The sequence below is a fragment of the Staphylococcus sp. 510 genome (assembly GCF_057219715.1).
This window is the reverse complement of record NZ_JBXVVK010000004.1, coordinates 115,344-173,014: the sequence shown is the minus strand read 5'-3', so window position 1 is coordinate 173,014 and position 57,671 is coordinate 115,344. Positions and strand designations below refer to the sequence as shown.

60 protein-coding genes and 1 tRNA gene (1 of these 61 only partly in view) are annotated in these 57,671 nt (G+C 32.7%); 49 read left to right on the top strand and 12 right to left on the bottom strand.

Annotated features, from left to right (window positions below):
- The first annotated feature begins 27 nt into the window (after positions 1 to 27).
- The 8 genes from AC2D8K_RS04685 (at position 28) to AC2D8K_RS04650 (ending at position 6,651) form a co-directional block, all read left to right on the top strand.
- Complete coding sequence (locus AC2D8K_RS04685; protein WP_002450686.1) at positions 28 to 303, top strand: UPF0223 family protein; 276 nt, start codon at positions 28 to 30, stop codon at positions 301 to 303.
- A 165-nt stretch (positions 304 to 468) separates the two neighbouring features.
- Complete coding sequence (locus tag AC2D8K_RS04680; protein WP_002450685.1) at positions 469 to 1,008, top strand: helix-turn-helix domain-containing protein; 540 nt, start codon at positions 469 to 471, stop codon at positions 1,006 to 1,008.
- A gap of 13 nt (positions 1,009 to 1,021) precedes the next feature.
- Positions 1,022 to 2,116 (top strand): ABC transporter ATP-binding protein, encoded by a 1,095-nt coding sequence (locus AC2D8K_RS04675; RefSeq protein WP_002450684.1) that lies wholly within the window; start codon positions 1,022 to 1,024, stop codon positions 2,114 to 2,116.
- Positions 2,109 to 2,912 carry an ABC transporter permease gene (locus AC2D8K_RS04670; protein WP_002450683.1) on the top strand — a complete coding sequence of 268 codons (804 nt, stop codon included), beginning with the start codon at positions 2,109 to 2,111 and terminating at the stop codon, positions 2,910 to 2,912. The genes AC2D8K_RS04675 and AC2D8K_RS04670 overlap by 8 nt, the downstream gene beginning before the upstream one ends.
- Before the next feature lie 5 nt (positions 2,913 to 2,917).
- Positions 2,918 to 3,730: an ABC transporter permease gene (locus AC2D8K_RS04665; RefSeq protein ID WP_002450682.1), complete on the top strand. Its 813-nt coding sequence runs from the start codon at positions 2,918 to 2,920 to the stop codon at positions 3,728 to 3,730.
- Positions 3,727 to 4,800 carry an ABC transporter substrate-binding protein gene (locus tag AC2D8K_RS04660; RefSeq protein WP_002450681.1) on the top strand — a complete coding sequence of 358 codons (1,074 nt, stop codon included), beginning with the start codon at positions 3,727 to 3,729 and terminating at the stop codon, positions 4,798 to 4,800. Before AC2D8K_RS04665 ends, AC2D8K_RS04660 begins: the two co-directional genes overlap by 4 nt.
- Positions 4,801 to 4,872: 72 nt before the next feature.
- Positions 4,873 to 6,012 (top strand): lipoteichoic acid stability factor AuxB, encoded by a 1,140-nt coding sequence (gene auxB, locus AC2D8K_RS04655; protein WP_002450680.1) that lies wholly within the window; start codon positions 4,873 to 4,875, stop codon positions 6,010 to 6,012.
- Positions 6,013 to 6,147: 135 nt separating this feature from the next.
- Positions 6,148 to 6,651 (top strand): DUF4064 domain-containing protein, encoded by a 504-nt coding sequence (locus AC2D8K_RS04650; RefSeq protein WP_002450679.1) that lies wholly within the window; start codon positions 6,148 to 6,150, stop codon positions 6,649 to 6,651.
- An 82-nt stretch (positions 6,652 to 6,733) separates the two neighbouring features.
- Here the strand turns inward: AC2D8K_RS04650 and AC2D8K_RS04645 are convergent, their stop codons facing one another.
- Together AC2D8K_RS04645 and AC2D8K_RS04640 are read right to left on the bottom strand one after the other, a co-directional pair.
- Positions 6,734 to 8,080 carry an Nramp family divalent metal transporter gene (locus AC2D8K_RS04645; protein WP_002450678.1) on the bottom strand — a complete coding sequence of 449 codons (1,347 nt, stop codon included), beginning with the start codon at positions 8,078 to 8,080 and terminating at the stop codon, positions 6,734 to 6,736.
- Positions 8,081 to 8,223: 143 nt separating this feature from the next.
- Positions 8,224 to 8,838: a YktB family protein gene (locus tag AC2D8K_RS04640; protein WP_002450677.1), complete on the bottom strand. Its 615-nt coding sequence runs from the start codon at positions 8,836 to 8,838 to the stop codon at positions 8,224 to 8,226.
- A gap of 166 nt (positions 8,839 to 9,004) precedes the next feature.
- Between AC2D8K_RS04640 and AC2D8K_RS04635 the strand changes: the two genes are divergently transcribed.
- On the top strand, positions 9,005 to 9,823 hold the full coding sequence (locus AC2D8K_RS04635) for an inositol monophosphatase family protein (protein ID WP_002450676.1): 819 nt from the start codon (positions 9,005 to 9,007) through the stop codon (positions 9,821 to 9,823).
- Positions 9,824 to 10,113: 290 nt separating this feature from the next.
- Here AC2D8K_RS04635 and AC2D8K_RS04630 read toward each other — a convergent pair whose 3' ends face one another.
- Positions 10,114 to 10,305, bottom strand: coding sequence for a DUF5325 family protein (locus tag AC2D8K_RS04630; protein WP_023375088.1), 192 nt, complete (start codon positions 10,303 to 10,305; stop codon positions 10,114 to 10,116).
- Positions 10,306 to 10,404: 99 nt separating this feature from the next.
- On the opposite strand from AC2D8K_RS04630, the gene typA reads away from it, so the two are divergent.
- A complete protein-coding gene (gene typA / locus AC2D8K_RS04625; RefSeq protein ID WP_002450674.1) occupies positions 10,405 to 12,252 on the top strand; it encodes a translational GTPase TypA in 1,848 nt (615 codons plus the stop codon).
- Positions 12,253 to 12,435: 183 nt separating this feature from the next.
- Here typA and AC2D8K_RS04620 read toward each other — a convergent pair whose 3' ends face one another.
- The gene (locus tag AC2D8K_RS04620; RefSeq protein WP_002450673.1) at positions 12,436 to 12,621 is read right to left on the bottom strand and encodes a DUF2197 domain-containing protein; all 186 of its coding nucleotides are present in this window, start codon (positions 12,619 to 12,621) and stop codon (positions 12,436 to 12,438) included.
- Positions 12,622 to 13,104 carry a hypothetical protein gene (locus AC2D8K_RS04615; RefSeq protein WP_002450672.1) on the bottom strand — a complete coding sequence of 161 codons (483 nt, stop codon included), beginning with the start codon at positions 13,102 to 13,104 and terminating at the stop codon, positions 12,622 to 12,624.
- A gap of 147 nt (positions 13,105 to 13,251) precedes the next feature.
- On the opposite strand from AC2D8K_RS04615, the gene AC2D8K_RS04610 reads away from it, so the two are divergent.
- The 3 genes from AC2D8K_RS04610 (at position 13,252) to AC2D8K_RS04600 (ending at position 18,858) form a co-directional block, all read left to right on the top strand.
- The gene (locus AC2D8K_RS04610; protein WP_002450671.1) at positions 13,252 to 13,527 is read left to right on the top strand and encodes an Fpa/YlaN family protein; all 276 of its coding nucleotides are present in this window, start codon (positions 13,252 to 13,254) and stop codon (positions 13,525 to 13,527) included.
- 317 nt (positions 13,528 to 13,844) lie between these two features.
- A complete protein-coding gene (gene ftsW, locus AC2D8K_RS04605; RefSeq protein ID WP_002450670.1) occupies positions 13,845 to 15,068 on the top strand; it encodes a cell division peptidoglycan polymerase FtsW in 1,224 nt (407 codons plus the stop codon).
- A gap of 337 nt (positions 15,069 to 15,405) precedes the next feature.
- A complete protein-coding gene (locus AC2D8K_RS04600; protein WP_207024745.1) occupies positions 15,406 to 18,858 on the top strand; it encodes a pyruvate carboxylase in 3,453 nt (1,150 codons plus the stop codon).
- Positions 18,859 to 18,907: 49 nt separating this feature from the next.
- Here the strand turns inward: AC2D8K_RS04600 and AC2D8K_RS04595 are convergent, their stop codons facing one another.
- Positions 18,908 to 19,825, bottom strand: a complete 918-nt coding sequence (locus AC2D8K_RS04595; RefSeq protein WP_037551944.1) for a COX15/CtaA family protein — start codon at positions 19,823 to 19,825, stop codon at positions 18,908 to 18,910.
- Positions 19,826 to 20,071: 246 nt separating this feature from the next.
- Here AC2D8K_RS04595 and cyoE point away from each other — a divergent pair, with 246 nt between their 5' ends.
- The 4 genes from cyoE to AC2D8K_RS04575 all read left to right on the top strand — a co-directional run bounded on the left by cyoE (position 20,072) and on the right by AC2D8K_RS04575 (position 23,159).
- Entirely contained in the window at positions 20,072 to 20,983 is a 912-nt protein-coding gene (cyoE, locus tag AC2D8K_RS04590) for a heme o synthase (RefSeq protein ID WP_484698115.1), read from the top strand.
- A gap of 27 nt (positions 20,984 to 21,010) precedes the next feature.
- On the top strand, positions 21,011 to 21,472 hold the full coding sequence (locus tag AC2D8K_RS04585) for a DUF420 domain-containing protein (RefSeq protein ID WP_002450665.1): 462 nt from the start codon (positions 21,011 to 21,013) through the stop codon (positions 21,470 to 21,472).
- 190 nt (positions 21,473 to 21,662) lie between these two features.
- Positions 21,663 to 22,706: a CAP-associated domain-containing protein gene (locus AC2D8K_RS04580; RefSeq protein WP_002450664.1), complete on the top strand. Its 1,044-nt coding sequence runs from the start codon at positions 21,663 to 21,665 to the stop codon at positions 22,704 to 22,706.
- Between the two features lie 18 nt (positions 22,707 to 22,724).
- Positions 22,725 to 23,159 carry a YlbF/YmcA family competence regulator gene (locus tag AC2D8K_RS04575; protein WP_002450663.1) on the top strand — a complete coding sequence of 145 codons (435 nt, stop codon included), beginning with the start codon at positions 22,725 to 22,727 and terminating at the stop codon, positions 23,157 to 23,159.
- Between the two features lie 47 nt (positions 23,160 to 23,206).
- Here AC2D8K_RS04575 and AC2D8K_RS04570 read toward each other — a convergent pair whose 3' ends face one another.
- On the bottom strand, positions 23,207 to 24,127 hold the full coding sequence (locus tag AC2D8K_RS04570; RefSeq protein ID WP_484698112.1) for a lysophosphatidylglycerol phospholipase D: 921 nt from the start codon (positions 24,125 to 24,127) through the stop codon (positions 23,207 to 23,209).
- 233 nt (positions 24,128 to 24,360) lie between these two features.
- Here AC2D8K_RS04570 and AC2D8K_RS04565 point away from each other — a divergent pair, with 233 nt between their 5' ends.
- Positions 24,361 to 24,612: a DUF2129 domain-containing protein gene (locus tag AC2D8K_RS04565; protein ID WP_484698110.1), complete on the top strand. Its 252-nt coding sequence runs from the start codon at positions 24,361 to 24,363 to the stop codon at positions 24,610 to 24,612.
- A gap of 22 nt (positions 24,613 to 24,634) precedes the next feature.
- Here the strand turns inward: AC2D8K_RS04565 and AC2D8K_RS04560 are convergent, their stop codons facing one another.
- Positions 24,635 to 25,024, bottom strand: a complete 390-nt coding sequence (locus AC2D8K_RS04560) for a DUF7147 family protein (protein WP_002450660.1) — start codon at positions 25,022 to 25,024, stop codon at positions 24,635 to 24,637.
- 68 nt (positions 25,025 to 25,092) lie between these two features.
- On the opposite strand from AC2D8K_RS04560, the gene rsmD reads away from it, so the two are divergent.
- Positions 25,093 to 25,635 (top strand): 16S rRNA (guanine(966)-N(2))-methyltransferase RsmD, encoded by a 543-nt coding sequence (gene rsmD, locus AC2D8K_RS04555; RefSeq protein ID WP_002450659.1) that lies wholly within the window; start codon positions 25,093 to 25,095, stop codon positions 25,633 to 25,635.
- A gap of 1 nt (position 25,636) precedes the next feature.
- Positions 25,637 to 26,122 (top strand): pantetheine-phosphate adenylyltransferase, encoded by a 486-nt coding sequence (gene coaD / locus AC2D8K_RS04550; protein ID WP_002450658.1) that lies wholly within the window; start codon positions 25,637 to 25,639, stop codon positions 26,120 to 26,122.
- Between the two features lie 52 nt (positions 26,123 to 26,174).
- Here the strand turns inward: coaD and AC2D8K_RS04545 are convergent, their stop codons facing one another.
- Positions 26,175 to 27,317: a nucleotidyltransferase gene (locus AC2D8K_RS04545; RefSeq protein WP_002450657.1), complete on the bottom strand. Its 1,143-nt coding sequence runs from the start codon at positions 27,315 to 27,317 to the stop codon at positions 26,175 to 26,177.
- A gap of 126 nt (positions 27,318 to 27,443) precedes the next feature.
- On the opposite strand from AC2D8K_RS04545, the gene AC2D8K_RS04540 reads away from it, so the two are divergent.
- The 5 genes from AC2D8K_RS04540 to pheT all read left to right on the top strand — a co-directional run bounded on the left by AC2D8K_RS04540 (position 27,444) and on the right by pheT (position 33,119).
- On the top strand, positions 27,444 to 27,998 hold the full coding sequence (locus AC2D8K_RS04540) for a YceD family protein (protein WP_002450656.1): 555 nt from the start codon (positions 27,444 to 27,446) through the stop codon (positions 27,996 to 27,998).
- Between the two features lie 78 nt (positions 27,999 to 28,076).
- Positions 28,077 to 28,250 (top strand): 50S ribosomal protein L32, encoded by a 174-nt coding sequence (rpmF, locus tag AC2D8K_RS04535; RefSeq protein ID WP_002442221.1) that lies wholly within the window; start codon positions 28,077 to 28,079, stop codon positions 28,248 to 28,250.
- A gap of 212 nt (positions 28,251 to 28,462) precedes the next feature.
- Positions 28,463 to 29,203 (top strand): TrmH family RNA methyltransferase, encoded by a 741-nt coding sequence (locus AC2D8K_RS04530; RefSeq protein WP_002450655.1) that lies wholly within the window; start codon positions 28,463 to 28,465, stop codon positions 29,201 to 29,203.
- 455 nt (positions 29,204 to 29,658) lie between these two features.
- Entirely contained in the window at positions 29,659 to 30,717 is a 1,059-nt protein-coding gene (gene pheS, locus AC2D8K_RS04525) for a phenylalanine--tRNA ligase subunit alpha (protein ID WP_484698105.1), read from the top strand.
- On the top strand, positions 30,717 to 33,119 hold the full coding sequence (pheT, locus tag AC2D8K_RS04520; RefSeq protein WP_002450653.1) for a phenylalanine--tRNA ligase subunit beta: 2,403 nt from the start codon (positions 30,717 to 30,719) through the stop codon (positions 33,117 to 33,119). Before pheS ends, pheT begins: the two co-directional genes overlap by 1 nt.
- A 71-nt stretch (positions 33,120 to 33,190) precedes the next feature.
- Here the strand turns inward: pheT and rnhC are convergent, their stop codons facing one another.
- Positions 33,191 to 34,120 (bottom strand): ribonuclease HIII, encoded by a 930-nt coding sequence (rnhC, locus tag AC2D8K_RS04515; RefSeq protein ID WP_002450652.1) that lies wholly within the window; start codon positions 34,118 to 34,120, stop codon positions 33,191 to 33,193.
- Positions 34,121 to 34,436: 316 nt separating this feature from the next.
- Here rnhC and zapA point away from each other — a divergent pair, with 316 nt between their 5' ends.
- The 12 genes from zapA (at position 34,437) to AC2D8K_RS04455 (ending at position 47,520) form a co-directional block, all read left to right on the top strand.
- Positions 34,437 to 34,703, top strand: coding sequence for a cell division protein ZapA (zapA, locus tag AC2D8K_RS04510; protein ID WP_002450651.1), 267 nt, complete (start codon positions 34,437 to 34,439; stop codon positions 34,701 to 34,703).
- Positions 34,704 to 35,225: a CvpA family protein gene (locus tag AC2D8K_RS04505; RefSeq protein ID WP_002450650.1), complete on the top strand. Its 522-nt coding sequence runs from the start codon at positions 34,704 to 34,706 to the stop codon at positions 35,223 to 35,225.
- A gap of 78 nt (positions 35,226 to 35,303) precedes the next feature.
- Complete coding sequence (gene polX, locus AC2D8K_RS04500; RefSeq protein WP_002450649.1) at positions 35,304 to 37,016, top strand: DNA polymerase/3'-5' exonuclease PolX; 1,713 nt, start codon at positions 35,304 to 35,306, stop codon at positions 37,014 to 37,016.
- A 9-nt stretch (positions 37,017 to 37,025) separates the two neighbouring features.
- On the top strand, positions 37,026 to 39,374 hold the full coding sequence (locus AC2D8K_RS04495; RefSeq protein ID WP_002450648.1) for an endonuclease MutS2: 2,349 nt from the start codon (positions 37,026 to 37,028) through the stop codon (positions 39,372 to 39,374).
- A 171-nt stretch (positions 39,375 to 39,545) separates the two neighbouring features.
- Positions 39,546 to 39,860, top strand: a complete 315-nt coding sequence (gene trxA / locus AC2D8K_RS04490; RefSeq protein ID WP_002450647.1) for a thioredoxin — start codon at positions 39,546 to 39,548, stop codon at positions 39,858 to 39,860.
- Positions 39,861 to 39,996: 136 nt separating this feature from the next.
- Entirely contained in the window at positions 39,997 to 41,781 is a 1,785-nt protein-coding gene (gene uvrC, locus AC2D8K_RS04485; protein ID WP_002450646.1) for an excinuclease ABC subunit UvrC, read from the top strand.
- A 406-nt stretch (positions 41,782 to 42,187) separates the two neighbouring features.
- Positions 42,188 to 42,802, top strand: a complete 615-nt coding sequence (locus tag AC2D8K_RS04480; protein ID WP_002450645.1) for a succinate dehydrogenase cytochrome b558 subunit — start codon at positions 42,188 to 42,190, stop codon at positions 42,800 to 42,802.
- A gap of 53 nt (positions 42,803 to 42,855) precedes the next feature.
- Positions 42,856 to 44,622, top strand: a complete 1,767-nt coding sequence (sdhA, locus tag AC2D8K_RS04475) for a succinate dehydrogenase flavoprotein subunit (RefSeq protein ID WP_002450644.1) — start codon at positions 42,856 to 42,858, stop codon at positions 44,620 to 44,622.
- A complete protein-coding gene (gene sdhB / locus AC2D8K_RS04470) occupies positions 44,622 to 45,458 on the top strand; it encodes a succinate dehydrogenase iron-sulfur subunit (RefSeq protein WP_002450643.1) in 837 nt (278 codons plus the stop codon). The genes sdhA and sdhB overlap by 1 nt, the downstream gene beginning before the upstream one ends.
- Positions 45,459 to 45,608: 150 nt before the next feature.
- Positions 45,609 to 46,406, top strand: coding sequence for a glutamate racemase (gene racE, locus AC2D8K_RS04465; protein ID WP_002450642.1), 798 nt, complete (start codon positions 45,609 to 45,611; stop codon positions 46,404 to 46,406).
- A 15-nt stretch (positions 46,407 to 46,421) separates the two neighbouring features.
- Positions 46,422 to 47,009 (top strand): XTP/dITP diphosphatase, encoded by a 588-nt coding sequence (locus AC2D8K_RS04460; protein ID WP_484698098.1) that lies wholly within the window; start codon positions 46,422 to 46,424, stop codon positions 47,007 to 47,009.
- On the top strand, positions 47,002 to 47,520 hold the full coding sequence (locus tag AC2D8K_RS04455; protein ID WP_002450640.1) for a YfcE family phosphodiesterase: 519 nt from the start codon (positions 47,002 to 47,004) through the stop codon (positions 47,518 to 47,520). The genes AC2D8K_RS04460 and AC2D8K_RS04455 overlap by 8 nt, the downstream gene beginning before the upstream one ends.
- An 80-nt stretch (positions 47,521 to 47,600) precedes the next feature.
- Here the strand turns inward: AC2D8K_RS04455 and AC2D8K_RS04450 are convergent.
- Positions 47,601 to 47,674, bottom strand: a tRNA-Arg gene (locus tag AC2D8K_RS04450).
- A 363-nt stretch (positions 47,675 to 48,037) separates the two neighbouring features.
- Between AC2D8K_RS04450 and AC2D8K_RS04445 the strand changes: the two genes are divergently transcribed.
- The 5 genes from AC2D8K_RS04445 to AC2D8K_RS04425 all read left to right on the top strand — a co-directional run bounded on the left by AC2D8K_RS04445 (position 48,038) and on the right by AC2D8K_RS04425 (position 49,519).
- Entirely contained in the window at positions 48,038 to 48,172 is a 135-nt protein-coding gene (locus AC2D8K_RS04445) for a beta-class phenol-soluble modulin (protein WP_002450639.1), read from the top strand.
- 35 nt (positions 48,173 to 48,207) lie between these two features.
- Complete coding sequence (locus AC2D8K_RS04440) at positions 48,208 to 48,342, top strand: beta-class phenol-soluble modulin (protein WP_002450638.1); 135 nt, start codon at positions 48,208 to 48,210, stop codon at positions 48,340 to 48,342.
- Between the two features lie 53 nt (positions 48,343 to 48,395).
- Positions 48,396 to 48,530, top strand: coding sequence for a beta-class phenol-soluble modulin (locus AC2D8K_RS04435; protein WP_002450638.1), 135 nt, complete (start codon positions 48,396 to 48,398; stop codon positions 48,528 to 48,530).
- Between the two features lie 51 nt (positions 48,531 to 48,581).
- Positions 48,582 to 48,716: a beta-class phenol-soluble modulin gene (locus AC2D8K_RS04430; RefSeq protein ID WP_002450637.1), complete on the top strand. Its 135-nt coding sequence runs from the start codon at positions 48,582 to 48,584 to the stop codon at positions 48,714 to 48,716.
- Between the two features lie 116 nt (positions 48,717 to 48,832).
- On the top strand, positions 48,833 to 49,519 hold the full coding sequence (locus AC2D8K_RS04425; protein ID WP_207024735.1) for a YjjG family noncanonical pyrimidine nucleotidase: 687 nt from the start codon (positions 48,833 to 48,835) through the stop codon (positions 49,517 to 49,519).
- Between the two features lie 109 nt (positions 49,520 to 49,628).
- On the opposite strand, the gene AC2D8K_RS04420 is transcribed toward AC2D8K_RS04425, so the two are convergent.
- Positions 49,629 to 50,069: an N-acetyltransferase gene (locus AC2D8K_RS04420; protein WP_049425610.1), complete on the bottom strand. Its 441-nt coding sequence runs from the start codon at positions 50,067 to 50,069 to the stop codon at positions 49,629 to 49,631.
- A 216-nt stretch (positions 50,070 to 50,285) separates the two neighbouring features.
- Between AC2D8K_RS04420 and bshC the strand changes: the two genes are divergently transcribed.
- The 7 genes from bshC to murD form a co-directional block, all read left to right on the top strand.
- The gene (gene bshC, locus AC2D8K_RS04415; RefSeq protein WP_002450634.1) at positions 50,286 to 51,899 is read left to right on the top strand and encodes a bacillithiol biosynthesis cysteine-adding enzyme BshC; all 1,614 of its coding nucleotides are present in this window, start codon (positions 50,286 to 50,288) and stop codon (positions 51,897 to 51,899) included.
- Positions 51,900 to 52,042: 143 nt separating this feature from the next.
- Positions 52,043 to 52,474: a division/cell wall cluster transcriptional repressor MraZ gene (gene mraZ, locus AC2D8K_RS04410; RefSeq protein ID WP_002450633.1), complete on the top strand. Its 432-nt coding sequence runs from the start codon at positions 52,043 to 52,045 to the stop codon at positions 52,472 to 52,474.
- Positions 52,475 to 52,489: 15 nt separating this feature from the next.
- Positions 52,490 to 53,425, top strand: coding sequence for a 16S rRNA (cytosine(1402)-N(4))-methyltransferase RsmH (gene rsmH, locus AC2D8K_RS04405; RefSeq protein WP_002450632.1), 936 nt, complete (start codon positions 52,490 to 52,492; stop codon positions 53,423 to 53,425).
- Positions 53,426 to 53,438: 13 nt separating this feature from the next.
- Positions 53,439 to 53,840 carry a cell division protein FtsL gene (ftsL, locus tag AC2D8K_RS04400; RefSeq protein WP_002450631.1) on the top strand — a complete coding sequence of 134 codons (402 nt, stop codon included), beginning with the start codon at positions 53,439 to 53,441 and terminating at the stop codon, positions 53,838 to 53,840.
- Positions 53,821 to 56,061, top strand: coding sequence for a penicillin-binding protein (locus tag AC2D8K_RS04395; protein WP_002450630.1), 2,241 nt, complete (start codon positions 53,821 to 53,823; stop codon positions 56,059 to 56,061). The genes ftsL and AC2D8K_RS04395 overlap by 20 nt, the downstream gene beginning before the upstream one ends.
- 184 nt (positions 56,062 to 56,245) lie before the next feature.
- Positions 56,246 to 57,211, top strand: a complete 966-nt coding sequence (gene mraY, locus AC2D8K_RS04390; RefSeq protein ID WP_002450629.1) for a phospho-N-acetylmuramoyl-pentapeptide-transferase — start codon at positions 56,246 to 56,248, stop codon at positions 57,209 to 57,211.
- 1 nt (position 57,212) lies between these two features.
- On the top strand, positions 57,213 to 57,671 hold the 5' end (the start) of the coding sequence (gene murD, locus AC2D8K_RS04385; RefSeq protein ID WP_002450628.1) for a UDP-N-acetylmuramoyl-L-alanine--D-glutamate ligase. Its footprint extends 891 nt past the window's final position; only the first 459 of its 1,350 coding nucleotides appear in the window; the start codon lies at positions 57,213 to 57,215; its stop codon lies beyond the right edge, outside the window.

Genomic DNA, 57,671 nt, shown 5'->3' with positions numbered 1-57,671 from the left:
CTAATTAAACTATAGGAGTGAATCAACTTGGAATATCAATACCCATTAGATTTAGATTGGACAAATGACGAAATGATGGATGTCATTCATTTCTTTAATAAAATTGAGAACTATTATGAATCATCAGTTAAAGGTGAAGCAGTTAAAAAAGCTTATCAAAATTTCAAACAAATTGTGCCTGGTAAAGCTGAAGAGAAGCAACTTTTTAAAGAATTTGAAAAAAGTAGTGGTTATAATAGCTATAAGGTAGTCCAAGAGGTAAATAAGAACCCTGATCAACAAGTTTTTTCTGCAAAATCTTAAGTAAAACTGACTAAACAAAAAGCAAAATGTTATGAATATAAAATGTTTGTCTTAAAACAATAAAAAGTATTGATTGTAGAGCTATATTTTGGTATTTTTATTAAGCGTTAAACAAAATGTTTGATAAAAGTAAACTTAATATAGCTCTTTTTAGGTGGTTTCATTATGGAAATAGGATATAAATTAAAAAATCTGAGAAAAATTAAAAATTTAACACAAGAGGAATTGGCAGAAAGAACAGATCTATCTAAAGGATACATATCCCAGATTGAAAGTCAAAATGCATCGCCTAGTATGGAAACATTTCTAAATATCTTAGAGGTTCTAGGAACATCGGCTAGTGATTTCTTTAAAGAAACAGAACAACAAAAAGTCATTTATAAAAAAGAAGAGCAAGTCATCTATGATGAATACGATAGAGGCTATATTCTAAATTGGCTAGTTACTAAATCTAATGAATTTGAGATGGAACCACTACTTTTAACATTGAAACCAGGTGCATCGTATAAAACATTTAACCCTTCAGAATCGGATACATTCGTTTATTGTTTACAAGGACAAGTGACATTGCAATTGGGTAATGTTTGTTATCATGCCAGTAAAGAAGATGTGTTTTACTTTAAAGCAAATGATGATCATCGTCTTTTTAATGAAGGAAAGCAGGAAGTGAAAATATTAATTGTTGCAACAGCATCATATTTATAAGGAGTTGTGAATATTGGCACCATTATTATCGTTTAAAGGCGTAAGCAAAGGATATGATGACGTTCAAATATTAAATGAAATTGATATAGACATAGAATCAGGTCATTTTTATACATTATTAGGACCTTCAGGTTGTGGTAAAACAACCATTTTAAAATTAATTGCCGGCTTTGAGTATCCTGACCAAGGAGAAGTGATTTATCAAAATAAGCCAATTGGAAAATTACCCCCAAACAAACGTAAAGTAAATACCGTTTTCCAAGATTATGCCTTGTTTCCTCATCTTAATGTGTTCGAGAACATCGCCTACGGTTTGAAATTAAAGAAAATGAGTAAAAACGCTATTAAAGCAAAGGTAGAAGAAGCACTTCGACTTGTTAAGCTATCAGGTTATGAAGACCGTAATATTAATGGCATGAGTGGTGGTCAAAAACAGCGTGTAGCTATCGCTAGAGCCATTGTTAATGAACCAGAAATTCTATTACTAGATGAGTCTCTCTCAGCTTTAGATTTAAAATTAAGAACTGAAATGCAATATGAACTAAGAGAATTACAATCACGTTTAGGAATTACATTTATTTTTGTTACACATGATCAAGAAGAAGCACTAGCTTTAAGTGATTATATTTTTGTTATGAAAGATGGTAAAATTCAACAATTTGGAACACCAAACGATATTTATGACGAGCCAGTCAACCGTTTCGTAGCTGATTTTATTGGAGAATCTAATATTGTAGAAGGTCGAATGGTAGAAGATTATGTTGTAAATATTTATGGTCAAGATTTTGATTGTGTAGATATGGGGATACCTGCAAATAAAAAAGTAGAAGTTGTGATTCGTCCTGAAGATATTTCATTGATTGAAGCAGATAAAGGTTTGTTCCAAGTAAAAGTAGATTCTATGCTCTTTAGAGGTGTACATTACGAAATTTGTGTGGTTGATCGAAAGGGATATGAATGGGTTATCCAATCAACACGTAAAGCTGAAGTAGGTAGTGAAGTTGGCTTATACTTTGAGCCAGAAGCAATTCACATCATGGTACCAGGTGAAACAGAAGAAGAGTTTGATAAACGAATTGAAAGTTATGAGGATGTTGAAAATGCGTAATACTAATCGTTTATTGCTCATTCCATACTTGATTTGGATGGTACTATTCATAATTATTCCAGTAGTATTGCTTGTTTATTATTCTTTTTTAGATAATCAAGGTCATTTTAGCTTAACTAACTATGAAAATATTTTTACATTGAGTTATTTAAAAATGTTTGCTGATTCTATCTTATTTGCTGTGATTATTACGCTTGTCACGTTATTGATAAGTTATCCAGCAGCTTATTATATCGCTCAATCTAAATATCAGAATTTACTATTGATGATTATGATTATTCCTACATGGATTAACTTATTATTAAAAACATATGCATTTATTGGTTTGTTAAGTCATGATGGATTAATCAATCAATTATTTAACATCTTTAATCTATCTCCAATTAATATGTTATTTACAGCAGGCGCATTCATAGTAGTATCAAGTTATATCTATATACCATTTATGATATTACCAATCTTTAATAGTATGAAAGCAATCCCTAATAATTTACTACAAGCATCAAGTGATTTAGGCGCTAATCCTCTGACAACATTTGGTAAAGTGATTGTGCCACTAACGAGGGAAGGCGTTATGACTGGTGTTCAAGTGACCTTTATACCTGCATTATCACTATTCATGATTACGCGTTTAATCGCTGGTAATAAAGTAATCAATATTGGTACAGCTATCGAAGAACAATTCTTAACTATTCAAAATTATGGTATGGGTTCAACAATAGCGTTATTCCTAATCATTTTTATGGCATTTATTTTAATTATGACAAAATCAAAATCTAATCATAGGAAAGGGTGAGTCGTGTGAAATGGTATGGCAAGCTATATATAGGTATATTAATAGCTGTATTATATATACCTATATTATTTTTAATGGTATATTCGTTTAATTCAGCAGGTAATATGGTTAATTTTGAACATTTCACACTAGAACATTATCAAACCTTATTCCAAAATGATAAATTAATGTCAGTCATATTTAATACTGTTGCCGTCGCATTAATAGCAGCAGCAATTTCTACATTGATTGGAACATTTGGTGCGATTGCAATATATCATTTGAGACATAAACAGTTTAAAGTCACGTTATTAACGCTCAATAATGTGCTTATGGTATCTTCAGATGTTGTTATTGGTGCATCATTTTTAATTATGTTTACTGCAATTGGTCATTTTACAGGATTAGGCCTTGGATTTTGGACAGTGTTAGCATCTCATATCGCATTTTGTATTCCAATTGTTGTTATTGTTGTATTGCCACAATTATATGAAATGAATGATAGCATGTTGAATGCTGCTAGAGACTTAGGTGCTACAGAATCGCAATTATTAAGTAGTGTGGTTATACCGAATATTATGCCAGCGATCATCGGTGGTTTCTTTATGGCATTAACTTATTCACTAGATGATTTTACAGTGAGTTTCTTCGTAACAGGTAATGGATTCAGTGTATTATCCGTAGAAGTTTATGCAATGGCTAGAAAAGGTATAAGCATGGAAATTAATGCAATTTCAACAATTTTATTCGGTGTAATCGTGATAGGTGTTATTGGTTACTATGCAATTCAACACCTCGTTCAACGTAAAAAGCATCCGAAACGAGGTGTCAATACATGAAACGATTTTTACAATTGATTTTGATGTCAATTATTGTCGGTGTTTTATGTTTAGGTATAAGTCAATGGTTTAAATCGAAAGAAAATACAGACACTAATCAAAAAATTTATGTCTATAATTGGGGAGAATATATTGACCCAAGCCTCATTAAAAAGTTTGAAAAAGAAACAGGTATCCAAGTGGTTTATGAAACATTTGATTCGAATGAAGCTATGGAAGCTAAAATTCGTAATGGAGGCACACATTATGATGTCGCTTTTCCAAGCGAATATACAGTGCAAAAATTAAAACGTGCACATTTATTAGAACCATTAGATCATAAGAAAATACCTAATATTAAAAATTTAGATTCAGATTATATGAATATGCCATATGACCGACATAATCAATATTCATTGCCATATTTCTTTGGAACAGTTGGAATATTATATAATAAAGATAAGTACCCTAATGAGTCTTTTAATAGTTGGCAAGATTTGTATAAATCTAAATATAAAAATGAAGTATTATTAGTTGATGGTGCTCGAGAAATAATAGGTTTGGGACTTAATAAATTAGGATATAGTTTGAATGATAAAAATCCACAACATATCAAAAAAGCGGAATCTGATTTACATCATTTAGCGCCACAAGTCAGAGGTGTTGTAGGTGATGAAATCACAATGATGCTTGAACAAAACGAAGGAAGTATTGCAGTTGTATGGAGTGGAGTCGCTGCACCATTAGTTCAAGAAGGGGACAAATACAATTATGTTATTCCAAAAGAAGGATCCAATTTATGGTTTGATAATATGGTAATACCTAAAACGGCACAAAATAAAGAAGGCGCATATCGCTTTATGAATTTTCTTCTAGATGAAAAAAATAATAAGCAGAATACTGAATGGGTAGGTTATGCTACACCAAATAAAGAAGCAAGAAAGATGTTACCAAAAGATATTAGAAACGATCATCGATTTTATCCAACTAAAAAAGAACAACAAAGATTGGAAGTATATCAAGATTTAGGTCAAGATACATTAAGTGATTATAACGAAAGTTTTTTAAATTTTAAAATGTCGTTAAAGTAAAATGAAAATGGTAGTTATTTTTTGTTATATTCGATATAATAACTTGATAAGTAAAGTAAGGAGTTGTAACGAATGACAGGAGAGCAATATACTCAAATTAAACGTCCAGTCAGTCGACTAACAGAAAAGGTTTTAGGGTGGCTTAGTTGGGTATTCTTATTAATTTTGACAATAGTCACAATGTTTATAGCTTTAGTGTCATTTAGTAATGATACATCTATTGCTAACTTAGAGAATACATTAAATAATAATGATCTTATTCAACAAGTATTAGCAAATAATAGCTTAAGTACTACACAATTTGTGATATGGTTACAAAATGGTGTTTGGGCTATTATAGTGTATTTCATCGTTTGTTTATTGATTTCATTTTTAGCTTTAATTTCTATGAACATTAGAATTCTATCTGGTTTCTTATTCTTGTTATCTGCAATCATCACGATACCTTTAGTATTACTTGTAGTAACATTAATTATTCCAATTTTATTCTTCATCATTGCTATTATGATGTTTGTTAGAAAGAATAAAGTTGAAACAGTACCGAGCTATTATAATGGTGGATATGGTTATCAACCATATGAGGAAATGCCAGAACAAGAAGCTCATGCGCATCATAATGAAACTGAAAGTGAACCAGTTGAAGAGCCACAACAGCGTAGACGTCCATCACGTCGTAGCATGGAGCGTAAAGAACAAGCATTTGACACAACAACAGGTTCAACAGATCAAATACAAAACGAACAAGAATCATATGATGATAAATATGAACAGTTCCCTAAACGTGCTGTAGAAAGTGAATATCGTTCAGATGATAATGAGCACGATGAAGAACCGACAATATTATCACGTCAAGCAAAATATAATAAAAAGTCATCTTCAGATAAGGCTTCTACAAATAATCAAGATGTATATCATGAGCAAGATGATGTAGAGTCATCTAATCAATATAATGAAGAACCTCAAGTTGATCCTAAAGAGCTTAAAGCGCAACGCAAACGAGAAAAAGCTGAAATTCGTGCTAAGAAGAAAGAAAAGCGTAAAGCATATAATCAACGTATGAAAGAAAAACGTAAGAATCAACCGAGTGCGGTTAGTCAAAGAAGAATGAACTATGAAGAACGTCGTCAAATGTTTGGTGATACGGAAAAAGATATGAGAGATCAAGTGAAACAAGATCATCAAAAAATTGACGAAAATGACAATCAAAAATAATTAATTACAATACCAAAAGTGATAATTAACATTCACTTTTGGTATTTTTTGTTATAAATAGATTTTTATGATATTGAATAGCATGTAAAGATAGTTTTTAGTATGATTAATGTAAGAGTTAAAGGAGGTACTGTAATGAAAAGAAAAACTGAATTGATATTAGCATGGATAGCAAATGGTTTAAGTAGTTTATATTTACTATTTGTAATCATAGGTTATTTTGCGATGAAATCAGGAAGTGGTGCATCTCAAAATAAGGAAATGGTTAATCAAATGATGGGCGGAAATCAAGAAATGTCGATGGAGATGCTTACTGCTTCGATCGCCTTATCTATGGGTGTGCTTGCATTTTCTACTATTTTAGGTATTGTTGGTGCATTAACAGTAAAAGGCAGACATAAATTGGGAGCCAGTTTATTAATTGCTGCAGCAGTGGTTGGTATTATGGCAACGAATATCATAGCTATGATTTTATGGTTCATTGCAGGTATTATGCTATTAACAAAATCTAATCAACAGAGACCTAAAACTGACCATGCTGTAAATAATCATCAAGAGGATATTTCTAAGAAAGATGAGTGGGATCCTGAAAAAGAATTAAAAGAACATCAACAAAAGGACAAACCATATACCTATTAATAAATTTATACAAGTATCATGATATATCAAAAACCGGTTGAAATGCTAAGGCATTCAACCGGTTTTTATTAAAGTTTTGATTTTACAATTCTTGGAACGTCTGGATAATGAGGTAGACATTCAAGATACTTAAAATAATGATAAGTGACCATGAAATAATATTAACCCATGTTTTATTAATAAATGGTCCCATTAACTTTTTATTACTAGTTGCTAATTGCAGTGGTATTAAACTAAAAGGTAACGCTATACTTAAAAATACTTGTGAGAATACTAATAATTGTTCAATTTTGGCGGCATTACCATTAAAGATGATTAAGCATATAATAACGGGAATAACAGCTAAAGAACGTGTGATGAGACGACGGAGCCAATTAGGTAAACGTAATCTCAAGAAACCTTCCATTACAATCTGACCTGCTAATGTCCCTGTAATTGTTGAGTTTTGTCCTGAAGCAAGTAAAGCAACTGCAAATAAGGTACTCATGACACCACCTAATGTTGCACCTAATAATGGTTGTGTTTTTAAAGCGTGGTATAAATCGTAAAATCCACCTAATTCATCAGTGTTAGTACCGAAGAAAAGTGCTGCCCCCAGTGTTAATAGCAAGCAATTAACTACAAATGCAACGGATAATTGGATGTTGGAGTCAATCGTTGCATATTTAATGGCTTGTGCTTTATCTTCATTGTTATTTCTATCATATTTCCGAGATTGAACAATAGAAGAATGTAAATATAGATTGTGTGGCATAATAGTTGCCCCTACGATACCTAAAGCAATATATAAGATACCTTGATTCGTAATGATTTCAGTATGTGGTACAAAGCCATTTAATAAATTCAATATATTAGGTGAAGAAATATAAACTTCAAAGGTGAAAATTGCTAAAACTGTAAATATAAGTGTACCTACTATGGCTTCTATTTTTCTAAATCCAAATTTCATAATAAATAATAATAAAAATACATCACATACTGTAATTAAAGCGCCAACTATCAATGGAATATTAAATAGTAAATTAAGTGAAATTGCACTACCAATAACTTCGGCAATATCTGTAGCAATGATAGCTAATTCTGCGATTATCCAGAAAATAATCGCGATGGGTTTAGATAAAAAATGTCGCGTCATTTGAGCTAAATCTTTACCCGTAGCAATTCCCAATCTTACTGTCATACTTTGTAATAACATTGCAGCTAAACTAGAAATTAGTATTACAAATAGGAGGGTATATCCAAATTGTGCGCCACCTTGCATAGAAGTTATCCAGTTACCTGGATCCATATATCCCACAGCGACTAATAATCCAGGTCCTAAGAAAGCCAATAGTTTTTGACTTGAATTACTTTTATAGTCAAAATCAATCGTATTATTAATTTCGTCTAAGCTTTTTTGATGTTCTTGGTCGACTGATTGCTTATTCATAAACAAAACTCACCTCTAACTTAAAATATATTGATATATTAACCTAATGTTATTTTTAGGTCAACCTAAAAATATTTTGCAAAACAAAAAAACCTGGACATGAGTGAATGTCGCAGGTTCAAATATCGTGAAACTCTTTTGACTTAAGCAGAATAGAATTTTAAGAATTGATCAAATGTTTCTTTAACAAATTGAATAAAAGCTTTATCAGTTTTTAACCTTTGGTCATCTGGTGTAATAGATCTAGCTACGAAGAATTCACCTTTTTTAACATTTTTGACACGATCAATGGCTTCATGTAATTGCACATCAGTACAGTCTTTGATAAGCGTCTTTTCAGGCTTCATATGATCAAGACAAATGCTATAATCTGACGGTAGGTTTCTTAACGTATCAAAATGTTTATCAAATATTTTAACTCGTTCAGCCTTATCTTTTGCTTCGTGCATGACACCAAACATTATAAATAATTGGTCTCTAAATAAGCCGATTTGGAAATGAGGTAACATTTTGTAGCCGCGTTTATTTGGAGCAAATGCAACCCACGTATCTTTAGGTGGATTGACACTTCTTCTAGCATGTTTTGCCACGTGAGGATAAAATGTTTCACCTGTTTGAGTTGTAAAGTATTCAGTGAAATACTCTCCTAATTCATGCAATTGCGGTCTAACATGCTCATTGAGTGCTTCCATTCTAGCATCTAGGCCATCCACATCAAAGGCTTTAAAATTTTGAGGTGAAAATGTGTATTTAGTCATGATTTGCCTCCTAGGATAATGATTAAAATTATTGTAGCATAACAAAGCATTAAAATTCTAAATTGCAGTTTCAAAAGAATGCATAAATTGTTAAAAATAGGGGAGCCTATAAATATAAAATCAAGACCATAATCATGTATAATAGAGATAAATAGGAGATGATACCATGGCACTTTACGATTTTGCAAAAGGGTTAGTATTAGAAGCGGGTAATAAAGTACGCTTGATGATGAAAGATGAATTAAATATTGAAACTAAATCTAATCCTAATGACTTAGTAACAAATGTAGATAAAGCAACTGAAGATTATATTTATGATATGATACATCAAAATTATCCAGAGCATAAAGTGATTGGTGAAGAGGGTCATGGTCATGACTTGATTGATACGTCTGGAATCGTTTGGGTAGTTGATCCGATAGATGGCACGTTAAACTTTGTTCATCAACAAGAAAACTTCGCTATTTCAATTGGTATTTACCACGATGGTCAACCATATGCTGGCTTTGTATACGATGTGATGAGAGATATTTTATATCATACCAAAGTAGGGGAAGGTGCATTTGAAAATAATCATGCTTTAGAACCTTTAAATGACACGCATTTAAAAACAAGTATTATTGGCATTAACCCCAATTGGCTAACTAAACCTATTATGGGGCCCATTTTTGCACCAATAGTGAATGATGCACGTAGTGCAAGAGCTTATGGCAGTGCAGCATTGGAAATTGTGAGTGTAGCTAAAGGACAATTAGATGCCTATCTGACGCCAAGACTACAACCATGGGATTATGCTGGTGGCTTAATGATACTCAATGAAGTCGGTGGAAAAGGAACGAATTTACTTGGAGAAACGTTATCTATTACTCACCCCAATTCTATTGTCATGGCCAATCATTCATTACACGATGAAATAATGAAGAAATACTTAAAAGATCATGAAGATACTTTAAGAACACATCATAAAAAACGTTTTGGTAATTAATATAATAAAAGACAAAGCATGGGACTTCGTATTACGTTCCAGGCTTTGTCTTTTTATTTAAAATTTAAATAAACATATTTGTAAGAATACTTCCCACAAAAGGAGAAAGTAGTTATGGTTCGATGATGCCAAGATTTTAAATGGATATGTCTCAAATGTTTAATCATGTTGATTAATATTCGTTTGACTAACCATGAGACAGCCATTTTAATCAATGAATCTTATAATAAAATGCAACTAACACTTGATTTTAAATAAAGTTTTATTTTATTGATATTGGGTTATATCATCTATAACCAGTCATTTTCGCGATATTTCTTTTTCACTGTGAAACCGACGCCAAATGTTGCAACGAGTAATATAAATGTTAAAATCATCATTGGAACATTTGCTGCACCAATACTAAAGCTAAATAGCAATAAAAAGATTAAAGCTAAAATTGAGAATATCCAGAAAATGCCTTTAGATTTTTTTTGTTGCATCCCATACCCCACCTTTTACTTATTTTTTCTCTAATCTATGATATAATAAAAAAGTTGTAATTAAAAGTGGGAGTTTACTTAAGAAAGGAAATTTATAATATGACGAATATAAGAGAAGATGTACGTAATATAGCAATTATTGCGCACGTTGACCATGGTAAAACGACGTTAGTAGATGAATTATTAAAGCAATCAGGAATTTTTAGAGAGAACGAACATGTTGACGATCGTGCTATGGACTCTAATGACTTAGAAAGAGAACGTGGTATTACGATTCTTGCGAAAAATACTGCGGTTGACTATAAAGGTACACGAATTAATATCTTAGATACACCAGGACATGCCGACTTCGGTGGCGAAGTAGAACGTATCATGAAAATGGTTGATGGTGTTGTATTAGTTGTCGATGCGTATGAAGGTACTATGCCTCAAACACGTTTCGTACTTAAAAAAGCATTAGAACAAAATTTAAAACCAGTGGTAGTAGTAAATAAAATTGATAAACCATCTGCAAGACCAGAAGGTGTAGTTGATGAAGTATTAGATTTATTTATCGAATTAGAAGCTAACGATGAACAACTTGATTTCCCTGTTGTATATGCTTCAGCTGTTAATGGAACTGCAAGTTTAAATTCAGAACAACAAGATGAAAACATGCAATCATTATATGAAACTATTATCGATTACGTACCAGCACCAGTTGATAATAGTGATGAACCATTACAATTCCAAGTAGCGTTATTAGATTATAATGACTATGTTGGACGTATCGGTGTAGGACGTGTTTTCAGAGGTAAAATGCGTGTAGGAGATAATGTATCACTGATCAAATTAGATGGTAGCGTTAAAAATTTCCGTGTAACAAAAATATTTGGTTACTTCGGATTAAAACGTGAAGAAATTGAAGAAGCACAAGCAGGTGACTTAATTGCGGTTTCTGGTATGGAAGATATCAACGTAGGTGAAACAGTTACACCACATGATCATCAAGATGCGTTACCAGTATTACGTATTGATGAACCAACACTTGAAATGACATTTAGAGTTAATAATTCACCGTTTGCAGGACGTGAAGGTGATTTTGTAACAGCACGTCAAATTCAAGAACGTTTAGATCAACAACTTGAAACAGACGTATCATTAAAAGTTACACCAACAGATTCACCAGATGCTTGGGTAGTTGCTGGACGTGGTGAATTACATTTATCAATTTTAATTGAAAATATGCGTCGTGAAGGTTATGAGCTTCAAGTATCTAAACCACAAGTTATCATTAGAGAAATTGATGGCGTTATGTGTGAACCATTTGAAAGAGTTCAATGTGAAGTACCTCAAGAAAATTCTGGTGCTGTTATTGAATCTTTAGGTGCACGTAAAGGTGAAATGTTAGATATGATGACGACTGATAATGGTCTTACTCGTCTTATCTTTATGGTACCAGCACGTGGTATGATTGGTTATACTACAGAATTTATGTCAATGACACGTGGTTATGGTATTATCAACCATACATTTGAAGAATTCAGACCTCGTATTAAAGCTAAAATCGGTGGCAGAAGAAATGGTGCATTAATTTCAATGGATCAAGGTTCTGCTAGTACGTATGCGATTTTAGGTTTAGAAGACAGAGGCGTTAACTTCATGGAGCCAGGTACTGAAGTTTATGAAGGTATGATTGTTGGTGAACATAACCGTGAAAATGACTTAACAGTTAATATCACTAAAACAAAACACCAAACTAACGTACGTTCTGCTACGAAAGACCAAACACAAACTATGAACCGTCCTCGAGTACTAACACTTGAAGAAGCGTTACAATTTATCAATGATGATGAATTAGTAGAGGTTACACCTGAAAGTATTCGTTTAAGAAAGAAATTATTAAACAAATCAGTACGTGAAAAAGAAGCTAAACGTGTTAAACAAATGATGTCTGACGAAGAATAATTATCGTCTATTTCACTATTTACAAACCACTTGATTATTGATTGTATTCAATTCTCAAGTGGTTTTCTTTTTTTAATATTAAACAAGTACATCATAAATTAATTAGAATAAACTATGTGCTCATATAAAAAACGTATGATTACAACTTCTTATATAAAGACGCTACAATCATACGCTAGTTAATTAGTCATTTTCTTTTTTATGATTATTTGTTGCAAATGGTTGAGGCTGTTTAGGTGTATCTAGACGACTTTTACAATCATCACACATAAATGTGCGAATAGGATTATTTCTAAGTCGTTTTGCTTCTACAGTGTTTTCATCAATATGTACTGTAGTATCACAAATGATACATTTGACTGGAACCAATTAAATCACCTCAATATATTTTACATACTTAAATTCATAGCTATAACCTTTTTCAGTATCATATACAAAACCATCCACAGAGTTATCGTCATATAGACGTTTACCATATTTAGCAAATTGGAAGAATAAATATGGTAATAAATCTAATGGCACTTCAATAGAATCTTCATCATTAAATAATTTAATAGCAGTTGCATTTGATTGTGGTTCTGCAGTTTTAAAGAAGGGTGTCATATTAATTACAAATGAACCTTCTAGTACAGAACGCTTTTTGTATTTAATTTCAGAATTTAATGTTGGTGGATTTGTTTGACCTTCTAAGATAGCACGATTCCACTCGCGATTATCCTCGAATTGAATTGGTTTAGTGCCATCGAACACTCCTTGTTCTAAGTCTTCGATGCTAACCTTTCTATCATCGAAAATCCATGTTGTACTATCTAATGTGATGGGGAAATTTACCGCACCTTTTATTTGAATCATCTTGCCCACTCCCTAAATTTTTATCTTATATTATTTTATCATAAAATACGTTATACTTAATTTAAAGATACTTGCTTTTTAACATTCAGTAAGATAGAATTTTATATATTGAAGATATTTAATGAAATGATAGGGGGAGTGCGTGTCATGGCTAATCAGTCGAAACTAAATAATGCGGCTTATGACCAACTGAACAAAGATGCAGATAGAATATTACATCTTATTAAAGTTCAAATGGACAATTTAACAGTACCTTCTTGTCCACTATATGAAGAAGTTTTAGATACACAAATGTTCGGTCTTCAAAAAGAAGTAGATTTTGCTGTACAACTCGGGCTAGTTGAGAAAGAAGACGGCAAAAATCTAATGTTAAGACTTGAAAAAGAACTTTCAAAACTACACGAAGCATTTACAAACGTTTAATTTTTATATAAATTTGATGTGTTGATATAGTGTTATTAATGTTACTAGTATTCACTTAATACATTTATGACAACACTTTCATGTTGAAATGAAATGTGAAATCGCAACTTGCACATTGTATAAATGGTGGCTGAGATAGTATCATAATTGATATTTTCTCAGTCATTTTATCTTTTTTGAATAATCGTTAAGTTTATATTTGTTTTGTGATACATAGGAAGTTTATAATAAAAAAGATAGGTTTTAGAGTTAGTGATTATTTATTTCGAGACTCTTAAAATCAACTCTCAAAAAATTCGAATTGGATGTACAAGTATATGAAAAATTTTAAAAATATAATGCGATATATTGGAAAAACATCTAAATTTATCGATTATCCATTGTTGGTCACATACGTCATCCTATGTTTAATTGGTCTAGTTATGGTTTATAGTGCCAGTATGGTTGCTGCTACAAAAGGTACTTTAACAGGTGGCGCTGAAGTATCGGGAACATATTTCTACACAAGACAGTTGCTATACGTCATTATGAGCTTTGCTATTGTCTTTTTTATGGCATTTATCATGAATGTAAAGATCTTGAAACAACCCAATGTCCAAAAATGGATGATGATAGGTATATTTGTTTTACTATTAATTACGCTAGTCATTGGTAAAAATATTAACGGTTCAAAAAGTTGGATCAACTTAGGATTTATGAACTTACAAGCATCAGAATTACTTAAAATTGCTATTATATTATATTTGCCATTTATGATAGAAAAGAAAATGCCGGCAGTGCGTAATAAAATTAAATTAATTTCAGCACCTATTATTTTAGTTGCTAGTTGTGTCGCATTAGTCTTTTTACAAAAGGACGTAGGACAAACACTATTAATATTAATTATATTCTTTTCAATCATGTTTTATGCTGGAATCGGTGTACACAATGTTTTGAAATACGGTGTTATGGTAGCAATTGCAGGGATTTTGATTTCTGTATTAGTTCTTATTGCAGGCTTATTACCAAGCTACCTAGAAGCAAGATTTAGTACATTAACTAATCCGTTTAGTGCTGAATCCGGAACAGGTTATCACATATCGAATTCACTGATGGCAATAGGTAATGGCGGTCTATTTGGCCGAGGCTTAGGTAATAGTATTATGAAATTAGGCTATTTACCCGAACCACATACTGACTTTATTTTTGCGGTAATCTGTGAAGAGTTAGGTTTAGTAGGCGGCTTGTTTGTCATTTTGCTTGAATTTTTCATTGTTTATAGAGCTTTCCAACTTGCGAATAAAACAAACTCATATTTTTACAAATTAGTTTGTGTTGGTATCGCCAGTTATATTGGAAGTCAAACATTTGTTAACTTAGGTGGTATTTCAGCAACGATCCCATTAACAGGGGTACCATTACCATTTATAAGTTTTGGTGGGTCTGCTATGATTAGTTTAAGTATAGCAATGGGCTTATTGCTCATTACCGCTAAACAAATCAAAATGGATGAAAAAAGGGCCAAACAACATAAAGTCGATATTAAACGACGATATCAATAAGTATTTAGCTAATCTCGCTTTAGAAAATTCATTATATTGAATTTTCTAAAGTTATAGAGATTAGCTTTTTTTATTATAAATATTTATTAAACATACAAGATTTAACTGGAAATATGATTGATGCAATGATAATATAAAGTTATTGTTTATGATAATTTTATATGAATTTTATAACTAGAGTTAGCTGCACAATAAGAATTTTTATCTTATGTGACATATAAATTAAAGAATTATGACTAATATACAATAACTATAGAAAAAGCAATCTATATAAGATAAAATCTTAGTATCAGATTAGTAAGAAAATTCCGAAAATTTAACAGGGGTGTGATCACTTTTGAAACATATTAAAAAGTTATTAGTAGCCAATCGTGGGGAAATCGCTATCAGAATTTTTAGAGCTGCTGCAGAATTAAATATTAATACAGTAGCCATATACTCTAAAGAAGATAAATCATCGTTACATAGATATAAAGCTGATGAGTCCTACTTAGTTGGTAGTGATTTAGGACCAGCTGAAAGTTACTTGAATATTGAACGCATTATTGATGTAGCTAAAAGAGCAAATGTAGATGCGATCCACCCAGGTTATGGATTTTTAAGTGAAAATGAACATTTTGCGCGCAGATGTGCAGAAGAGGACATCAAATTTATTGGACCACATCTAGAACATTTGGATATGTTTGGAGATAAAGTTAAAGCTAGAGCTACTGCACTTAAAGCTAACTTACCAGTTATACCAGGCACAGATGGACCTATAGAAAGCTATGAGGCTGCACAATCTTTCGCTAACGAAGCAGGTTATCCATTGATGATTAAAGCTACCAGTGGTGGTGGCGGTAAAGGTATGCGTATCGTTCACGAAGAAAGTGAGCTTGAAGATGCATTCCATCGTGCTAAATCTGAAGCAGAAAAATCATTTGGTAATAGTGAAATATATATAGAACGTTACATTGATAACCCTAAACATATTGAAGTACAAGTTATAGGCGATGACTATGGTAATCTAGTACATCTTTATGAGAGAGATTGTTCTGTTCAACGTCGTCATCAAAAGGTAGTCGAAGTAGCACCGTCTGTCGGATTACCTGAAACTTTAAGAAAGAAAATATGTGACGCTGCGCTTCAATTAATGTCTCATATCAAATATGTAAACGCAGGAACAGTCGAATTTTTAGTATCAGGTAATGAATTCTTCTTTATAGAAGTCAATCCACGTGTACAAGTGGAACACACAATCACAGAGATGATTACAGGTATTGATATCGTTAAAACGCAAATATTAGTTGCTGATGGTGCAGAATTATTTAGTGAAGAAATAGGTATGCCAAAGCAAAAAGATATTCAAACATTAGGTTATGCGATCCAGTGTCGTATTACTACTGAAGATCCACTCAATGATTTTATGCCTGACTCTGGCACAATTATTGCATATCGTTCTAGTGGTGGATTTGGAGTCCGTTTAGATGCTGGCGATGGTTTCCAAGGTGCAGAGATTTCGCCATATTATGATTCATTATTAGTAAAACTATCGACACATGCTATGTCATTCAAACAAGCTGAAGAAAAGATGGAACGTTCATTAAGAGAAATGCGTATTCGAGGTGTGAAAACGAATATACCATTTTTAATCAATGTGATGAGAAATGAACAATTTAGAAGTGGCGATTATACAACTAAATTTATAGAAGAGACACCTGAATTATTTAATATAGAACCAACTTTAGATAGAGGTACGAAAACATTAGAATACATAGGTAATGTAACTATTAATGGGTTCCCTAATGTTGAACAACGACCTAAACCGCTTTATGAAGCTGCATCTATTCCTAAAGTATCACAAAAGAAAATAGCTACGTTTTCAGGTACGAAACAGTTATTAGATCAACAAGGCCCTAAAGGTGTGGCAAATTGGGTACGCGAACAAGAAGATGTTTTAATGACAGATACAACATTTAGAGATGCTCATCAATCTTTATTAGCCACACGTGTACGTACTAAAGATATGTTGAATATTGCTTCTAAAACAGCAGAAGTATTTAAAGATAATTTTTCACTTGAAATGTGGGGCGGTGCAACGTTTGATGTAGCATATAACTTCTTAAAAGAAAATCCGTGGGAACGACTTGAAAGATTGCGTCAAGCAATACCTAATGTGCTATTTCAGATGTTATTACGTGCTTCAAATGCCGTGGGTTATAAAAATTATCCAGATAATGTTATACAAAAATTTGTGAAAGAAAGTGCAGAAGCAGGTGTTGATGTATTCAGAATTTTTGACTCATTAAACTGGGTAGATCAAATGAAAGTGGCGAACGAAGCAGTTCAAGAAGCAGGAAAGATTTCAGAAGGTACTATTTGTTATACAGGAGATATCTTAAATCCTGAAAGATCTAATATATATACATTGGACTACTATGTGAAATTAGCAAAAGAATTAGAAAAAGAAGGATTCCATATTTTAGCCATTAAAGATATGGCCGGCTTATTAAAACCGAAAGCAGCCTATGAACTTATTGGACATTTACGTGCAGCAGTTGATATGCCGATACATCTTCATACTCATGATACAAGTGGCAATGGTTTATTAACGTATATGCAAGCGATTAATGCAGGTGTAGATATCATCGATACGGCTGTAGCATCAATGAGTGGTTTAACAAGTCAACCTAGTGCCAATTCATTATACTATGCTTTAAACGGCTTCCCACGTCAATTGAGAGCAGATATTAATGGGCTAGAAGAAATAAGTCATTACTGGTCAACAGTGCGCCCTTATTATGTTGATTTTGAAAGTGATATCAAATCTCCAAATACAGAAATTTACCAACATGAAATGCCAGGCGGACAATATTCGAATTTAAGTCAACAAGCTAAAAGCCTTGGTTTAGGAGAACGCTTCGATGAAGTTAAAGATATGTATCGTCGTGTGAATTTCTTATTTGGTGATATTGTCAAAGTAACACCATCTTCGAAAGTAGTCGGAGATATGGCACTATTTATGGTTCAAAATGATTTGAACGAAGAGGATGTCATTAATCAAGGACATAAATTAGATTTCCCAGAATCTGTCGTTTCATTCTTTAAAGGTGAAATTGGTCAACCTGTAAATGGATTTAATGCACAACTTCAAAAAGTGATTTTAAAAGGACAAACAGCGTTAGAAAATAGACCTGGAGAATATTTAGAACCTGTTGATTTTGAGGAAGTAAAACAGAAATTAGTTTCATTACAAAACACTGAAGTGACAGAACAAGACATTATTAGTTACGTATTATATCCAAAAGTATACAAACAATTTATTACAACGAAAGAGCAATTTGGTGACTTATCATTATTAGATACACCTACATTCTTGTTTGGAATGAGAAATGGAGAAACTGTTGAAATAGAAATTGATACAGGTAAACGATTAATCATTAAGTTAGAAACGATTAGTGAACCAGATGAAAATGGTCAAAGAACCATTTATTTCTCAATGAATGGTCAAGCAAGACGTATATATATCAAAGATGAAAATGTTAAAGCGAATGTAAATGTAAAACCAAAAGCAGATAAAACTAATCCTAGTCATATAGGTGCGCAAATGCCTGGCTCTGTGACTGAAGTGAAAGTAGCAGTTGGGGATAAAGTAAAGGCAAATCAAGCGCTACTTATCACTGAAGCAATGAAAATGGAAACAACTGTTCAAGCGCCATTTGATGGTGTAATTAAACGTGTCACTGTATCTAGTGGTGATGCGATTGCAACAGGTGATTTATTAATAGAAATTGAAAAAGAAGCGAACTAATTAAAAAGCCCAAACATTCAATCATTAAGATGAATGTTTGGGCTTTGAATTATGATTTGTTTTTTAAACTTCTTGTTGTTCTTAACATTAATAAAATGAAGTAGGCAATCATACCAAATAAATAAGTAATAAATAAAGCATGAAGTAAAGCAATAAACAAATTAACATTTGTAATGACTGATAATGCACCAGTGACAACTTGTAAAATAACTAAAATAAATGCAGCTGTGTAACCATATTTGATGGTACGATTATCAGCATAATTTTTCACGGCATGAATAAATGTGAACATAATCCACATGAAAGTAACCAATGCCATACCTCTATGTGCGAACTGTACCCAATCATGTACGTTGTGTGGGACAATATCCTCAAAAGGTACTGGCCATGCACCATAAGCTAAACTAGAATCAGTATGTCTTACTAATGCACCAGTGTAGATTGTAAGATAAACAATAATCGCCATTAACCAAGTCAATGTACGTAATGGCTTTTTAATGATTACCTCAGCAGCTTCATACTTTTGATCAATTGAGAAAACAATAAGTGTTATTAAGAATACAGAAGAGAAACTTACAAGAGATATACCAAAATGTAGCGCTAAAACATAATCGTTTTGTTGCCAAATAACCGCTGCAGCCCCTACTAAAGCTTGCAGTAATAAAAAGCCAACACTTATGATAGATAATGGTTTGATCTCTTTGATATATCCGATATGTTTCCATGCAGTAATCACTAGCCACAATACCACGATAAGTGACAATGCTGATACAGCTCTGTGACTCAATTCGATAATGGTTTGTATAGGTAAATTCTGTGGTAGAAATGCACCATTACATAATGGCCAAGAGGAACCACAACCATCTTCGGAACCAGTTTTAGTGACGAGTGCACCACCTAATTGTACAAATGTCATGATAATTGTTGCTAAGACACTTAACCATTTAAGGTTTTCTTTTCTAAACAATGATAAACACCCCATCATTAAATTAAAGTACTCCGTCTAATCACGTATTTCATGTTAGATCATTCCTTTAAATTAACGTATATATTTTTCTTCTACATTATATTAATGATACCATTTTTAAATGCTATACAAAATCAACTATTTAGAATGTCGTTAAAGTGTCACAATTTAATTTTTTAAAACCTAGTCTTTTATAACTATTTGCTATATCATTATATTATATGAAAAAGTTCAAGGAGGGGAATTATGAACAGAGAACAAACGTTGTCACAAGATACGGGCCGTGTGACATTTAAAGAATTACAACAGATTATTAAGATGGGCCTTGTTCAAGGGAATTTGATTCCTGCATTTGCCGGGGCTTGGTTGGCTGTTGTAATGACAAACCATTCCTTCCTATCGTCTATACCTCAAATTTTATTAATGATTATAGGTTCTACATTGATTATGGGCGGTGCATGTGCACTAAATAACTATTATGATCAAGATATTGATCAAATCATGCCTAGTAAACAAAATAGACCCACTGTAAATGATAGAATTTCAAATAAACACTTATTAATTTTAAGCTTTGGTATGATGTTAGTAGGTGAGGCATGTTTATTTTTACTCAATATTCCATCAGGCGTATTAGGATTAATTGGTATCTTAGGATACGTTTCTTATTATTCGATTTGGTCTAAACGACACACAACTTGGAATACTGTTGTAGGTAGTTTCCCAGGTGCTGTACCACCATTAATTGGTTGGGTAGCTATTGATGGTTCTATCAGTGTTGCAGCAATAGCATTATTTTTGGTAGTATTTTGTTGGCAACCTATTCATTTCTATGCTTTAGCTATTAAACGTAGTGATGAATATTCATTAGCAAATATTCCAATGTTGCCATCTGTCAAAGGATTCAATAGAACACGTATAAGCATGTTCATTTGGTTAGTATTATTATTACCAATTCCATTCATGTTATCTAATTTAGGTACTACATTTATAGTATTAGCTACATTATTAAATTTAGGTTGGATGGCACTCGGTTTTACATCATTCAAACGTAATACTAATCAAACTAAATGGGCAACCACTATGTTTATCTATTCGTTAAACTATTTAGTCGTTTTCTTTGTACTAGTTGTAGTCGTATCACTTATTAAAACGATATAAATATAAAATTAAGTAAGGATGAAACATATGAACGTACCTATATTACCAACGTTAAGTACCTCATGCATTGTTATTAGTGCGATATTAGTGGCAATTGGTTGGAGACTTATTTGGAAAAAACAAATTGATAAGCATAAAAAAGTGATGCTATGGGCAGCTATTTTCGCAGCTACATTCTTTATTATTTATGCTAGTCGTACAATCTTTATAGGAAATACTGCATTTGGTGGTCCAGATAGTATTAAAATTTACTATACGATTTTCTTAGTATTCCATATTAACCTAGCAACAATTGGTGGGGTATTAGGCTTAATACAAATTTTTACGGCCTTCAAAGATAAATTTAATATTCATAGAAAAATTGGACCTATTGCTTCAATTATTTGGTTCTTTACAGCTATTACTGGTGTGGCAGTATATTTACTTTTATACATCTTATATCCAGGCGGCGAAACAACATCGTTAATTAAAGCGACTTTAGGTTTATAATTTAAGTGAACTGATAAAACTTGATTGAAAGTTTTATCAGTTTTTTAATATTCTTATGTCTTTAATTCATATTACAAACATATTTAGGTGAAAGTATTTATAATGAAATTCATGATGAAAATAGACTTATCTTGATTATGAAATATATATTTATGTACAATGATAATAATTCTATTAAGGTGGGTGAAAGATGAAAAAATTAGTAATACGCATATTAGGTGTTGTCTTTTTAGTTTCTTTTCTAATCTATTTATTTTACTCACCACGTTTAAAGTTTGATGTTTTAGAAAATCCTAATAAAAATCATAAAACTGAGCGAACTGAACAGTTTAAAAATACAAATAAAGATATTGAAAATCCAAAGCCTAAAAAAGGTGTAGGTACCTGGATTGGAAAAGATATCAATCAACTTACTAAAAAGTATGGACAAGCTAGTCGTACGTATCCTTTTAGAGATGGTTATAAAAATTATGTTTTTAAAAAGAAAGATCAATATTACATTGTAAGTGTTAAAGACGATCATATTAAATCTGTATATGCAACTGGCAAGGATGTAAATGTAAGCCCACTGCATATTGGTGAACAAAATTCTAAAATCTACGAAAATACAAGTATTAACCCAGAACCAACCATTAAATCTAAAGGTAAGGTTTATGAGTTTGAGTTGTCTGATGAGGATTTAAAAACACAAACATTAATTAAATATGGTAATGTGTATGCTCAAGTGTATTCTGATCAACAAACTAATAAAATTATGGCGATTCGCTTTTTAGATAAAGATACATTAGCATCTCTACAACCGTATAAAACAAATGAATCTCAATCTTCATCTAATAGTAAACATAAAGATTTACCATATGAACAAAATACGAATCAATTAATGACACTGTATGAAGTGACAAATGAGATGAGAAAATTAAAAGGGTTAAAACCATTAAAAGTAAATAACGATATTGCACATATTGCCTCTTTTAATTTATTTGATGCGACAAAGAGCGGCTATGATTCAGTTGAATTCACTGAAAATGCATTGAAACAACAATTAGATGAACGAGATATTAGTTATACTTCTACAAGTCAGAATGTGGGTTATAACTTTGATGACGTTCCAACATTAATTCATAGTTGGATGAATTCGGATATTCATCGCTCAAGAATGTTAAATACCAAGTATGATGAGATGGGTGGAGAAGTGATGAAAGATTATTATTCATTAATTTTCTTAGAAAAATAAGTGAGGGGAAAATGACAAATGATAAATGAGGAAACATTGTCTATTTTAGACGATATCGAAGCATTGTCTGATATGATAGTAGATTCTGAAATATATCATGACTATATCGAAGCAAAGGAATTATTAAATCAGGATGATGAAGCACACTTATTATACTCTGCGTTCTTAAAGTCTAAAGATAAGTATGATGATGTCATGCGCTTTGGTAGATATCACCCGGATTATAAAACCATTATGATGGAAACACGTCAACGTAAACGCGCGTATGAAATGTTGCCTGTGGTCATGGACTATAAATCTAAAGAAGTGGAATTACAAAATTTAATTGATGAAGTAATTAGCAAAATTGCATTAGCAGTATCAGATAATGTGAAAATTGAGACGGGTAATCCATTTTTCCAAACAACTGCACATGGATGTGCCTCCGGAGGATCATGTAATTGCTCACTATAGAAAGATAAATGGCAAGGTCTAAGGTAAACTTTAGACCTTGCCATTTATTATTTTAATGTTTCTTTAAATTGTTGAGCTAAATCAGGACGATCAGTTACAAGGGTATGCGCACCTTTTTGATATAGGTCTGTCATTAAGTCAATGCTATTGATCCCATAATATCCTGGTACGATGTTTAATAGTGTTAACCATTTAATAAATCTTGCAGATGTAAGTCGGATACCTTTAAATTCGGTAGGCATTTGGAATGTATTCGCTTTAGGATGATAAGTGTTACCTCTAAAGGTATTGAACTTAATGAAAGCTTCAGTAACTTCACTTTGACTTGCACCAATTGCAACTGTACCTTTACTTAATTGGTCAAAGCGTTCTATTTGTTCTTTGTGAAAACTTGTGACTAATACACGATGTTCTGCTTGATGTTTAGAAATTTGATCATAAAGTACTCCAGGAGCTATGGCACCTTCATAGCTATCAGGATGATCTTTCAAATCTACATTGATGTACATTTCTGGGTAAAGTTCTAATAACTCTTCAAACGTAAGAATTTTTGCGTCTGAATGTCCACGATATGGGTATTGACGATTAATATCTGTAAAATAATAACCGGCACCTAGTTTTCTTAATTCAGCAAGTGTGTGTTCGCATACTTTACCTGATCCATTCGTAGTACGATCTACCGTTGCATCATGGAAAACAATGAGTGCTTTATCTTTGGTTAATCGTACATCCGTTTCAAAACCATCCACACCATATTGAACCGCATTATCGAATGCTAATTTAGTTTGTTCAGGTCTTACGGCCATACCACCTCTATGAGCAAACAGATATGGTGCTACACCTGAAAAGAATGGAGGGATTGCATTAATTTCACGTGGCTTTTTATTTTGATTAACATAAAGCACACTTCCTATTATACTTGCCGCTGCTAATGAGCCATTAACTAACCACTTATTTAGTTTAACCATTTAATATCCTCCTTAAGTTATTAAAGTAATATTAACAGACATCAGTTACATATGGAAAATGAAGTGCGTATTGAAATAGAATGTGTTAACAATCAAATAAATGACAAGATATTTAGCGAATTAAATGTGTTTCCAAATGCCATTCTCTAGTTTATATTAGAAAGTGATTGTTATTTCATAAAATTTAAACTCATGATATGATAAAAACTGTATATCAAATGGAGTGAAGAGAGATGAACTTAGTTCCTAGAGTAAGCCTCGTCGTTTACTTAAAACACATTAAACACGAGAGACAAATTAGAAAATATGGGCACATCGTTCATTTTAATAGACAACGTAAATACGTCATTATGTATGTTAATGAGAATGAAGCGGATGATGTTGTAAATAAATTAATGAAATTAAAGTATGTAAGACATATCGATGGATCACCTTATCGATTTTTAAAGAAAACCTATGAAAAAGAAAAACACGAAGTTCTATAACTCGTGTTTTAGATGACGTATTTTATTGTAACGGTGGAATCCATCGTTGAAGTCTTAGCACACTAATTAAATAATTAAAATATAAGTCATTGTCATGAAATGCTTCAGGTGGTTGAACGTCTATGCCTAAAACTGGAATATCATAGGCTTCGGCCTTGTTGTTAATCATTTCAAACTTTTTATTGCTATCAGGATAAGGATATTTTACTGCATTCATCATCATGTACATTGCTTGAAAATAATTACCTTCGGTTGGTTGCATGACAATAGCGACAGATGATAATTGTTTCTCAGTTTGTGGTGAATGAAAATAAATAATTTTATCAATGCGTGAATGGTTATAGTCGATCAGTGTAGTAAATTCAAACAAATCTGTTAAACCTTCGCCCAAGACAATAAATGATTGTTTCATATGTTAAATCAGTCTCCTTTTAAGTCAAATTATATTAAATTACATAGTGAAATGGAAGTGTGAATGGAATGCGTGTGATAGCAGGAATACATAAAAGTAAAGCGTTAGAAAGTTTAGAAGGTCGTAATACTAGACCAACTATGGATAAGGTCAAAGAAGGCATCTTCAATAGTTTACATGAAGTATCAGGTCTTGGTTTAGATTTGTTTGCCGGTAGTGGTGCCCTTGGTATTGAAGCATTATCTCGGGGTATGGAGAAGGTCATTTTCGTAGATCAAAACTTTAAAGCAGTTAAAGTAATCAAATCAAATCTTAAACAACTCGATTTGATGTCACAATCAGAAGTCTATAAAAATAATGCAGACCGAGCTTTGAAAGCATTAGCTAAAAGAGACATACAATTCGATTACATTTTTCTAGATCCACCATATAAAAAAGGTTTGATTGATGAAGCATTAAAAAGCATTGCAGAGTTTAATTTACTAAAAGAAAATGGTATTATCATTTGTGAGTTTAGTAATGATGAACATATTCAAAGCGCACCGTTTAAAGAAATAAAAAGATATCATTATGGTTTGACAGATACTTTGTTATTAGAAAAAGGAGAATAATATGAATAAGACGAAAGCAGTCATTCCCGGGAGTTTCGATCCAATTACATATGGTCATTTAGATATTATAGAAAGAAGTGCAGATCGTTTTGACGAAATACATGTTTGTGTTTTAAAAAATAGTAGCAAGGGTGGCACTTTCAATTTAGAAGAACGTATGGATTTAATTAGGGGTTCAGTAGCACATTTATCTAATGTGGAAGTCCACCATTATAATGGTTTGTTAGTAGATTTTTGTAAGCAAGTAGGTGCAAAAACAATTATCCGAGGTTTGAGAGCGGTAAGTGATTTTGAATATGAACTACGATTAACATCTATGAATAAAAAGTTAAACAGTGATATCGAAACCATGTATATGATGACTAGTACGAATTATTCATTTATTAGTTCGAGTATAGTTAAAGAAGTAGCAGCATATAAAGCTGATATTTCAGAATTTGTGCCACCCAATGTAGCAAAAGCCTTAAAAGAAAAATATCATATATAATAAAAAATGTACTGTTATATAATGCGAATCACATTATGTAACAGTACATTTTTTAAGATTTGATAACTGGTGTATTGAAATCATCATCAGATTGTTCGGTCATAAGATTATAAATATGAGTTGCTTTAATTTCAATTGGAAAGTAAGCGGAAGATGATTGATTGATATTTGTAATAAAATGACGTTCTGGGAACTGATGTTTCAGGTATTTTAAATATGCTCGACCATTTTCATTCATACCTAATATTCTAGCGGCATAGATATTATGGTTAACATCAGTTTGTTGAATGTTAAGTAAAATGTTCATTAATATACGCTGGATATGCGTATAAGTGTATCGTTTCGTTTTGACTTTAGTTAACAAATCTTTAAATGAGTGTGCATCCTTAATCATAGAGATTAATCGATTTTCCAATCCTTCACTCATAGTGTATATAGTTTTAAGTGTTGACGTACGTTGTGTTAACAATTGATATTTTATATAGGGAAAGGCGTGCTCCACAGTTGTGAATTGTGAATGATATAATGATTTAATTGCCCCTGGTACAACATTTTCCCAGTCAGAGTGATGGTGAATGATAGATTGGCGTATGGATGATCCACTGGCAAATTGTTGATGTTGAATTGTTTGCTCGCGATGCTGTGCTGTATCACGACGAATCGTAATGGCTTCAATTTGAGGTGCGAACTGCTGAATCCCTTTTAAATATCCAATACTTAGAATATTATTAGGTGATTGTAAAATATCATTCGTAGATTGATGTTGGATTAATTCGTTAATGATTCTAGGATAACTTTTACCTTCTTTTAATTTTGATTTAAAGGCATCACTATTTTCCAAATCAAGAACCTGTTGCGCTGCTTCTTTTAAAGCATTAATATTTCCATGTTCACTTCCAAATGATATGGTATTGACATCTAAATAATCAGCCAATTTAATTGCCATTTCACCAAAATAATCACCCGATGAAAGGCTAGCAATGGTAGGAAGTTCAACTACTAAATCAACAGCTGATAGGGCCATTTGAGTACGAATGAATTTATTAAATAAAGCGGGTTCGCCTCGCATGACAAAGTTGCCACTCATGAAGGCAATGGATACATCTGTTTGGGATAGTAATTTGGATTGTTGTGCATGGTATAAATGCCCGTTATGGAATGGATTATATTCAGATATAATGCCAACACTTTTCATTTGCAATTCGTCCTTTCAGAATTCATTATTAGTATTGTAACAGAAGTACGTATGTTAAGAAAAAATCTTGACATATTATACTGAGAAAGTTAAAATAAATTTTGTGCTTGTTAGAGGTGAAGCCATATGAAATGGTCAATAACACAATTAAGAAAATATCAAGGTAAACCATTTGAGTTTAATCAAACGGTGAATTTTGAACATTTAAAAGAATCATTAGATCTTATCGATCTTTCTGAAATCAATGTTGAAGGTCAATTAACTGTTAAATCAAACGAAGTTATTGCAGATATGCATATCACTGGTACTTATACGATGCCGTGTGCACGTACATTAGTACCTGTTGAAGTACCGCTAGATGTCGAAACTTCCGAAGTGTTTGATTTAGAAGGCAGTGATTATTATACCGACGAAGAAGAGCAGGATGAGCATTATCATTCAGCGACTGACGGTATGATTAACATTAAAGATATTGTTGAAGATTTTGTCATTATCGAGAAACCGATGAGAGCATATTCAGACAATAGCAATCAAATGTTAACTGAAGGCAATGGTTGGGAAGTGATTGATGAAGATGAATTCGAGGAACTTGTTCAAGACCAAGAAGATGATGATTCAGACAGAAAGCAAGTTGATCCAAGGCTTCAGAAATTACAACAATTATATGATAAAGACCAATAGCAGTTTAATTAATGATATAATATTGTTAAATAAACTGATATCATTTAATGATGTGTTTAATTTTAAGGAGGATAAATCATGGCAGTACCTAAAAGAAGAACGTCTAAAACAAGAAAAAACAAACGTCGTACTCATTTCAAAATTTCAGTACCTGGTATGACTGAATGCCCAAGTTGTGGCGAATACAAATTATCTCACCGTGTTTGTAAAAACTGTGGTTCTTACAATGGTGAAGAAATCGTATCTAAATAATTTTAGATATCAATAAATATCCTAATTGGAATAGTCATTTCAATTAGGATATTTTTTATTTATTATCATATATTTAACAGGATAAAATACTTTAGTTGCTTTTACAGTAAATAACATAATCAAATCATGGACTCACTTTCTTTATTTAAAAAAGTAGCTCAATCATATACAATTAAATTGAATAAGAAATCATCATATTGGAGATTAGATATATGGAACAAATTACATCGGCACAGAATAATAAAATTAAAAATGCGAATAAATTAAAGAAAAAGAAAGATCGAGATAAAACAGGATTAGCGCTTATAGAAGGTGTACATTTAATTGAAGAAGCTTATCAAAGCGGGTTAGTAATTGAACAATTATTCGTTGTTGATCCAAGTAGAACTGATAGTGACTTAATTGAATATGCCAATGAAACATTTGAAATCAATTTAAAGGTAGCTGAATCATTATCTGGAACTGTAACGCCTCAAGGCTTTTTTGCTGTCATCAAGAAACCGGATTATGATGTAACAACAGCCAAACAAGTATTATTAATTGATAGAATACAAGATCCAGGGAATCTAGGGACTTTGATTCGTACGGCAGATGCTGCAGGAATAGATCTGATTGTAATGGAAAAGGGAACAGCAGATCCTTATCAAGATAAAGTGTTACGCGCCAGTCAAGGAAGTGTATTTCATATTCCAGTTATATCAGAGTCTTTACAGTCGTACATTAATACCTTTAATGGTCCTGTTTATGGCACTGCATTAGATAACGCAGTAAGTTTTAAAGAGATAGAAGCACAAGAGACATTTGCATTGATTCTTGGTAATGAAGGTGAAGGTGTAGATCCTGCACTATTAGAACATACTACGCAAAATATAACGATTCCAATATATGGACAAGCTGAAAGCTTAAATGTAGCCATTGCGGGGAGTATCTTGTTATATCAACTCAAAGGGTAATTTATAGACATTAAATGATAAATCTGATTTTCATGATGTACTATGGCGCGATTGTAGGTTGACCCTATATATCTAAATCGTCTATAATGAATGATGAATTCATAACAATAAATATTAACTGATATAAAATTGAATCATTAGCCTATAAAAAGACTTAAATTAATGTATAAAGTTGTATAAGGGAGAATAATCGTGACTGAAAGTTATTCCAACTTTGATTAGTTTTTTTCATCTTTTTGGCTACTTAAAGAGATTTAAGTCGGAGTACGTCTTCGTTAGCAACGTATACAAGTGTATGCATAAGCATAAATTTGGGTGGTACCACGGAAGGCTTTCGTCCCAGTTATCGGGCGAGAGTCTTTTTTATTTAATGAAATAAAATAAGAGAAAGCAGACTGGGATATTAATAAATGTCTTAGTTTAAAATATCTATTGGCACTAAGGAGGAAGTTAAAATGACTCAAAATGATCATATGAGTGAATTAAAACAACAAGCGTTAGTTGATATTAATGCTGCAAATGATGAAAAAGCATTACAAGATGTCAAAGTAAAATATTTAGGTAAAAAAGGTGCAGTAAGTGGTTTAATGAAAAATATGAAAGACATACCAAATGAAGAAAAACCAGCATACGGACAAAAGGTAAATGAATTAAGACAAACAATTCAACAAGAATTAGATGAAAGACAAACGATTTTAGCCAATGAAAAGTTAAATCAACAACTTGCTGAAGAAACAATCGATGTGACATTACCTAGTCGCCAAATAGAAATCGGCTCTAAACATCCATTAACACGTACGATTGAAGAGATAGAAGATTTATTCCTAGGTCTAGGTTACGAAATTGTTGATGGTTATGAAGTTGAACAAGATCATTATAATTTTGAGGCATTAAACTTACCTAAATCACATCCCGCACGTGATATGCAAGATAGTTTTTATATTACGGAAGAGACTTTAATGAGAACGCATACGTCTCCAGTACAAGCACGTACTATGGAACAACGTAATGGACAAGGTCCAGTGAAAATCATTTGTCCAGGTAAAGTATACCGTCGTGACTCAGATGATGCGACGCATAGTCATCAATTTACACAAATTGAAGGTTTAGTTGTAGATAAAAATATTAAGATGAGTGATTTAAAAGGTACATTAGAATTATTAGCTAAAGAATTGTTCGGTGCAGATAGAGAAATTCGTTTACGTCCAAGTTACTTCCCATTCACTGAACCATCTGTAGAAGTTGATGTATCATGTTTTAAATGTAAAGGGCAAGGTTGTAATGTATGTAAACATACAGGCTGGATTGAAATTTTAGGTGCAGGAATGGTGCACCCTAATGTATTAACAATGGCAGGGTTTGATGCTAATGAATACTCTGGATTCGCGTTTGGTATGGGACCTGACCGTATCGCTATGTTGAAGTACGGTATTGAAGATATTCGACACTTCTATACAAACGATGTGCGATTCTTAGATCAATTTAAGGCTGTAGAAGATAGAGGTGAAGCGTAATGTTAATTTCAAATGAATGGTTAAAAGATTATGTTGACGTTGAACAAAATGTTCAAGATTTAGCTGAACGTATTACACGTACTGGTATCGAGGTAGATGATTTAGTTGATTTAACAAAAGATATTAAAAACTTAGTAGTAGGCCATATTATATCTAAAGCATCTCACCCTGATGCTGACAAATTAAATATTTGCCAAGTTGATATTGGTGAGGAAGCACCTGTACAAATTGTTTGTGGGGCACCAAATGTTGATGAAGGACAATATGTCATTGTTGCTAAAGTGGGGGGCAGATTACCAGGTGGCATTAAAATTAAACGTGCTAAATTACGTGGGGAACGCTCTGAAGGTATGATTTGTTCATTACAGGAAATTGGTATTTCAAGTAATGTTGTGCCTAAAGCGTTTGAAAATGGTATTTTCGTATTCCCAGAAGCAATGACACCGGGTACAAATGCATTGGACGCATTGTATTTAAATGATCAAATTATGGAATTTGATTTAACACCAAACCGTGCAGACGCTCTAAGCATGGTCGGTACAGCTTATGAAGTTGCAGCACTATACGACACAAAAATGACTAAACCAGAAACAAATAGTAATGAAGAGACTAACTCTGCAATGGACGAATTGCAAGTGACAGTAAAAAATAGTGATAAAGTTCCATACTATAGTGCTAGAATCGTTAAAAATGTCACTATTGCACCATCGCCAATATGGATGCAAGCACGTTTAATGAAAGCAGGTATCCGACCAATCAATAATGTCGTTGATATTTCTAACTACGTACTATTAGAATATGGACAACCGTTACACATGTTTGACCAAGATCAAATTGGTTCAAATCATATTGAAGTTCGCCAAGCACATCAAAATGAAACGATGACAACTTTAGATGATCAAGAAAGAACATTACTTGAGTCAGATATAGTTATAACAAACGGACAATCTCCAATTGCACTTGGTGGTGTGATGGGTGGTGACTTTTCAGAGGTTAGCGACGAAACGACAAATGTAGTTATAGAAGGTGCTATATTTGATTCAGCATCAATTCGTCATACATCAAGACGTTTGAATTTACGTAGTGAAGCATCAAGTCGATTTGAAAAAGGTATTGCTACAGAATTTGTCAACGAAGCAGTGGATCGCGCTTGTTATTTATTAGAAACTAATGCGTCAGGTCGTGTACTTAAAGATCGTGTAGCTGAAGGAGATTTAGGAGCTTTCATTACACCGATTCAAATTACAACAGATAAAATTAATCGTACAATAGGATTTAACTTATCTACTGAAGAAATTAAAAATATCTTTGAACAATTAGGGTTTGAAACTGAAACTCAACAAGATGAGCTTACTGTTTATGTACCATCAAGACGTAAAGATATTTCTATCAAAGAAGATTTGATTGAAGAAGTTGCCCGTATATATGGTTACGATGAAATTCCATCAACGTTACCAGTATTTGAAGATGTTACGAATGGTGCACTAACTGATCGTCAACATAAAACAAGAACAGTTAAAGAAACCATTGAAGGTGCAGGTTTAAACCAAGCGATCACGTATTCACTCGTGTCAAAATCACATGCGAAAGACTTTGCATTACAAGATAGACCGACTATAGAATTATTAATGCCAATGAGCGAAGCACATTCAACTTTACGACAAAGTTTATTACCACATTTAATCGAAGCGGCTGCGTATAATGTTGCACGTAAAAATCAAGATGTTAAATTATACGAAATTGGTCGTGTATTCTTCGGTAATGGTGAAGGTCAATTGCCTGATGAAGTAGAATATTTAAGTGGTATTATGACAGGTGAATATGTTGTAAATCAGTGGCAAGGTAAAAAAGAAGCTGTTGACTTTTACTTAGCTAAAGGTGTCATTGATCGTGTAGCACAAAAACTCAACTTAAATTTTGAATATCGTGCTACTGAAATCGATGGTTTACATCCTGGAAGAACTGCGATGGTATCTTTAAATGGTAAAGATATTGGTTTCATTGGAGAATTGCATCCTACAGTAGCTAATGATAATGATTTAAAACGCACATATGTCTTTGAATTGAACTATGAAGAAATGATGAATGTATCAGTAGGCTATATCAATTATCAACCAATACCTAAATATCCTGGTGTATCTCGTGATATTGCATTAGAAGTTGAACATGATGTACCTGCTTCTGAATTAACAAATACGATTCATCAACGCGGTGCTGATATTCTTCAAGATACACTTGTATTTGATGTTTATGAAGGTGAGCATTTAGATGAAGGTAAAAAATCAGTTGCTATTAGATTGTATTATTTAGATACTGAGAATACTTTAACAGATGAACGTGTAACGAAAGTACATGATCAAATCATCGAAGCATTAAAAGCAAAAGGTGCTACAATTAGATAATTAAATATAAAAAGAAACGGCAAGTTCTAATGTTTGTACAAATAGAACTTGCCGTTTTAATTTACATAAATTTATTGATATTTTTTATTCACTAAAGTTTGTGCTTTTTCTCTATTTTTAAAATGTTGTTTTGAAATAGCGTCGAGTTGTTCGATACCTAATTTTTCAATGATTTTTGCAGCGAATAAATCGACTTTATTGCTAGCACCTTTAGGTACATCCATTTTTATTGATTTAGACATTTGATCCATATGTTTAACAAATGCATATCTAGAGATAATACTCGCAGCTGCGATAGCTAATGACTTAGATTCACCCTTCGTTTCAAACTTTGTTTTATTTGGGAAAGGTAAATCGGACAAGGCATAACGTTGATAAACACCACGTTCAGCAAATTGATCAATCACAATATAATCTAAAGCATGCGTATCAATTTTTTGAACAACATTAGCGATTGCTTGATTATGTAAGACTGCTTTCATTTTTACCTGTGACCAACCTGCACGTTGGCGCTCATTATATTTAACGTTATCAAGTGTGAGCAGCGAATGTGGAATGAATGTCACAAGTTGTTCGGCAAGTTCGACGATTTTAGCGTCGGTTAACTTTTTAGAATCATCTACACCCAATTCTTTCAATATTTTGACGTGATCCTTTGTGACATATGCAGCACATACTGTGAGAGGACCAAAATAGTCACCGCTACCAGCTTCATCACTACCAATACAGTTATATTGATTATATTTAATCGAAGAAGTTGCGTTTTTAGATATTGAAGAAGTTGAAGTTGAACTACTTTTGTCAGGTAGCAATTGTTGTGCAACTATTTCAGCATTTTTTCCTTGAAACATCACTTTTCCAGAATTGTAAATATTGATCACAGCATTATTATGTTTTGCTCGTGCTTTCATACCCTGGGGTAATTGGGATGTATCAAATTTAATCTTAGACATTAATGATTGAATCTCAGTTGTTGTTAGTTTATGGACAACATTTGCCATATATCGTTAGACCTCTCTTTGTTAAATTCTTTTCATAATAATTAAATGATATCATAACATTTATTACCTTAGAATGATGACAAAATGAAAATATATTTTAGTTTATAAGACTCAAGCTCTAAATGAATATAAAGTTATTCTTTATCATCTCACTACTTACAAAATAAAGATGACTCATGTATAATGTTTAATGATAAGTAAATGTATAAAACCAAACATTAATATTATGTTATGTTCAAAATAATATAGAAACATGATTTTGGTTAAATTAAACACAGAAACGGAATAATTTAATTAAAAGTCAGGAGATATCGATATGGGTGAGTTTAAGAATAGGATAAATGTTACAATCAACGATCAACATTTCACAATAATCGGCGATGATAGCCCGGAACATATAAGACATGTTGCACATTTAGTGGATGAAAAAATGAAAGAATTAGGACGAAAATCTGCAGGTTTAGATACCACTAGAAAAGCGATTTTAACAGCAGTGAACGTGATGCATGACAAAGTGAGTTTAGAAGAAGAAAATCGTCGATTACAACACGAATTAGATCAAATTAAGCAACGAGAAGACTAGATGCTATTAGATATCGTTGTACTTATTATATTATGCTATGTTTCAATTGTTGGATTTCGACGGGGATTATGGCTTTCGAGCATTCATGTGATATGTACGCTTGCATCGTTATGGATTGCGCAACAATTTTATCGAGAGATTGCGCAACGATTAATTGTTTTTTTACCATTTCCAAAGACAGTCGCATTTGATACGCAATATGCAATTCATTTTAATCATTTACAGTATCGTTTTGAATCAATAATTGCTTTTATTGTGATTGCTATTAGCTGTAAGTTGATTTTATATCTAATCATCGTCACATTTGATAATATAGTGGCATATCAACCTTTAAATATCATAAGCCGCACTTTAGGTATTGTATTAAGCCTATTCATCGGTGTGATTATCATACAAATATTGACGTATATCATAGCATTATATCCTAATACAATGCTACAAAGTCAATTAGGGCATTCATTACTTGCCAAGCAAATTTTATTGCATACACCTTATGTTTCACAAATGATTTTAAATTTATAAAGAAAATGATATTGAGGTCAGGACAGACAATTTGAAAAATGAGATATGTCCTGGTCTTCTTTTTATGGAGAGATGTATATGACTAAAAAAGATGTGATTCAATTACTAGAAAAGATTGCTACCTATATGGAATTAAAAGGAGAGAATACCTTTAAAGTATCAGCATATCGTAAGGCAGCACAAAGTTTAGAAGTAGACGAAAGACCGTTAGATGAAATAGAAGATGTAACAGAACTTAAAGGTATCGGTAAAGGTGTAGGCGATGTGATTAATGAATATAGACAAAATGGTCAGTCTACAGCTTTAGAAGACTTACAAAAAGAAGTCCCAGAAGGATTAGTACCATTATTGAAAATACAAGGTTTAGGTAGTAAGAAAATTGCTAAATTATATAAAGAATTAAATATCACTGACAAAACGTCATTACAAGAGGCTTGTGAAGCAGGAAAAGTCAGTGAATTAAGCGGTTTTGCGAAAAAAACTGAACAAAATATCTTAGAAGCAGTCAAAGCGTTAGGAGCTAAGAAAGAAAGTTATCCTATTGATCAAATGAGAGGACTTAATCATCAAATTATTGATTATATTAGTCAGCTAGATGACATAGATCAATATGCTTCGGCAGGTAGCTTTAGAAGATATAAAGAACAAAGTAAAGATTTGGATTTTATTATAAGTACAAATAACCCTGAAAAAGTTCAACAACAATTATTGGAAATCCCTAATAAGGTAAAGGATGTTGCAGTTGGGTCAACCAAAGTATCTGTAGAATTAGAGTACGACGATGAAACGATTGGTGTTGATTTTAGATTAATTGAACCTGCAGCTTTTTATCACACATTACAACATTTCACAGGTTCAAAAGATCATAACATTCGAATTAGACAATTAGCAAAAGCACAAGAAGAAAAAGTGAGTGAGTATGGCATTGAAAAAGCCAATGGAGAATTACTTCAATTCAATAGCGAGGCGGAGATTTATGAACATTTCGGTGTATCGTGGATTGAACCTTCAATGCGTGAAGATGGCAGTGAATTTGATAAAGATTTAAGTCAGATTATACAACTCGACGATATTAAAGGTGATCTTCACATGCATACTACTTATAGTGATGGTGCATTTTCTATTAGAGATATGGCTGAGGCTAATATTGCTAAAGGTTATGAATTCATGGTTATTACAGATCATTCACAAAGTTTAAGAGTAGCCAATGGTCTACAAGTTGAACGCTTACTTCGCCAAAATGAAGAAATTAAGCAATTAAATAAAGAATATGATGAGATTGATATATACTCTGGCATTGAAATGGATATATTACCGGATGGTTCTTTAGATTATGATGATGAGATATTGGCACAACTAGATTATGTTATTGCAGCCATTCATCAAAGTTTTAATCAGTCAGAAGCGGAAATTATGCAACGTTTAGAAAATGCTTGTCGTAATCCATATGTGCGTCATATTGCTCACCCAACAGGTCGCATTATTGGACGTCGTCCCGGTTATGAACCTAATATTGAAAAGTTAGCGCAATTAGCTGAAGAAACAAATACCATATTAGAAATCAATGCAAATCCTAAACGTTTAGACCTAAATGCACAAACCGTACGCCAATATCCAAATGTAAAGTTAACTATTAATACGGATGCGCATCATGTTGATCATTTAGAATTTATGAAATATGGTGTTGCTACTGCTCAAAAAGGATTTGTAACTAAAGATCGTGTGATTAATACGATGTCTAGAGAAGCATTTAAATCATTTATTAAAGACAATAAAAAATTGAAGAAATAGAGGGATTGCATGAGACAAAAAACATTAGACGTCTTAGAATTTGATAAAATAAAATCATTTGTAGCTAACGAAGCTATTAGTGATTTAGGACGTGAAAAAGTCGCAGAAATGTCTCCAGCAACAGATTTTGAAACTGTAGAATTTCAAATTAATGAAACGGATGAAATATCACAAATTTATAATAAACATCGATTGCCAAGTTTAAGTGGCCTATCTAAAGTAGCACAGTACATTCACCGTTCAACTATTGGTGGTGTGTTAAATGTGACCGAATTAAATGCGATTAAACGCTTAATTCAAGTTCAAAATCAGTTTAAGACATTTTATAATCAATTATTAGAAGAAGATGAAGAAGTTAAATACCCTATCTTAGATAGTCAAATGGCACAGTTACCAATTTTAACGGATTTATTTAAGGACATTAATGATAAATGTGACGCCCATGATTTATACGACCATGCTAGTTACGAGTTACAAAGTATTCGAAGTAAAATATCAAGTACAAATCAACGAATTAGACAGAATTTAGATCGAGTGGTTAAAAGTCAGGCTAACCAAAAGAAATTATCAGATGCGATTGTAACTGTTCGAAATGATAGAAACGTCATTCCAGTAAAAGCGGAATATAGACAAGATTTTAATGGTATTGTTCATGACCAATCTGCCTCAGGTCAAACATTGTATATAGAACCATCATCTGTAGTTGAAATGAATAATCAAATTAGTCGCTTGCGTAATGATGAGGCAGTTGAACGTGAACGTATATTAGCTGAGTTGACTTCGCAAGTCGCTGTAGAATCAGATGCATTATTATTAGCTGAATCGATAATGGGACATCTTGACTTTTTAATTGCAAAAGCAAGATATGCCCGTGCGATCAAAGGTACGAAGCCTACATTTCATAAAGAAAGAACAGTTTATTTACCTAATGCATATCATCCTTTATTAGATCATAATACGGTTGTAGCAAATACAATTGAGTTTGTAGATGATATAGAAACAGTGATTATCACTGGACCTAACACAGGTGGTAAAACTGTCACTTTAAAAACATTAGGCCTTATTATTGTTATGGCTCAATCAGGCATGCTTATTCCAACATTAGATGGTAGCCAACTCAGTGTCTTTGAAAATGTATATTGTGATATTGGTGATGAACAATCTATTGAGCAATCACTATCAACATTTTCATCTCATATGAAAAATATTGTAGAAATCTTAAAAGAAGCAGATAAAAATAGCTTGATACTATTTGATGAATTAGGTGCTGGAACAGATCCGAGTGAAGGTGCTGCGCTTGCTATGAGTATATTAGATCATGTAAGGAATCTAGGTGCACTCGTGATGGCAACTACTCATTATCCCGAACTAAAAGCATATAGTTATAACCGTGAAGGTGTGATGAATGCAAGTGTTGAATTCGATGTGGAAACGTTAAGTCCAACATATAAGTTATTAATGGGTGTTCCAGGGCGATCTAATGCATTTGATATTTCTAAAAAATTGGGCTTGAGCCTTAATATTATTAATAAAGCTAAAACAATGATTGGTACAGATGAACAAGAAATTAATAATATGATTGAATCATTAGAGAAAAATTCAAAACGTGTGGATGAACAACGTATTGAATTAGATAGATTAGTTAAAGAAGCACAGGCGACACATGATGAGTTAGCAAAGCAATATCAACAATATCAAAATTATGAGAAATCATTGATGGATGAAGCGAAAGAAAAAGCAAATCAACGTGTCAAATCTGCTACAAAAGAGGCAGATGCTATTCTTAAAGAATTAAGAGAACTTAGAGATCAAAAAGGCGCGGATGTTAAAGAACATGAACTTATTGATAAGAAAAAGCAACTTGATGATCAATATGAAGCGAAATCAATCAAACAAAATGTTCAAAAACAAAAATACGATAAAATCCAAGCTGGTGATGAAGTTAAAGTATTATCATATGGTCAAAAAGGTGAAGTGCTAGAATTAGTTGGAGAAGAAGAAGCAGTTGTTCAAATGGGAATATTGAAAATGAAATTACCAATTGAAGATTTAGAAAAAATGAAAAAGAAAAAAGAAAAACCAACTAAAATGGTTACAAGATCTAACAGACAGACAGTTAAAACTGAACTTGATTTAAGAGGATATCGCTATGAAGATGCTTTAATTGAATTAGATCAATATTTAGATCAAGCTGTTTTAAGTAATTTTGAACAAGTTTATATTATTCATGGTAAGGGTACAGGAGCATTACAAAAAGGTGTGCAACAACATCTAAAAAGACATAAAAGCGTGAAGACATTTAGAGGTGGTATGCCAAGTGAAGGTGGATTTGGCGTTACCGTTGCATCCCTAAAATAGATAATCGTCATAGAAATATGCTTAAATGATGATGTTTCTATTTGAGGACACTTCTACAAATGGCTTTAAAAATTTGATTTTTTAAACGAGCATAAGCAGATTGCAATGCATTACCTTATAAATTCTGTTATAATTTGCTCATCATTTAAAAATTAAGGAGGATTGGCAATTATGGCAATCGTAAAAGTAACTGATTCTGATTTTGATAGTAAAATTGAATCTGGTGTTAAATTAGTAGATTTCTGGGCTACTTGGTGTGGACCATGTAAAATGATCGCTCCAGTTTTAGAAGAATTAGCAGGGGACTATGAAGGTAAAGCAGATATCTTAAAATTAGATGTAGATGAAAACCCATCAACTGCTGCTAAATATGAAGTAATGAGTATTCCAACATTAATCGTATTTAAAGACGGACAACCAGTTGATAAAGTAGTAGGTTTCCAACCTAAAGAAAACTTAGCAGAAGTATTAGACAAACATCTATAAGAATATAGAACCTGAGACTGGGGCATTTTCATAAATGCTCCAGCTTTGTTTTGTCTATGTATATATTAACGTGCCCATTAAGAATGGATAAGAGCATGTTTGGCTAATAAAAATTTTCGAAGAGAGGAGGATGTAGATGGAGACGTATCAAGAAAAAATTAAAACAAAACTAAATGTAGTGCCATTAGAGCCAGGGTGCTATTTGATGAAAGATCGTAATGATCAAGTGATTTATGTTGGTAAAGCTAAAAAACTACGTAATCGATTACGTTCTTATTTTACGGGTGCGCATGATGCTAAAACAACTCGCTTAGTAAGTGAAATTCGTAATTTCGAGTTTATAGTGACATCAAGTGAAACAGAATCCTTACTTTTAGAATTAAACTTAATTAAACAATACCAGCCACGTTATAATATTTTATTAAAAGATGATAAAAGTTATCCTTTTATCAAGATTACTAAAGAAAAACATCCAAGATTAATTGTAACTAGAACCGTTAAAAAAGGTACTGGCAAATATTTTGGTCCATATCCTAATGCTTATTCCGCACAAGAAACAAAAAAATTATTAGATCGTATATATCCATTTAGAAAATGTGATAAAATGCCAGATAAATTATGTCTTTATTATCATATTGGTCAATGTATGGGCCCGTGTGTGTATGATGTCGATTTAGATAAATATGCACAAATGACAAAAGAAATTAGTGATTTCTTACATGGTGAGGACAAAACAATATTAAACCATTTACAAGAACGTATGGAAAAAGCGAGTGAGTCTCTCGATTTCGAACGTGCAAAAGAGTACCGTGATTTAATCCAACATATTCATAATCTCACTAAAAAGCAAAAAATTATGTCAACAGATAATACGATTCGTGATGTCTTTGGTTATAGCGTGTCGAAAGGTTGGATGTGCATTCAAGTCTTTTTCATTAGACAAGGGAATATGATTAAAAGAGATACTACGATGATTCCAATTCAACAAACTGAAGAAGAAGAGTTTTATACCTTTATCGGTCAATTTTATAGTTTAAACCAACATATATTACCGAAAGAAGTACATGTGCCGAAACACTTAGATAAAGACATTATTCAATCGGTTGTTGATACGAAAATTGTACAACCTTCTCGTGGTGCGAAAAAAGAAATGATTGATTTGGCAAATCATAATGCAGAAGTTTCGCTCAATAATAAGTTTGAATTGATTGCTAGAGATGAATCTAGAACGATCAAAGCAATTGAAGAACTTGGTGAAAGAATGGGGATCCAAACACCTATTAGAATCGAAGCATTCGATAATTCCAATATACAAGGTGTGGATCCTGTATCTGCGATGGTAACTTTTGTTGATGGTAAACCAGAAAAAAAGGGCTATCGTAAATATAAAATTAAAACAGTTGAAGGCCCTGATGACTATAAATCAATGCGAGAAGTTGTTCGACGCCGATATACTCGTGTACTAAATGAAGGTACACCTTTACCTGATCTCATCATTGTCGATGGAGGTAAAGGACATATGAACGGCGTTATGGATGTACTTGAAAATGAACTAGGCTTAGATATACCAGTGGCTGGATTACAAAAAAACGATAAGCACCAAACGTCCGAGTTGTTATATGGTGCAAGTGCAGAAATCGTACCATTAAAGAAAAATAGTCAAGCCTTCTATTTACTTCACCGCATTCAAGATGAAGTGCATCGATTTGCCATTACATTCCATAGGCAGACGAGACAGAAGACAGGACTTAAATCCGTACTTGATGATATCGATGGTATCGGAGCGAAACGGAAAACGAAATTATTAAGAACATTTGGCTCGATTAAGAAAATGAAAGAGGCATCATTAGAAGATTTAAAAAAATCTGGACTTCCGGAAAATGTTGCAAAAAACTTACAACACGCACTTCAAAACAAATAAAATTTCAATTTTTGGACATGAGAATAATTCTCATGTCCAAAAATGCTTTAAATAATGTTACAATATAGTTAACAAAAGGCTATTTTTTTAAAGTTGTTTGGAAGCGTTTTCTAATTGAGAATTGTTATCAATCATGTAGGGTTACATGAATTGCTATAGTACAGACATTCTACGACATCATTATATGAAATCTATAACATGACTAGCCCTTTTCTTTTTTATGCCATACTTGTTTTCTTTTTAACTTTGATTAGGATGCTTCCAAAGTATCTAAAGTTAATCAATGGAGACGAGTACCAAATAAAGAAGTAAAAGAAGCTAGTATTTTATATGGTTTTTTACGGCAGTTTACATACAACTTTTTAATTTTAGTCAATTAATTAAATGTTTACAGGGGGGACTCCTTTTGGCTCAATCAAAAAATGAATTCTATCTAAGACGAATTCACTCGTTATTAGGTATTATCCCAATCGGTGCATTCTTAATTGTTCACTTATTGGTCAATCATCAAGCAACACAAGGGGCGGAAGCTTTTAACAAAGCATCAGGTTTTATGGAATCATTACCATTCTTATTGGTAGTTGAATTTGTATTAATCTATATTCCGCTGTTATATCATGGTTTATTTGGATTACACATTGCATTCACAGCAAAAGAGAATGTTGGACATTACTCTTTATTCAGAAACTGGATGTTCTTCTTCCAAAGAATAAGTGGTATTTTAGCCTTTATCTTTATCGCAATGCACTTATGGCAAACACGTCTACAAAAGGCATTCTTCGGTAAAGCAGTTGATTATAATATGATGCACGAAACGTTACATAATCCATTGTGGGCTATTTTCTACATTGTTTGTGTTATTGCAGTTGTATTCCACTTTTCTAACGGATTATGGTCATTCTTAGTAACATGGGGTATTTTACAATCTAAAAAATCACAACGTGTCTTCACATGGGTATCGTTAATTGTATTTTTAATCATTTCTTATATCGGCGTTTCAGCTGTCATTGCATTTATGTAAAGAATACACATTAACTAGTCTTAGTTTTAATATTTCAGGGGAGTGACATTTCTATGGCAGAGAAAAAAATTATTGTTGTCGGTGGAGGACTTGCCGGTCTGATGTCAACAATTAAAGCAGCAGAAAAAGGTGCACATGTAGATTTATTCTCATTAGTACCTGTAAAACGTTCGCATTCAGTTTGTGCCCAAGGTGGTATTAATGGTGCGGTAAATACTAAAGGTGAAGGTGACTCACCTTGGATTCACTTTGATGATACTGTTTATGGTGGGGACTTCTTAGCTAACCAACCACCTGTAAAAGCAATGGCTGAAGCTGCGCCTAATATTATTCATTTATTAGATCGTATGGGTGTAATGTTTAGTAGAACGAATGAAGGCTTACTTGACTTCAGACGTTTTGGTGGTACGTTATATCACAGAACAGCATTTGCCGGAGCAACAACAGGTCAACAATTACTATATGCATTGGATGAACAAGTTCGTGCTTATGAAGTAGATGGATTAGTAACGAAATACGAAGGTTGGGAATTCTTAGGTATAGTCAAAGATGACGACAATACTGCTAGAGGTATTGTTGCACAAAATATGACGACTTCTGAAATTCAATCATTTGGATCAGATGCTGTAATTATGGCTACTGGTGGTCCTGGTATTATCTTTGGTAAAACAACTAACTCAATGATTAACACAGGTTCAGCAGCATCAATCGTTTATCAACAAGGTGCTATTTATGCTAATGGTGAATTCATTCAAATTCATCCTACTGCTATTCCTGGTGATGATAAACTACGTCTAATGAGTGAATCAGCACGTGGTGAAGGTGGACGAATTTGGACATATAAAGATGGTAAACCTTGGTACTTCTTAGAAGAGAAATATCCTGACTATGGTAACTTAGTACCTCGTGACATCGCGACACGTGAAATCTTCGATGTATGTATTAACCAAAAATTAGGTATCAACGGTGAAAACATGGTTTACCTTGATTTATCACATAAAGATCCACATGAGTTAGATGTTAAACTTGGTGGAATTATCGAGATTTATGAAAAATTCACTGGTGACGATCCACGTAAAGTACCAATGAAAATCTTCCCAGCAGTACACTACTCAATGGGTGGATTATATGTAGATTATGATCAAATGACAAATATTAAAGGTTTATTTGCAGCAGGGGAATGTGACTTCTCACAACATGGTGGTAATAGACTTGGTGCTAACTCATTATTATCTGCTATTTATGGTGGTACAGTTGCAGGTCCAAATGCAATTAAATATCTTGATGAAATTGAAACTTCATACACTGATCTAGATGATAGTATCTATGAAGCACGTGTTAAAGAAGAACAAGAACGTTTCGATAAATTATTAAACATGCGCGGTAGCGAAAATGCTTATAAACTTCACCGTGAATTAGGTGAAATCATGACAGCAAACGTAACTGTTGTGCGTGAAAATGATAAATTGTTAGAAACAGATAAGAAAATTCAAGAATTGATGAAGCGTTACGAAGATATTGATATGGAAGATACACAAACTTGGAGTAACCAAGCCGTATTCTTCACACGTCAATTATGGAATATGCTTGTACTAGCACGTGTAATCACTATCGGAGCTTATAACCGTAACGAATCACGTGGTGCACACTACAAACCAGAATTCCCAGAACGTAATGACGAAGAATGGTTAAAAACAACTATGGCTCACTACCAAGGTAGAACTGAAGCGCCTAAATTCACTTATGAACCAGTTGATATTAGCTTAATTCCACCACGTAAACGTGATTACACTAGTAAGTCTAAAGGAGGTAAAAAATAATGGCTGAACAATCAGTAAAAGACACTCCAGAAACTCAAGGTAATCAACCAACAGAAGAACAAAATAATCAACCTAAACAAAAAACGGTTAAATTGATTATTAAACGTCAAGATGATAGCGAATCTAAACCATATGAAGAAACATTTGAAGTTCCTTACAAAGAAAATTTAAATGTTATCGCATGTTTAATGGAAATTAGACGTAACCCAGTTAATAGTAAAGGTGAAAAGACAACGCCTGTAACTTGGGATATGAACTGTTTAGAAGAAGTATGTGGTGCTTGTTCAATGGTGATTAATGGCCGTGCAAGACAATCATGTTCTGCTATCGTTGATCAATTAGAACAACCTATACGTTTAGAACCAATGAGTACGTTCCCAGTTATTCGTGACTTACAAGTTGATCGTTCAAGAATGTTTGACAACTTGAAACGTATGAAAGCTTGGATTCCAATTGATGGTACGTATGATTTAGGTCCAGGTCCTCGTATGCCTGAGAAAAAACGTCAAACAGCTTATGAATTATCTAAATGTATGACTTGTGGTGTTTGTTTAGAAGTTTGTCCTAACGTCACTCAAAAAAATGATTTCGTTGGTGCGCAAGCCATCTCTCAAGTACGTTTATTCGACTTACATCCAACAGGTGCTATGACTAAAGATGAACGTTTAGATGCTTTAATGGGTGCAGGTGGATTACAACAATGTGGTAATTCACAAAACTGTGTGAATGCTTGTCCAAAAGGTATTCCATTGACTACATCTATTGCAGCAATGAACAGAGAAACATCATTCCATATGTTTAAATCATTCTTCGGCTCTGATCACAAAGTTGACTAATATTGAATTGTTAGCGGTACTCCACATAGGAGTGCCGCTTTTTTGTGTATTGATTGATAAAATAGCATTAGTGATTTCGTTCGAATTAATCAACACTTAAGAATGCATATGATAAAATAAAGTTTAACTATAAAATAAGGATGTAAGACTATGAATAGACCAATTGGAGTAATAGATTCAGGTGTGGGTGGTTTAACAGTAGCTAAAGAGATAATGAGACAACTTCCTAATGAAACCATTTATTATTTAGGTGATATTGGAAGATGTCCATATGGACCTAGATCAGGTGAAGAAGTTAAACAATTCACAACTGAAATAGCACAGAAACTTGTCGAATTCGATATTAAAATGCTCGTGATAGCTTGTAATACAGCTACTGCAGTAGCATTAGAACATTTACAGAACATATTACCTATACCAGTAATCGGTGTCATTGAACCCGGTGCCCGAACAGCTATTATGACGACTAAGAATCAAAATGTTTTAATTTTAGGTACAGAAGGTACGATAAAATCAGAAGCTTATAGAAAGCATATTAAGCGAATTAATCCTAACGTAGAGGTATATGGTATTGCTTGTCCAGGCTTTGTACCTTTAGTTGAGCAAATGAGATATAATGATCCGACAATTACAAGTATTGTCATACATCAAACCTTGAAACAATGGCGTAATAGCGAAGCTGATACAGTTATTTTAGGTTGTACGCACTATCCATTGTTATATCAACCTATCAATGATTATTTTGGTGGTAAAAAAACAGTTATTTCTTCAGGATTGGAAACAGCTAGAGAAGTCAGTGCATTATTAACATTTAGTAACGAACATGCAAGTTATACACAACATCCGCCACATCGTTTCTTTGCAACTGGAGATACAACACATATTGAAAATATTATTAAAGAATGGCTAGGTATGGATACTAAAGTAGAGCGTATCTCAGTAGGTTAAATGGAGGAATTGTTAATGGAAGATATTGTAATAGCATCTAATAATAAAGGTAAGATCAATGATTTTAAAGCTATATTTCCTAACCATAATGTCATAGGTATTAGTGAATTGATTAAAGATTTTGATGTAGAAGAGACAGGAACGACATTTGAAGAAAATGCTAAATTAAAATCTGTTGCAGCGGCTAAAGCTTTAAATAAACAAGTCATTGCTGATGATAGTGGTTTAGAAGTCCAAGCATTAAATGGTGAACCAGGTGTCTATTCTGCAAGATATGCAGGATTAGATAAAAATGACCAAGACAATATTAATAAATTATTAAAAAATATGGAAAATATCTCTGATAGAAATGCACAATTTGTGTGTGTGATTAATATGAGTGCACCTAATGGTGAGACGACCCAATTTAAAGGGACAGTAACAGGCGAAATAACTACAGAACCAATCGGAGATAATGGATTTGGATATGATCCCATTTTTTATGTACCTTCTTTAAATAAAACGATGGCACAATTATCAGATTCTGAAAAAGCTAAAATTAGCCATCGAGGTCATGCTATAAAACAGTTACAACAATTTTTAGCAGGTGAGAATAATGAGTAAATGGATTATAGTGAGTGATAATCATAATGAAACAGGTATCCTGTACCAAGTGTATGATCAACATCAAGATGCAGATGTATTCCTTCATCTTGGTGATTCTGAATTTCAATATGATGATACAGAATTGAGCTTATATCATCGAGTTAAAGGAAATTGTGATTTTTATCCAGAATTTCCAGAGGAGCAATTTATTACACATCATGATGTTCATGCATTTTATACACATGGCCATTTGTACAGGGTCAACCAAACAAGAATGAAATTAGCTGAAAAAGCTAAGACAGTTGGTGCGCAATTAGCATTTTATGGACATACACATGTCGCTAAATATGAAAATATTGCAAACGTACATGTTATTAATCCGGGAAGTATTTCACAATCAAGAAGTAATGTCGAAGAAACCTATGCGGAACTTCTCATTGATGATACGACATTAAAATGTACTTTGAATTTTAGAAATCGTGAAGATAAAGTGATAGATACAATTGAATTTAAATTAGAAAACAGTTAGGCATTCAATATTGCCTAACTGTTAATTTGTTTGCATATAAAAAAAGAGTTGTAATCTTAATAGATTACAACTCTTATTAGCGTCCTGGGAGGGATTCGAACCCCCGACCGATGGCTTAGAAGGCCATTGCTCTATCCAGCTGAGCTACCAGGACATTTTTTAACACAAGAATTATTATAGCTAAATAATCAGTAATTAGCAATAGTTATGGCATAAAAAATGTTTATATTTTTCACTATAGTAGTGTTATTAAACAGAAAATCAACTCAAACTTCATTAGGGTTAAGGTTCAAGGCCAATTAAATTGAATACAATTCAGTTTAGTGTGCCTAACTGTTTGATTTTGTAAGCGATTTAACAGTTTTGAACTCTAATTGTCTAATTAAGAATAAATCTCCAAATAATTGCGTACAAGTTATATAGTATAGATAACAAAACGATAGATAAACAACACGACATCAATAACAACAGTTTTTGAAAGTAACTTTTGAACTATAAATATTAAGGAGTGTTTATTGTGGAAGGTTTAATCAAAGCAATTAAAGATACTGTTGAAGCTGGCGTTAATAACGACGGCGCGAAATTAGGAACGAGCATCGTAGGCATCGTAGAAAACGGTGTAGGTGTGTTAAGTAAATTATTCGGATTTTAATTATAAAAATATCTAAATAAAGGGAGTTTTGAATTATGACAAAATTAGCAGAAGCAATCGCAAACACAGTACAAGCAGCACAAGGACATGACGGCGCAAAATTAGGAACAAGCATTGTAAGCATCGTAGAAAACGGTGTAAGTGTATTAGGTAAATTATTCGGATTCTAAGTCGAAACTAAAAAAACTAAAAAAATCATAAACAATAAAGGAGATTATATATTATGACAAAATTAGCAGAAGCAATCGCAAACACAGTACAAGCAGCACAAGGACATGACGGTGCAAAATTAGGAACAAGCATTGTAAGCATCGTAGAAAACGGTGTAAGTGTATTAGGTAAATTATTCGGATTCTAAGTCGAAAATCTAAAACTACAAAATCATAAACAATAAAGGAGATTATATATTATGACAAAATTAGCAGAAGCAATCGCAAACACAGTGAAAGCAGCACAAGGACATGACGGTGCAAAATTAGGAACAAGTATCGTAGGCATCGTAGAAAACGGTGTAGGTGTATTAAGTAAATTATTTGGATTTTAATTCATTTAACTATCATTGACCAGGGCAAGCGCTCTGGTCTTTTTTACGTTAAATAAGCAATGTGATGTAAAGTTTGTTATTGTAAATAGAGACTATATGGAACAAGGGAGATTTCAATGACTTACAAAACAATATTATTAGATTTTGACGATACGATAGTTGATTTTTATGATGCAGAAGAGAAAGCATTTTACAATATGGCTAAGCATTTTAATCACAATCCAACAAAAGATGATTTTTATCACTTTAGAAAGGTAAACCAATCTCACTGGGAGGCATTTCAAGAAAATAAGTTAACTAAAGAAGAAGTATTAACACAAAGGTTTGTAAATTATTTTAAAGATTATCAAATAGAGGTAGATGGTAAACAAGCTGATCATATATTTAGAGATGAATTAGCTAAAGCGAGACCAAGTTTCTTTGATGATACTTTAGAAACAATAGATTATTTAAGGGAAAATCACAATATATATATCGTTACGAATGGTGTGACAGAAACTCAACAACGTCGTATAGCACAAACAACATTTAACGAAACATTAAATGGTATATACATTTCAGAACAAACTGGTTTTCAAAAGCCAATGCCAGAATTCTTTGATTACATATTTAAAGAAATAGGTGAACAACAGAGAGAAAGCGCAATAATAGTAGGAGATTCATTAACATCAGATATTTTAGGTGGCTATAATGCACGAATTGCAACATGTTGGTTTAACTTGAGAGGTAAAGAAAATCAAACATCAATTCAACCTGATTATGAAATTAAATCACTTAAGGAATTAATTCATATTGTTGAATAGGTTAAAATAACAGGATATAAGTGTAATAATAAAAGCACGAAGATGAATTTACTCAATTTAAAATCAACTTCGTGCTTTTCGCTTAGGATCAATATATTTATTTGTATCTTTACGGCTGCCAAATTAAAACATCATGGCCTTCTGGGTTCTTTGCCTTAACGTCTGTGAAGCCTTGGTTTTCAAAATATGATTTTGAGTTATTTCTTGCAATGGCTTTAATAGGAAGATTAAATGATTTCGCAAAATCGATTAATTGTTTAGAATAACCTCTGTTTTGATATTTTTCTAATACTTCTAATTTCCATAATAATAGATAATCATCACAATCAGGGAAGTATGATTCTTCTACTTCACCTTTATTTAATAAGGCCATTCTTGCAGCTAATTTATCACCTACAAATATGCCATAAAATGGCGAGTCAGAACTTGCATCAATCATTTGCCCATTAAATTCTTCAACCATATAAAGATCTTTATTACCAAATTCTCTGAAGTCTTCAAATAACTCATCTGTTTTGTAATTAATTTCTAATCTTTTTACGTCACTCATCATTTTGTCCCCCTTTATATCTTTCTTATATTATACCTTAAACTATATGTTTTTTTCATCGATTTATACTTTATATCAATAATGAAATGTTAAATATCATACATTGGTATTGAATGGAATTTAAGTTATTCAAATATTTTATAAGCCGTAAAATTGTCAGAAGTGAGTATAGTCTTTATACTATATTAGGAATAGTGATACTTAAGGAGAAAAACAATGGACTGTAAAATAGTAAAATTAAACAATGATGATCAGTTTATTTCCAAGATAATAAATAGTGATGACAAGCTCATGCCATTTTACCAATATGATGCGATGTCAAAAGATAGTTACAAAATAAAAATGGGTGCATCTCCAAATGGCAGGGAAAAAAAGCTTGCTGAAGTGATTCAATCATATATGAAAGATTTAACAATGACAGATCAACAAGAAGCGCATATGACATCATTAGCTAATGGAGCTAAAGTTGTTATTGGGGGACAACAAGCTGGTTTATTTGGTGGTCCTTTATATACGATTCATAAAATATTTTCACTCATTACATTGAGTCAACAATTAACGAAAGAATATCAACAAACGGTGGTCCCTATTTTCTGGATTGCTGGAGAAGATCATGATTTTGATGAAGTAAATCACACTTATGCATTTAACTCACAAGATGCACAATTGCACAAAGTTAAATACCACACAATGACACCACCGGAAAGTAACGTTTCACGGTTTGATCCAGACCAATCGCAAATGATAGAAGTATTAAACGATTATTTTAAACAGTTAAAAGAGACAGAACATAGTAAAGATATATATCAAATGTGCATGAATATCATTGAAAATCATCATAATTGGACAAACATGTTTAAAGTACTTTTACATGAAATCTTTAAGGACTATGGTGTGCTATTCATCGATGCACAAAATCACGCATTAAGACAATTAGAAAAACCACTATTAAAAGAAATGTTTTTGAAGCATCAAGAAATTGATGAAGCATTTAGAAATAATCAACAACAGACTTTAGACAATGGTTTCTCACAAATGATACAAACTGATACAAATGTTCATTTGTTTTTGCATGAAGATGGTATGCGCCAATTATTAACATATCAAGATGGTGTATTTCATCTAAGTAAATCGACACGCACATATAGTCAGCAACAATTGTTGGATATTTTAGAACAGGAGCCTGAAAGGTTTTCAAATAATGTAGTAACGCGACCAATAATGGAAGAGTGGTTATTCAATACAGTGGCGTTTATTGGTGGTCCTAGTGAAATTAAATATTGGGCAGAATTACATGATGTATTCCAGCTCTTAAATATAGAAATGCCCATTGTATTACCTAGAATGAGAATAACGTATTTATATCATCGAACACAGAAATTATTGAGTCAATATCATCTTCAGTTGGAGCATGTTATTGCAAATGGAATTGAAGAAGATAAACAGAAGTTTATTCGTGAACAAGCCTCCGAGACATTCTTAAATGAAATTGAACATATGAAACAACAACAGGAGCAACTATATCAATCCTTATTTAATGAAGTGAAAGGGAACACGGATAACGAAAATCTAGTAACTAAAAATAATGAGATTCATCAAAGACAATATGATTACTTGAAAAAACGTTACTTGTTAAATATTGAACGTGAAAATGATATTAGCATGAGACATTTTAGAGAAATTAACAATCATCTCCATGTAATGGGAGGATTACAAGAAAGAATATGGAATCCACTTCAAATTATGAATGATTTTGGGAAAGATGTGTTCAACCCCTCCACCTATCCACCACTTTCTTACACTTTTGATCATATAATTATAAAAGACTGATATAACAGGGATTAAGCCCGCTTTATCTAAAAGATAAGGCGGGCATTTTTTTATAAAATCAAATATTTTGAACTATTTTTACATAATTAGTGGAGGATAGTGGGGAGATGTGGTAAATTATAGATAAGGTGAGGTGAGAAAAAATGTTCATGGGAGAATACGATCATCAATTAGATACAAAAGGACGTATGATTATACCGTCCAAGTTTCGTTATGACTTAAATGAACGTTTTATTATCACCCGAGGCCTTGATAAGTGTTTATTCGGCTATACTTTAGAAGAATGGCAACAGATTGAAGAGAAGATGAAAACCTTACCTATGACAAAAAAAGACGCACGTAAATTTATGCGTATGTTCTTCTCTGGTGCTGTTGAAGTAGAGTTGGATAAGCAAGGGCGTATTAATATTCCTCAGAATTTAAGGAAGTACGCTAACTTAAATAAGGAATGTACAGTAATAGGTGTTTCAAATCGTATAGAGATTTGGGATAGAGAAACTTGGAATGATTTCTATGAAGAATCAGAAGATAGTTTCGAAGATATTGCTGAAGATTTAATAGATTTTGATTTTTAAATTGGAGGTATGACAGTGTTTCATCATATAAGCGTAATGTTAAACGAAACCATTGATTATCTAAATATAAAGGAAGATGGTGTGTATGTTGACTGTACGTTAGGTGGAGCAGGACATGCCTTATATTTATTAAATCAATTAAGTGATGAAGGTAGACTTATTGCAATTGATCAAGACTTAACTGCAATAGAAAATGCTAAAGATGTTCTAAAAGAACACTTACATAAAGTCACTTTTATACACAGTAATTTTAGAGAATTGACACAAATATTAAATGAATTAAACATTGAAAAAGTTGATGGTATTTACTATGACTTGGGTGTTTCAAGCCCTCAATTAGATGTACCAGAAAGAGGCTTTAGTTATCATCACGATGCGAAATTAGACATGCGTATGGATCAAACACAATCATTGTCCGCTTATGAAGTAGTAAATGAATGGCCATATGAAGCATTGGTAAAAATTTTCTATCGTTATGGTGAAGAAAAGTTCTCAAAACAAATCGCAAGAAGAATCGAAGCGAATAGGGAAAAACAACCTATAGAAACAACATTAGAATTAGTAGAAGTTATTAAAGAAGGTATCCCTGCTAAAGCGAGAAGAAAGGGTGGACACCCTGCTAAAAGAGTGTTCCAAGCAATTCGAATTGCAGTTAATGACGAATTGTCTGCATTTGAAGATTCAATTGAACAAGCAATTGAGTTAGTGAAAGTTAACGGACGTATATCTGTCATTACATTCCATTCATTAGAGGATAGATTATGTAAGCAGATGTTTCAAGAGTATGAAAAGGGACCCGATGTACCAAGAGGGTTACCAGTGATTCCAGAAGCGTATACGCCAAAATTAAAACGCGTTAACCGAAAACCGATCACAGCAACAGACGAAGATTTAGACGACAATAACCGAGCGCGAAGTGCGAAACTACGTATTGCAGAAATATTAAAATAAGGAGTAATTCAACATGGCTGTAGAAAAAGTTTATCAACCATATGATAATGCAACACAAACCAGTGTTCCAAAAAGACAACCGCAAACCTCTCCACAAAAGCAAACCGTTAAACGTAAAGTTGTCGTTCAACTTACGAAATTTGAGAAGATTTTATACATAACACTAGTCTCTGTTATTGCTATGATTAGTATATATATGCTATCTTTAAAAATGGATGCGTATGATACGCGAGGAAAAATTGCAGATTTAGATCATAAAATCGAACAACAATCTAGCGAAAACAGCGCCTTAAAATCTGAAATTAAGAAAAATTCTTCATACGAACGCATTTACGACAAGGCTAAGAAGCAAGGTATGAGCCTCGAGAACGATAATGTAAAGGTAGTGCGTAATAATGGCGAAACGAAAAATTAAAATTAAAAAAAATAAAATAGGGGCAGTCCTGCTAGTTGGTTTATTCGGACTGCTCTTTTTTATATTGGTTTTAAGGTTTTCATACATAATGATTACTGGACACTCGAATGGACAAGATTTAATTATGAAAGCTAACCAAAAGTATTTAGTCAATAACCAAGAACAACCAGAACGCGGTAAAATCTATGATAGAAACGGTAAAGTCTTAGCCGAAGATGTTGAGAGGTATAAAGTTGTTGCTGTTGTCGATAAAAAGGCAAGTGAAAACAGTAAGAAACCACGACATGTAGTAGATAAAAAGAAAACAGCCAAAGAATTATCAAAAATAATTGATATGAAGCCCGAAGAAATTGAAAAAAGATTAAATCAAAAAAAGGCCTTCCAAGTTGAATTTGGACAAAAAGGTACTGATTTAACATATCAAGATAAAGAAAAATTAGAAAAGAAAAATTTACCAGGTATCACCTTATATCCTGAGACAGAAAGATTCTATCCTAATGGTAACTTTGCGTCTCATTTAATAGGTATAGCACAAAAGGACCCAGATACTGGTGAATTAAATGGAGCTATGGGTGTTGAAAAAATATTCAATAGTTACCTAAATGGTACTAAAGGTTCACTTAAATATATACACGATATTTGGGGATATATTGCTCCGAATACAAAATCGGAGAAACAACCTAAACGTGGTGATGATGTTCATTTAACTATAGATTCAAATATTCAAGTCTTTGTAGAAGAAGCATTAGACGGAATGGTTGAACATTACAATCCTAAAGATGTCTTTGCAGTTGTTATGGATGCGAAAACAGGTGAAATATTAGCATTTAGTCAGAGACCTACATTTAACCCAGAAACTGGTAAAGATTTTGGGAAAAAATGGGCTAATGACTTGTATCAAAACACATACGAACCAGGTTCGACATTCAAATCTTATGGATTAGCAGCAGCTATACAAGAAGGTAAGTTTAAACCAAACGAAAAATATGAATCTGGACATAGAGATATTATGGGTTCACGTATCTCAGACTGGAATAAAACAGGATGGGGCAAAATCTCTGAAACACTAGGATTCACATATTCTTCTAATACATTAATGATGCACCTACAAGATGAAGTAGGTACAGATAAAATGAAATCTTGGTATGAACGTTTCGGTTTTGGTAAATCTACCAATGGTATGTTTGATGGAGAAGCTACCGGACACATCGCTTGGGAAAATGCATTACAACAAAAAACATCTGCATTTGGTCAATCAACGACAGTGACACCAGTGCAAATGATTCAAGCACAATCAGCCTTTTTCAATAATGGAAACATGTTGAAACCGTGGTTCGTAAGTAGTATTGATAATCCGATTTCGAAAAAGAACTTCTATAAAGGCGAAAAAACTTATGCTGGTAAACCAATCACTAAAGACACTGCTAGCAAAGTTGAAACCGAACTAGACAAGGTAGTGAATAGTGAAGATAGTCACGCTAAAAACTATCGTGTAGATGGTTATGATATCGAAGGTAAAACAGGTACTGCCCAAGTAGCAGATTCAGAAGGTGGCGGTTACGTTAAAGGTGAGAACCCATACTTTGTTAGCTTTATCGGGGATGCACCTAAGAAAAACCCTAAAGTCATTGTTTATGCAGGGATGAGTTTAGCTCAGAAAAATGACCAAGAAGCCTATGAAATGGGTGTAAGTAAAGCATTTAAACCTATTATGGAAAACACATTGAAATACTTAAATGTCGGTAAATCTAAAGACGATGCTTCTAAAAATGAATTTAGTAAAGTACCGAATGTAGAAGGGCAATCCATCGACAAAGCCAAGGATAGTTTGAATGCTAAGTCTCTTAAACCAGTTGTCATTGGCAGTGGTAAAAAAGTTAAATCTCAATCAGTAGATGCAGATACAAAAACTTTACCAAATAGTAAAGTATTGTTAGTAACAGATGGAGATTTGACTATGCCAGACATGAAAGGTTGGACTAAAGAAGATATCTTAGCTTTCCAAGAGTTAACAAACATCAAAGTTAAAACAACTGGAAGCGGATTTGTTTCAAAACAATCAGTGACGCAAGGTCAAAAGCTTAAAAAATCTGACAACATAGAAGTGACGCTTTCTGCTGAGTCGACTGACGGTACAACAGATGAAAGTAGTAAACAATCATTAGATAAGTCTAGTGATAAGAAAGATAAATCTAAGAAGAAAGATTCAAGCTCTAGTTAAGACAACATAGATATTAAGCATGTGAGGAAGAGATTGGGATTGATTTTATCCCGCTCTCTTTCTTAATATGTTGTGATTTAACATATAAAAATTGAACCAAAACTGATAAAATATTAAAGGTTATAGATTAAAGATACATATAATAAAATATGTAAATTGACGGATAAAAGAAAAGGAGATCATTATGATTTTTGTATATGCGATGTTATCGCTTCTAATAACTTTTGTACTTGTACCCATACTTATTCCAACGTTAAAAAGAATGAAATTTGGACAAAGTATTCGAGAAGAAGGACCACAAAGCCACATGAAGAAAACGGGCACACCGACTATGGGTGGCTTAACATTCTTAATTAGTATTATTATTACTTCAGTAGTTGCCATTATTTTTGTGGATCACTCGAATCCAATTATTTTATTATTATTTGTGACATTAGGATTTGGATTGATTGGTTTTATCGATGATTACATCATTGTTGTTAAAAAGAACAATCAAGGTTTAACAAGTAAACAAAAATTCCTAGCTCAAATACTTATTGCAGTTATATTTTTCGTGCTAAGTAACGTGTTTAATTTAGTTAACTTCTCAACAACATTACATATTCCATTTACTGACGCTGGCATCCCACTTTCATTTGCCTATGTCATCTTTATCATCTTTTGGCAAGTTGGATTTTCAAACGCAGTAAATTTAACAGATGGACTTGATGGTTTGGCAACCGGTCTATCAATTATTGGCTTTGCGATGTACGCTATCATGAGTTTTGTATTAGATGCACCTGCTATTGGTATCTTCTGTATTATCATGGTATTTGCTTTATTAGGATTTTTACCATATAACTTAAATCCAGCTAAAGTATTTATGGGAGATACTGGTAGTTTAGCACTTGGTGGTATTTTTGCTACCATTTCAATCATGTTAAATCAAGAATTATCACTTGTATTTATTGGTTTCGTATTTGTAGTAGAAACACTATCAGTTATGCTACAAGTTGCATCTTATAAATTAACTAAAAAACGTATTTTCAAAATGAGTCCTATTCATCACCATTTCGAATTATGTGGTTGGAATGAATGGAAAGTTGTAACTGTATTTTGGTCAGTCGGTTTAATTACAGGTCTAATTGGCTTATGGATTGGAGTGCACTAAGATGCTAAATTACACAGGATTAGAAAATAAAGAAGTATTAGTCGTAGGCTTAGCAAAAAGTGGTTATGAAGCAGCAAAATTATTGAGTAAATTGGGTGCGAAGGTAACAGTTAATGATGGTAAAGACTTATCTCAAGATGCACATGCTAAAGATCTAGAAGCGATGGGTATAAAAGTTGTAAGTGGTTCACATCCAACGTCATTACTAGATAATAATCCCATTATTATTAAAAACCCAGGTATTCCATATACTGTATCTATCATTGATGAAGCAGTGAAAAGAGGATTAAAAGTACTAACTGAAGTGGAATTGAGTTATCTTATTTCAGAAGCACCTATTATTGCAGTTACAGGAACTAATGGTAAAACAACAGTAACTTCACTTATAGGAGACATGTTTAAAAACAGTAGACTTACTGGTAGATTGTCAGGCAATATTGGTTATGTTGCTTCGAAAGTA

Excerpts from the sequence above, each read along its gene's own strand:
- AC2D8K_RS04680 (WP_002450685.1), top strand. The coding sequence starts at position 469 with ATGGAAATAGGATATAAATTAAAAAATCTGAGAAAAATTAAAAATTTA.
- AC2D8K_RS04670 (WP_002450683.1), top strand. The coding sequence starts at position 2,109 with ATGCGTAATACTAATCGTTTATTGCTCATTCCATACTTGATTTGGATG.
- AC2D8K_RS04660 (WP_002450681.1), top strand. The coding sequence starts at position 3,727 with ATGAAACGATTTTTACAATTGATTTTGATGTCAATTATTGTCGGTGTT.
- auxB (WP_002450680.1), top strand. The coding sequence starts at position 4,873 with ATGACAGGAGAGCAATATACTCAAATTAAACGTCCAGTCAGTCGACTA.
- AC2D8K_RS04650 (WP_002450679.1), top strand. The coding sequence starts at position 6,148 with ATGAAAAGAAAAACTGAATTGATATTAGCATGGATAGCAAATGGTTTA.
- AC2D8K_RS04645 (WP_002450678.1), bottom strand. The coding sequence starts at position 8,080 with ATGAATAAGCAATCAGTCGACCAAGAACATCAAAAAAGCTTAGACGAA.
- AC2D8K_RS04640 (WP_002450677.1), bottom strand. The coding sequence starts at position 8,838 with ATGACTAAATACACATTTTCACCTCAAAATTTTAAAGCCTTTGATGTG.
- AC2D8K_RS04635 (WP_002450676.1), top strand. The coding sequence starts at position 9,005 with ATGGCACTTTACGATTTTGCAAAAGGGTTAGTATTAGAAGCGGGTAAT.
- AC2D8K_RS04630 (WP_023375088.1), bottom strand. The coding sequence starts at position 10,305 with ATGCAACAAAAAAAATCTAAAGGCATTTTCTGGATATTCTCAATTTTA.
- typA (WP_002450674.1), top strand. The coding sequence starts at position 10,405 with ATGACGAATATAAGAGAAGATGTACGTAATATAGCAATTATTGCGCAC.
- AC2D8K_RS04615 (WP_002450672.1), bottom strand. The coding sequence starts at position 13,104 with ATGATTCAAATAAAAGGTGCGGTAAATTTCCCCATCACATTAGATAGT.
- AC2D8K_RS04610 (WP_002450671.1), top strand. The coding sequence starts at position 13,252 with ATGGCTAATCAGTCGAAACTAAATAATGCGGCTTATGACCAACTGAAC.
- ftsW (WP_002450670.1), top strand. The coding sequence starts at position 13,845 with ATGAAAAATTTTAAAAATATAATGCGATATATTGGAAAAACATCTAAA.
- cyoE (WP_484698115.1), top strand. The coding sequence starts at position 20,072 with ATGAACAGAGAACAAACGTTGTCACAAGATACGGGCCGTGTGACATTT.
- AC2D8K_RS04585 (WP_002450665.1), top strand. The coding sequence starts at position 21,011 with ATGAACGTACCTATATTACCAACGTTAAGTACCTCATGCATTGTTATT.
- AC2D8K_RS04580 (WP_002450664.1), top strand. The coding sequence starts at position 21,663 with ATGAAAAAATTAGTAATACGCATATTAGGTGTTGTCTTTTTAGTTTCT.
- AC2D8K_RS04575 (WP_002450663.1), top strand. The coding sequence starts at position 22,725 with ATGATAAATGAGGAAACATTGTCTATTTTAGACGATATCGAAGCATTG.
- AC2D8K_RS04570 (WP_484698112.1), bottom strand. The coding sequence starts at position 24,127 with ATGGTTAAACTAAATAAGTGGTTAGTTAATGGCTCATTAGCAGCGGCA.
- AC2D8K_RS04565 (WP_484698110.1), top strand. The coding sequence starts at position 24,361 with ATGAACTTAGTTCCTAGAGTAAGCCTCGTCGTTTACTTAAAACACATT.
- AC2D8K_RS04560 (WP_002450660.1), bottom strand. The coding sequence starts at position 25,024 with ATGAAACAATCATTTATTGTCTTGGGCGAAGGTTTAACAGATTTGTTT.
- rsmD (WP_002450659.1), top strand. The coding sequence starts at position 25,093 with ATGCGTGTGATAGCAGGAATACATAAAAGTAAAGCGTTAGAAAGTTTA.
- coaD (WP_002450658.1), top strand. The coding sequence starts at position 25,637 with ATGAATAAGACGAAAGCAGTCATTCCCGGGAGTTTCGATCCAATTACA.
- AC2D8K_RS04545 (WP_002450657.1), bottom strand. The coding sequence starts at position 27,317 with ATGAAAAGTGTTGGCATTATATCTGAATATAATCCATTCCATAACGGG.
- AC2D8K_RS04540 (WP_002450656.1), top strand. The coding sequence starts at position 27,444 with ATGAAATGGTCAATAACACAATTAAGAAAATATCAAGGTAAACCATTT.
- rpmF (WP_002442221.1), top strand. The coding sequence starts at position 28,077 with ATGGCAGTACCTAAAAGAAGAACGTCTAAAACAAGAAAAAACAAACGT.
- AC2D8K_RS04530 (WP_002450655.1), top strand. The coding sequence starts at position 28,463 with ATGGAACAAATTACATCGGCACAGAATAATAAAATTAAAAATGCGAAT.
- pheS (WP_484698105.1), top strand. The coding sequence starts at position 29,659 with ATGACTCAAAATGATCATATGAGTGAATTAAAACAACAAGCGTTAGTT.
- pheT (WP_002450653.1), top strand. The coding sequence starts at position 30,717 with ATGTTAATTTCAAATGAATGGTTAAAAGATTATGTTGACGTTGAACAA.
- rnhC (WP_002450652.1), bottom strand. The coding sequence starts at position 34,120 with ATGGCAAATGTTGTCCATAAACTAACAACAACTGAGATTCAATCATTA.
- zapA (WP_002450651.1), top strand. The coding sequence starts at position 34,437 with ATGGGTGAGTTTAAGAATAGGATAAATGTTACAATCAACGATCAACAT.
- AC2D8K_RS04505 (WP_002450650.1), top strand. The coding sequence starts at position 34,704 with ATGCTATTAGATATCGTTGTACTTATTATATTATGCTATGTTTCAATT.
- polX (WP_002450649.1), top strand. The coding sequence starts at position 35,304 with ATGACTAAAAAAGATGTGATTCAATTACTAGAAAAGATTGCTACCTAT.
- AC2D8K_RS04495 (WP_002450648.1), top strand. The coding sequence starts at position 37,026 with ATGAGACAAAAAACATTAGACGTCTTAGAATTTGATAAAATAAAATCA.
- trxA (WP_002450647.1), top strand. The coding sequence starts at position 39,546 with ATGGCAATCGTAAAAGTAACTGATTCTGATTTTGATAGTAAAATTGAA.
- uvrC (WP_002450646.1), top strand. The coding sequence starts at position 39,997 with ATGGAGACGTATCAAGAAAAAATTAAAACAAAACTAAATGTAGTGCCA.
- sdhA (WP_002450644.1), top strand. The coding sequence starts at position 42,856 with ATGGCAGAGAAAAAAATTATTGTTGTCGGTGGAGGACTTGCCGGTCTG.
- sdhB (WP_002450643.1), top strand. The coding sequence starts at position 44,622 with ATGGCTGAACAATCAGTAAAAGACACTCCAGAAACTCAAGGTAATCAA.
- racE (WP_002450642.1), top strand. The coding sequence starts at position 45,609 with ATGAATAGACCAATTGGAGTAATAGATTCAGGTGTGGGTGGTTTAACA.
- AC2D8K_RS04460 (WP_484698098.1), top strand. The coding sequence starts at position 46,422 with ATGGAAGATATTGTAATAGCATCTAATAATAAAGGTAAGATCAATGAT.
- AC2D8K_RS04455 (WP_002450640.1), top strand. The coding sequence starts at position 47,002 with ATGAGTAAATGGATTATAGTGAGTGATAATCATAATGAAACAGGTATC.
- AC2D8K_RS04440 (WP_002450638.1), top strand. The coding sequence starts at position 48,208 with ATGACAAAATTAGCAGAAGCAATCGCAAACACAGTACAAGCAGCACAA.
- AC2D8K_RS04435 (WP_002450638.1), top strand. The coding sequence starts at position 48,396 with ATGACAAAATTAGCAGAAGCAATCGCAAACACAGTACAAGCAGCACAA.
- AC2D8K_RS04430 (WP_002450637.1), top strand. The coding sequence starts at position 48,582 with ATGACAAAATTAGCAGAAGCAATCGCAAACACAGTGAAAGCAGCACAA.
- AC2D8K_RS04425 (WP_207024735.1), top strand. The coding sequence starts at position 48,833 with ATGACTTACAAAACAATATTATTAGATTTTGACGATACGATAGTTGAT.
- AC2D8K_RS04420 (WP_049425610.1), bottom strand. The coding sequence starts at position 50,069 with ATGAGTGACGTAAAAAGATTAGAAATTAATTACAAAACAGATGAGTTA.
- bshC (WP_002450634.1), top strand. The coding sequence starts at position 50,286 with ATGGACTGTAAAATAGTAAAATTAAACAATGATGATCAGTTTATTTCC.
- mraZ (WP_002450633.1), top strand. The coding sequence starts at position 52,043 with ATGTTCATGGGAGAATACGATCATCAATTAGATACAAAAGGACGTATG.
- ftsL (WP_002450631.1), top strand. The coding sequence starts at position 53,439 with ATGGCTGTAGAAAAAGTTTATCAACCATATGATAATGCAACACAAACC.
- AC2D8K_RS04395 (WP_002450630.1), top strand. The coding sequence starts at position 53,821 with ATGGCGAAACGAAAAATTAAAATTAAAAAAAATAAAATAGGGGCAGTC.
- mraY (WP_002450629.1), top strand. The coding sequence starts at position 56,246 with ATGATTTTTGTATATGCGATGTTATCGCTTCTAATAACTTTTGTACTT.